Source organism: Nonomuraea rubra, assembly GCF_014207985.1.
Lineage (GTDB): Bacteria > Actinomycetota > Actinomycetes > Streptosporangiales > Streptosporangiaceae > Nonomuraea > Nonomuraea rubra.
Genome location: NZ_JACHMI010000001.1, coordinates 7,564,900 through 7,621,120, shown reverse-complemented (window position 1 = coordinate 7,621,120; position 56,221 = coordinate 7,564,900). Strand labels below are relative to the sequence as shown.

The 56,221-nt window shown below is 73.4% G+C and carries 56 protein-coding genes (2 of these 56 running past the window's edge); 35 read left to right on the top strand and 21 right to left on the bottom strand.

Translation table 11 applies throughout. The annotated features are described in order from the left end of the window. The 5 genes from HD593_RS34710 to HD593_RS34690 all read left to right on the top strand — a co-directional run. Nucleotides 1-1,667, top strand: the 3' portion of a protein-coding gene (locus tag HD593_RS34710; protein ID WP_185106160.1) for a SpoIIE family protein phosphatase. It extends 406 nt beyond the left edge of the window; 1,667 of the gene's 2,073 nt are visible here — the last part of the coding sequence; its start codon lies off the left edge, out of view; its stop codon occupies nt 1,665-1,667. A gap of 97 nt (nt 1,668-1,764) precedes the next feature. Continuing rightward, a complete protein-coding gene (locus tag HD593_RS34705) occupies nt 1,765-2,670 on the top strand; it encodes an ATP-binding cassette domain-containing protein (RefSeq protein WP_185106159.1) in 906 nt (301 codons plus the stop codon). Beyond that, nucleotides 2,667-3,458, top strand: coding sequence for an ABC transporter permease (locus HD593_RS34700; protein ID WP_185106158.1), 792 nt, complete (start codon nt 2,667-2,669; stop codon nt 3,456-3,458). The genes HD593_RS34705 and HD593_RS34700 overlap by 4 nt, the downstream gene beginning before the upstream one ends. Nucleotides 3,459-3,556: 98 nt before the next feature. Beyond that, nucleotides 3,557-4,723 (top strand): sensor histidine kinase, encoded by a 1,167-nt coding sequence (locus HD593_RS34695; RefSeq protein WP_312903922.1) that lies wholly within the window; start codon nt 3,557-3,559, stop codon nt 4,721-4,723. Next, a complete protein-coding gene (locus tag HD593_RS34690) occupies nt 4,714-5,358 on the top strand; it encodes a response regulator (protein WP_185106156.1) in 645 nt (214 codons plus the stop codon). The genes HD593_RS34695 and HD593_RS34690 overlap by 10 nt, the downstream gene beginning before the upstream one ends. Nucleotides 5,359-5,365: 7 nt before the next feature. Here HD593_RS34690 and HD593_RS34685 read toward each other — a convergent pair whose 3' ends face one another. Continuing rightward, nucleotides 5,366-6,079 (bottom strand): sulfotransferase family protein, encoded by a 714-nt coding sequence (locus tag HD593_RS34685; protein WP_221526265.1) that lies wholly within the window; start codon nt 6,077-6,079, stop codon nt 5,366-5,368. A gap of 132 nt (nt 6,080-6,211) precedes the next feature. On the opposite strand from HD593_RS34685, the gene HD593_RS34680 reads away from it, so the two are divergent. Then, the gene (locus tag HD593_RS34680; protein ID WP_185106154.1) at nt 6,212-7,033 is read left to right on the top strand and encodes an aldo/keto reductase; all 822 of its coding nucleotides are present in this window, start codon (nt 6,212-6,214) and stop codon (nt 7,031-7,033) included. 84 nt (nt 7,034-7,117) lie between these two features. Continuing rightward, nucleotides 7,118-8,242, top strand: coding sequence for an acyl-CoA dehydrogenase family protein (locus HD593_RS34675; protein WP_185106153.1), 1,125 nt, complete (start codon nt 7,118-7,120; stop codon nt 8,240-8,242). A gap of 32 nt (nt 8,243-8,274) precedes the next feature. Here the strand turns inward: HD593_RS34675 and HD593_RS34670 are convergent, their stop codons facing one another. Continuing rightward, nucleotides 8,275-9,021, bottom strand: a complete 747-nt coding sequence (locus HD593_RS34670) for a maleylpyruvate isomerase family mycothiol-dependent enzyme (protein ID WP_185106152.1) — start codon at nt 9,019-9,021, stop codon at nt 8,275-8,277. Nucleotides 9,022-9,088: 67 nt separating this feature from the next. Here HD593_RS34670 and HD593_RS34665 point away from each other — a divergent pair, with 67 nt between their 5' ends. Then, a complete protein-coding gene (locus HD593_RS34665; RefSeq protein WP_221525140.1) occupies nt 9,089-10,000 on the top strand; it encodes a MerR family transcriptional regulator in 912 nt (303 codons plus the stop codon). 77 nt (nt 10,001-10,077) lie between these two features. Here the strand turns inward: HD593_RS34665 and HD593_RS34660 are convergent, their stop codons facing one another. After that, complete coding sequence (locus HD593_RS34660) at nt 10,078-11,265, bottom strand: MFS transporter (protein WP_312903920.1); 1,188 nt, start codon at nt 11,263-11,265, stop codon at nt 10,078-10,080. Nucleotides 11,266-11,331: 66 nt separating this feature from the next. Here HD593_RS34660 and HD593_RS34655 point away from each other — a divergent pair, with 66 nt between their 5' ends. Next, nucleotides 11,332-12,288, top strand: coding sequence for a LysR family transcriptional regulator (locus HD593_RS34655; RefSeq protein WP_185112306.1), 957 nt, complete (start codon nt 11,332-11,334; stop codon nt 12,286-12,288). A gap of 21 nt (nt 12,289-12,309) precedes the next feature. Then, the gene (locus HD593_RS34650; RefSeq protein ID WP_185106151.1) at nt 12,310-12,660 is read left to right on the top strand and encodes a hypothetical protein; all 351 of its coding nucleotides are present in this window, start codon (nt 12,310-12,312) and stop codon (nt 12,658-12,660) included. On the opposite strand, the gene HD593_RS34645 is transcribed toward HD593_RS34650, so the two are convergent. From HD593_RS34645 to HD593_RS34610, 8 genes are all read right to left on the bottom strand, one after another. Then, nucleotides 12,639-13,283, bottom strand: a complete 645-nt coding sequence (locus HD593_RS34645; protein ID WP_185106150.1) for a class I SAM-dependent methyltransferase — start codon at nt 13,281-13,283, stop codon at nt 12,639-12,641. The genes HD593_RS34650 and HD593_RS34645 overlap by 22 nt on opposite strands. 123 nt (nt 13,284-13,406) lie before the next feature. Next, complete coding sequence (locus HD593_RS34640; protein ID WP_185106149.1) at nt 13,407-14,927, bottom strand: acyl-CoA synthetase; 1,521 nt, start codon at nt 14,925-14,927, stop codon at nt 13,407-13,409. Between the two features lie 33 nt (nt 14,928-14,960). Then, complete coding sequence (locus tag HD593_RS34635) at nt 14,961-15,938, bottom strand: LLM class flavin-dependent oxidoreductase (protein ID WP_185106148.1); 978 nt, start codon at nt 15,936-15,938, stop codon at nt 14,961-14,963. A 29-nt stretch (nt 15,939-15,967) separates the two neighbouring features. Next, on the bottom strand, nt 15,968-16,726 hold the full coding sequence (locus HD593_RS34630; RefSeq protein WP_185106147.1) for an aminotransferase class IV: 759 nt from the start codon (nt 16,724-16,726) through the stop codon (nt 15,968-15,970). A 6-nt stretch (nt 16,727-16,732) separates the two neighbouring features. After that, nucleotides 16,733-17,716 (bottom strand): hypothetical protein, encoded by a 984-nt coding sequence (locus tag HD593_RS34625; protein ID WP_185106146.1) that lies wholly within the window; start codon nt 17,714-17,716, stop codon nt 16,733-16,735. Further along, the gene (locus HD593_RS34620; protein ID WP_185106145.1) at nt 17,716-18,195 is read right to left on the bottom strand and encodes a SigE family RNA polymerase sigma factor; all 480 of its coding nucleotides are present in this window, start codon (nt 18,193-18,195) and stop codon (nt 17,716-17,718) included. Before HD593_RS34620 ends, HD593_RS34625 begins: the two co-directional genes overlap by 1 nt. Before the next feature lie 96 nt (nt 18,196-18,291). Next, nucleotides 18,292-19,257: an adenylate/guanylate cyclase domain-containing protein gene (locus HD593_RS34615; RefSeq protein ID WP_185106144.1), complete on the bottom strand. Its 966-nt coding sequence runs from the start codon at nt 19,255-19,257 to the stop codon at nt 18,292-18,294. Nucleotides 19,258-19,286: 29 nt separating this feature from the next. Beyond that, nucleotides 19,287-20,054 carry a FadR/GntR family transcriptional regulator gene (locus HD593_RS34610; RefSeq protein WP_185106143.1) on the bottom strand — a complete coding sequence of 256 codons (768 nt, stop codon included), beginning with the start codon at nt 20,052-20,054 and terminating at the stop codon, nt 19,287-19,289. Nucleotides 20,055-20,142: 88 nt separating this feature from the next. On the opposite strand from HD593_RS34610, the gene HD593_RS34605 reads away from it, so the two are divergent. Genes HD593_RS34605 through HD593_RS34570 form a run of 8 tightly spaced genes read left to right on the top strand, consistent with a single transcriptional unit; the run spans nt 20,143 to nt 29,037 of the window. Beyond that, entirely contained in the window at nt 20,143-21,639 is a 1,497-nt protein-coding gene (locus HD593_RS34605; protein ID WP_185106142.1) for an ABC transporter substrate-binding protein, read from the top strand. Continuing rightward, entirely contained in the window at nt 21,636-22,574 is a 939-nt protein-coding gene (locus HD593_RS34600; RefSeq protein WP_185106141.1) for an ABC transporter permease, read from the top strand. The genes HD593_RS34605 and HD593_RS34600 overlap by 4 nt, the downstream gene beginning before the upstream one ends. Next, nucleotides 22,571-23,404 carry an ABC transporter permease gene (locus HD593_RS34595; RefSeq protein ID WP_185106140.1) on the top strand — a complete coding sequence of 278 codons (834 nt, stop codon included), beginning with the start codon at nt 22,571-22,573 and terminating at the stop codon, nt 23,402-23,404. The genes HD593_RS34600 and HD593_RS34595 overlap by 4 nt, the downstream gene beginning before the upstream one ends. Further along, complete coding sequence (locus tag HD593_RS34590) at nt 23,391-24,305, top strand: ABC transporter ATP-binding protein (protein WP_185106139.1); 915 nt, start codon at nt 23,391-23,393, stop codon at nt 24,303-24,305. The genes HD593_RS34595 and HD593_RS34590 overlap by 14 nt, the downstream gene beginning before the upstream one ends. Beyond that, nucleotides 24,274-25,074 carry an ATP-binding cassette domain-containing protein gene (locus HD593_RS34585; protein ID WP_185106138.1) on the top strand — a complete coding sequence of 267 codons (801 nt, stop codon included), beginning with the start codon at nt 24,274-24,276 and terminating at the stop codon, nt 25,072-25,074. Before HD593_RS34590 ends, HD593_RS34585 begins: the two co-directional genes overlap by 32 nt. Next, nucleotides 25,071-26,249: a M20 family metallopeptidase gene (locus tag HD593_RS34580; protein ID WP_185106137.1), complete on the top strand. Its 1,179-nt coding sequence runs from the start codon at nt 25,071-25,073 to the stop codon at nt 26,247-26,249. The genes HD593_RS34585 and HD593_RS34580 overlap by 4 nt, the downstream gene beginning before the upstream one ends. Continuing rightward, the gene (locus HD593_RS63715) at nt 26,249-27,511 is read left to right on the top strand and encodes a P1 family peptidase (RefSeq protein ID WP_185106136.1); all 1,263 of its coding nucleotides are present in this window, start codon (nt 26,249-26,251) and stop codon (nt 27,509-27,511) included. Before HD593_RS34580 ends, HD593_RS63715 begins: the two co-directional genes overlap by 1 nt. Then, complete coding sequence (locus HD593_RS34570; protein ID WP_185106135.1) at nt 27,508-29,037, top strand: aldehyde dehydrogenase family protein; 1,530 nt, start codon at nt 27,508-27,510, stop codon at nt 29,035-29,037. The genes HD593_RS63715 and HD593_RS34570 overlap by 4 nt, the downstream gene beginning before the upstream one ends. 104 nt (nt 29,038-29,141) lie before the next feature. Here HD593_RS34570 and HD593_RS34565 read toward each other — a convergent pair whose 3' ends face one another. Genes HD593_RS34565 through HD593_RS34550 form a run of 4 tightly spaced genes read right to left on the bottom strand, consistent with a single transcriptional unit; the run spans nt 29,142 to nt 31,883 of the window. Further along, complete coding sequence (locus tag HD593_RS34565; RefSeq protein ID WP_185106134.1) at nt 29,142-29,780, bottom strand: DUF4142 domain-containing protein; 639 nt, start codon at nt 29,778-29,780, stop codon at nt 29,142-29,144. A 58-nt stretch (nt 29,781-29,838) separates the two neighbouring features. After that, entirely contained in the window at nt 29,839-30,600 is a 762-nt protein-coding gene (locus HD593_RS34560; RefSeq protein ID WP_185106133.1) for an SDR family NAD(P)-dependent oxidoreductase, read from the bottom strand. 47 nt (nt 30,601-30,647) lie between these two features. Then, complete coding sequence (locus HD593_RS34555; protein WP_185106132.1) at nt 30,648-31,193, bottom strand: GNAT family N-acetyltransferase; 546 nt, start codon at nt 31,191-31,193, stop codon at nt 30,648-30,650. A gap of 9 nt (nt 31,194-31,202) precedes the next feature. Further along, nucleotides 31,203-31,883, bottom strand: a complete 681-nt coding sequence (locus HD593_RS34550; protein WP_221525138.1) for an HAD family hydrolase — start codon at nt 31,881-31,883, stop codon at nt 31,203-31,205. A 482-nt stretch (nt 31,884-32,365) separates the two neighbouring features. On the opposite strand from HD593_RS34550, the gene HD593_RS34545 reads away from it, so the two are divergent. Next, the gene (locus HD593_RS34545; RefSeq protein WP_185106131.1) at nt 32,366-32,887 is read left to right on the top strand and encodes a type II toxin-antitoxin system prevent-host-death family antitoxin; all 522 of its coding nucleotides are present in this window, start codon (nt 32,366-32,368) and stop codon (nt 32,885-32,887) included. Nucleotides 32,888-32,953: 66 nt separating this feature from the next. Here the strand turns inward: HD593_RS34545 and HD593_RS34540 are convergent, their stop codons facing one another. Both HD593_RS34540 and HD593_RS34535 read right to left on the bottom strand, forming a co-directional pair. Continuing rightward, nucleotides 32,954-33,145, bottom strand: coding sequence for a DUF1918 domain-containing protein (locus HD593_RS34540; RefSeq protein WP_185106130.1), 192 nt, complete (start codon nt 33,143-33,145; stop codon nt 32,954-32,956). A gap of 94 nt (nt 33,146-33,239) precedes the next feature. Then, complete coding sequence (locus HD593_RS34535) at nt 33,240-33,893, bottom strand: TetR/AcrR family transcriptional regulator (RefSeq protein ID WP_221525137.1); 654 nt, start codon at nt 33,891-33,893, stop codon at nt 33,240-33,242. Nucleotides 33,894-33,952: 59 nt separating this feature from the next. On the opposite strand from HD593_RS34535, the gene HD593_RS34530 reads away from it, so the two are divergent. The 4 genes from HD593_RS34530 (at nt 33,953) to HD593_RS34515 (ending at nt 40,224) form a co-directional block, all read left to right on the top strand. Continuing rightward, nucleotides 33,953-34,921, top strand: coding sequence for an NAD(P)-dependent alcohol dehydrogenase (locus HD593_RS34530; RefSeq protein ID WP_246546864.1), 969 nt, complete (start codon nt 33,953-33,955; stop codon nt 34,919-34,921). A 66-nt stretch (nt 34,922-34,987) separates the two neighbouring features. Beyond that, nucleotides 34,988-35,494 carry a methyltransferase family protein gene (locus HD593_RS34525; RefSeq protein WP_185106128.1) on the top strand — a complete coding sequence of 169 codons (507 nt, stop codon included), beginning with the start codon at nt 34,988-34,990 and terminating at the stop codon, nt 35,492-35,494. A 295-nt stretch (nt 35,495-35,789) separates the two neighbouring features. Next, entirely contained in the window at nt 35,790-39,677 is a 3,888-nt protein-coding gene (locus HD593_RS34520; RefSeq protein ID WP_185106127.1) for a hypothetical protein, read from the top strand. 91 nt (nt 39,678-39,768) lie between these two features. Then, entirely contained in the window at nt 39,769-40,224 is a 456-nt protein-coding gene (locus HD593_RS34515; RefSeq protein WP_185106126.1) for a pyridoxamine 5'-phosphate oxidase family protein, read from the top strand. On the opposite strand, the gene HD593_RS34510 is transcribed toward HD593_RS34515, so the two are convergent. Further along, nucleotides 40,221-41,477, bottom strand: coding sequence for a methyltransferase domain-containing protein (locus HD593_RS34510; RefSeq protein ID WP_185106125.1), 1,257 nt, complete (start codon nt 41,475-41,477; stop codon nt 40,221-40,223). The genes HD593_RS34515 and HD593_RS34510 overlap by 4 nt on opposite strands. 139 nt (nt 41,478-41,616) lie before the next feature. Here HD593_RS34510 and HD593_RS34505 point away from each other — a divergent pair, with 139 nt between their 5' ends. Next, nucleotides 41,617-41,904 (top strand): HesB/IscA family protein, encoded by a 288-nt coding sequence (locus HD593_RS34505; RefSeq protein ID WP_080040479.1) that lies wholly within the window; start codon nt 41,617-41,619, stop codon nt 41,902-41,904. Between the two features lie 58 nt (nt 41,905-41,962). On the opposite strand, the gene HD593_RS34500 is transcribed toward HD593_RS34505, so the two are convergent. Further along, nucleotides 41,963-42,961 (bottom strand): acetylxylan esterase, encoded by a 999-nt coding sequence (locus HD593_RS34500; RefSeq protein WP_185106124.1) that lies wholly within the window; start codon nt 42,959-42,961, stop codon nt 41,963-41,965. Nucleotides 42,962-43,077: 116 nt separating this feature from the next. Between HD593_RS34500 and HD593_RS34495 the strand changes: the two genes are divergently transcribed. From HD593_RS34495 to HD593_RS34480, 4 genes are all read left to right on the top strand, one after another. Then, a complete protein-coding gene (locus tag HD593_RS34495) occupies nt 43,078-43,353 on the top strand; it encodes a hypothetical protein (RefSeq protein ID WP_185106123.1) in 276 nt (91 codons plus the stop codon). 33 nt (nt 43,354-43,386) lie between these two features. Beyond that, nucleotides 43,387-44,805, top strand: a complete 1,419-nt coding sequence (locus HD593_RS34490; RefSeq protein WP_185106122.1) for an alpha/beta fold hydrolase — start codon at nt 43,387-43,389, stop codon at nt 44,803-44,805. A 158-nt stretch (nt 44,806-44,963) separates the two neighbouring features. Then, on the top strand, nt 44,964-45,503 hold the full coding sequence (locus HD593_RS34485; RefSeq protein ID WP_185106121.1) for a DUF4142 domain-containing protein: 540 nt from the start codon (nt 44,964-44,966) through the stop codon (nt 45,501-45,503). Between the two features lie 130 nt (nt 45,504-45,633). Beyond that, nucleotides 45,634-46,521 (top strand): DUF2382 domain-containing protein, encoded by an 888-nt coding sequence (locus tag HD593_RS34480; RefSeq protein WP_185106120.1) that lies wholly within the window; start codon nt 45,634-45,636, stop codon nt 46,519-46,521. Between the two features lie 120 nt (nt 46,522-46,641). Here HD593_RS34480 and HD593_RS34475 read toward each other — a convergent pair whose 3' ends face one another. Beyond that, the gene (locus HD593_RS34475; RefSeq protein ID WP_185106119.1) at nt 46,642-48,339 is read right to left on the bottom strand and encodes an exo-alpha-sialidase; all 1,698 of its coding nucleotides are present in this window, start codon (nt 48,337-48,339) and stop codon (nt 46,642-46,644) included. Nucleotides 48,340-48,581: 242 nt separating this feature from the next. On the opposite strand from HD593_RS34475, the gene HD593_RS34470 reads away from it, so the two are divergent. The 6 genes from HD593_RS34470 (at nt 48,582) to HD593_RS34445 (ending at nt 55,440) form a co-directional block, all read left to right on the top strand. Next, nucleotides 48,582-49,499 carry a hypothetical protein gene (locus HD593_RS34470; protein ID WP_185106118.1) on the top strand — a complete coding sequence of 306 codons (918 nt, stop codon included), beginning with the start codon at nt 48,582-48,584 and terminating at the stop codon, nt 49,497-49,499. Between the two features lie 69 nt (nt 49,500-49,568). Further along, nucleotides 49,569-49,823 carry a hypothetical protein gene (locus tag HD593_RS34465; protein WP_185106117.1) on the top strand — a complete coding sequence of 85 codons (255 nt, stop codon included), beginning with the start codon at nt 49,569-49,571 and terminating at the stop codon, nt 49,821-49,823. 67 nt (nt 49,824-49,890) lie between these two features. After that, nucleotides 49,891-51,291 carry an FAD-binding oxidoreductase gene (locus HD593_RS34460; protein WP_185106116.1) on the top strand — a complete coding sequence of 467 codons (1,401 nt, stop codon included), beginning with the start codon at nt 49,891-49,893 and terminating at the stop codon, nt 51,289-51,291. A 105-nt stretch (nt 51,292-51,396) separates the two neighbouring features. Next, nucleotides 51,397-52,989: an MFS transporter gene (locus tag HD593_RS34455; RefSeq protein ID WP_185106115.1), complete on the top strand. Its 1,593-nt coding sequence runs from the start codon at nt 51,397-51,399 to the stop codon at nt 52,987-52,989. 26 nt (nt 52,990-53,015) lie between these two features. Further along, on the top strand, nt 53,016-54,167 hold the full coding sequence (locus tag HD593_RS34450; RefSeq protein ID WP_185106114.1) for an FAD-dependent monooxygenase: 1,152 nt from the start codon (nt 53,016-53,018) through the stop codon (nt 54,165-54,167). Nucleotides 54,168-54,399: 232 nt separating this feature from the next. Continuing rightward, entirely contained in the window at nt 54,400-55,440 is a 1,041-nt protein-coding gene (locus HD593_RS34445; protein ID WP_312903918.1) for a fatty acid desaturase family protein, read from the top strand. Here HD593_RS34445 and HD593_RS34440 read toward each other — a convergent pair. Continuing rightward, nucleotides 55,430-55,720 (bottom strand): hypothetical protein, encoded by a 291-nt coding sequence (locus HD593_RS34440; protein WP_185106112.1) that lies wholly within the window; start codon nt 55,718-55,720, stop codon nt 55,430-55,432. The two genes, HD593_RS34445 and HD593_RS34440, sit on opposite strands and share 11 nt — an antisense overlap. A gap of 71 nt (nt 55,721-55,791) precedes the next feature. On the opposite strand from HD593_RS34440, the gene HD593_RS34435 reads away from it, so the two are divergent. Beyond that, on the top strand, nt 55,792-56,221 hold the 5' portion of the coding sequence (locus HD593_RS34435; protein WP_185106111.1) for a hypothetical protein. 185 nt of this gene lie beyond the right edge of the window; the window shows 430 of its 615 coding nt (coding positions 1-430); it begins with the start codon at nt 55,792-55,794; the stop codon falls past the right edge of the window.

Genomic DNA, 56,221 nt, shown 5'->3' with positions numbered 1-56,221 from the left:
CCAGGATGGGGCTGGTGCTCCGCCAGGCGAGCGAGCAGGGCAGGCCGATCGTCCCCGGGCCGCTGCCGCGGATCCTGGACCAGGTGCACGCCGTCAGGCCGGGGCAGCCCGCCGGGCTGACGGCGCTGGCCTGCCTCGACTGCCTGCCCGAGGGGTACTGCCATCTCGACGCGCAGGCGCGGGTGACGCTCGTCACCGCGCCGGCCGCGAGGCTGCTCGACGCGGACCCGGCCGAGATGATCGGGCAGCGCCTGTGCAAGGCGCTGCCCTGGCTGGACGACCCGCTGCACGAGGACCACTACCGGGCCGCGGTCGTCAGCCACCAGGTCACCCGGTTCATCGCTCGCCATCCCAGCGGCCGGCACCTGTCGGTGGAGTGCCATCCGGGCGTCCCCGGCGTCACCCTGCGGATCACGCCCGTCGCCGAGCGCCACGCCCCGGCCGGTGACGGCCAGGGGAACCCGCCGCTGATCGGGCTGCACGAGATGCTGCACCTGGCGACCTGCCTCGCCCAGGCCGTCACCGCGCAGGACGTCGTCGACCTGGTGGCCGACCACGTGCTGCCGGTCACCGGGGCGCAGGCGCTGGCCATCCTGAGCTGGGAGAACGGGCGCATGCGCGTCGCCGCCTCACGCGGCTACAGCCAGGAGGGCATCGAGAGGTTCAACGGCCGCCCCGTGGTGCACGCGCTGCCCTGGGTGCCCGGCTACCAGTGGGACCGGCCCTCGTTCTACGGGACCTGGCCGGAGTTCCGCCGGACCTTCCCCACCGCCGTCCGCGTGGACGGCATGAGCGCCTTCGCGCTGCTGCCGCTGGCCGCCTCCGGCCAGTCCATCGGCACGTGCGTGCTGGCCTACGAGCGTCCCCACCGGTTCGAGGACGGCGAGCGGGCCATGTTCACCGCGCTCGGCGGGCTGATCGCCCAGGCGTTCGAGCGGGCCTGGCTCTACGACAACAAGCACCAGCTCGCCGAGTCCCTGCAGGCCCGCCTGCTGCCGAGCGACCTGCCCGAGATCCCCGGCCTGGACCTGGCCGCCAGGTACCTGCCCACCACCCCCGGCATGGACATCGGCGGCGACTTCTACGACGTCATCCGCCTGGACGACACGGTGGCCGCCGCCGTCATCGGCGACGTCCAGGGCCACGACATGACCGCCGCCGCCCTCATGGGCCAGGTACGCACGGCCATCCGCGCCACCGCCACCGCCGCCGCGAGCTGCGGCGAGGTGCTCTCGCACGCCAACCGCCTGATGACCGAGCTGGCCCCCGACCGCTTCACGAGCTGCCTCTACCTCAAGCTCGACCTGGCCGCGCACACCATGTGCCTGGCCAACGCCGGACACCTGCCACCCCTGCTCAGCACCCCCGGCGCCGCCACCCGGATCCTCGACGACCACCCCGGCCTGCTCCTCGGCATCGACCCCGACACCGAGTACGTCACCGCGGAGGCACCCCTGCCGCCCGGCTCGGTCCTGGCCCTCTACACCGACGGCCTCATCGAGCAGCCCGGCCTCGACCTGGGCGAGGCCATCACCGGCCTGGCCGCCGGCTTCACCCCCGGCCGCGATCAGCCCCTGCCCGAGCTCGCCGAGTCCCTCATCCAGCCGGCCGTCCTCGGCGGGCGCACGGACGACACCGCGATCCTCCTGCTGCGCTCCACCCCCTGAGACCGGCCGGGCACCGCCGATTTACGGTTTCCCCCCATCGAGGTCGGCGGGCTGCCCCCATGGCCGCCCGGCCCTCGCCTGCCTAGCGTGAGGGGACGTGATCAGTCTCAAGGGCTTGACCAAACGGTACGGCGACCACCTCGCGGTCGACGACCTCACACTGGACCTGAAACCGGGCACCGTCACCGGATTCCTCGGGCCGAACGGCGCCGGCAAATCGACCACGATGCGCCTCATCCTCGGCCTCGACCACCCCACCTCCGGCACCGCGCTCGTCGGCGGGGTGCCGTACCGGCGCATCGCGAACCCGCTGCGCACCGTCGGCGCGCTCCTCGACGCGCGCGCCGTGCACCCGGGCCGCAGCGGCCGGGCGCACCTGGCGGCGCTGGCCCGCAGCAACGGCATCCCGCGGCGGCGCGTGGAGGAGGTGCTGGAGACCGTGGGCATGGCGGGCGCGGCACGCAAGCGGGCCGGGACGCTGTCGCTCGGGATGAGCCAGCGGCTCGGGATCGCGGCGGCGCTGCTGGGCGACCCCGAGGTGCTGATGTTCGACGAGCCCGTCAACGGGCTGGACCCGGACGGCGTGCGGTGGGTGCGCGGGTTCATGCGGTCGCTGGCCGCCGAGGGGCGGACGGTGTTCGTCTCCAGCCACCTGATGAGCGAGATGCAACTCACCGCCGACCACCTCGTGGTGATCGGCAAGGGGCGGCTCATCCTGGACGCGCCGCTCGCGGACGTCCTGGCGGGCAGCTCGCTGACGGCCGTGCTGGTCCGCACCCCGCACGCCGGCGACCTCGCGGCGCTGCTGCGCGGGGCCGGGCTGACGGTGGACCGGCTCGCCGAGAACGAGCTGGAGGTCACCGGGGCCGCGGTCGAGCGGGTCGGCGACCTGGCGTACGAGGCGGGGATCCGGCTGCACGAGCTGCGCGCCAAGGAGGCCTCGCTGGAGCAGGCCTATCAGGAGCTGACCTCGGGCAGCGTGGAGTACGGGGTGAGCAGATGAGGACGTTGTGGCAGGCGGCCGGGGCCGAATGGGCGAAGCTGTGGTCGGTCAGGTCCACGTGGTGGTGCCTGGCCTGCGCGCTCGTGCTCACCGTGCTGACCTCGATCACCCTGGCCGGCGGCGCCGCCACCGACGCGCTGCGCGAGGGCGCGGACGGCGTGCGGATCGTGGCCAGCGAGGCCGTGGTCTCCGGGACGTCGTTCGTGCAGTTCGCGCTGGTGGCCCTGGCCATGCTGGTGATCACCTCCGAGTACGCCTCCGGCGGCATCCGGGTCACGCTGCAGGCCACGCCCGTGCGCGGCGTGGTGCTGGCGGCCAAGGCGCTGGTGGTCGGGCCGGTGATGTTCGCGGCCGGGGTGCTCGCGGGGGCGGTGGCGACGGCGGCCGTGTACCTGGTGCTGTCGATCGACGTGTTCGGCGGGCTCGTGGTGCTGCCGGTCGGCGAGGTCGTGGCGGACCTGCTGGGCATGGGGGTGTTCTACGCGCTGGTGTCGGTGATGACTCTGGGGGTCGGCGCGGCGATGCGCAGCGCGGCGGGCACGCTGACCGTGATGTTCATGCTGCTCATGGGGCTGCCGCTGGTGATCCTCATGACCGGGGTGCCGGCGCTGCTGGACGCCTCGCTGCGGATGCCGATGTTCGCCGGGCTGGCGTTCATGGACAGCACGGAGAACCTCACGGGCGGGCCCATGCCGTACTCGCCGGGGGAGGGGCTGGTGTGGCTGCTGGCCTGGGTGGCGGCCGCCGTGGTGGCGGGCCACGCCGTCCTGCGCCGCCGAGACGCCTGATGGGCGGCCGGGCGGCGGGGCGCGGCCGGTCGGGGGAGGGGCGGGGCGCGCGCGGCCGGTCGTCCGGCCGCGTCGCGGGGCGCCTAGAATTTCCGCCCGTGTCAGGCACCCGCATCGCCCGCCTCGTGGCCGGAGTTCTCCTCGGGACGGCTCTCGGCCTGGCCGAGCTGGTCTTCCTGGCCGTGGCGGCGCCCGCCGCGCTGATCCCCGCGCTGCGGCCCGCCGCCGCGCGGGGGCTGGCCCGGCTGACCGCGCTGGAACGGGCCCGCCTGTCCGGCTGGCTCGGGCACGAGCCGGCGCGGCACGGCGGCGGGTACGCCTACCTCGCGGCCCGCGCCACCCTGGGCGTCCTCGGCGGGTACACCTGCGCGAGCACCCTGTTCCTCACCGTGCTGCTGCTGTTCGGCGGCGCGTGGGACCTGGTCTGGGGCGACTCCGAGCAGGTGCCGCTGGAGCTGCCCGGCGTGAAGCTCGTCACCAGCGGCGGCGCGCTCGGCATCACCGCCGGCCTGGCGCTGCTGGGCGTGCTGGTGCTCATGGTCGCGGCCGTCGCCGCGCTCGACCGCCGCCTGGCCGCGCACTTCCTCGGCCCCACCGGCGAGGAGCTGATGCGCCGGCGCATCGCCGAGCTGACCGAGACCCGCTCCGGCATCGTCAGGGCCGTGGACGACGAGCGGCGCAGGATCGAGCGCGACCTGCACGACGGCGTGCAGCAGCGCGGCGTCGCCCTGGCCATGCTGCTCGGCCGCGCCCGGCACGGACTCGACCTCGCCGCCAGAGCTGACGGTGACAGGACCGCGGACCTGATCGCGCAGGCGTACACCGAGTCCCGCCAGCTCCTCGACGAGCTGCGCAGCGTCGCCTGGCGCATCTACCCGACCGCGCTCGACGAGCTCGGCCTGCGCGCCGCGCTGGCCGGCGTCGCCGAGCGCGCGGGCGTGCCCGTCACCGTGCACCACGGCCTGGCCTCCCGCCCCGCCTCCGAGATCGAGACCGCCCTGTACTTCGTGGCCCGCGAGGCCATCACCAACGCGGTCAAGCACGCCGGCGCGCATGACATCCTGGTGGTCCTGAGCGAGGACGAGCGGACGGTGAGCGTGGCGATCTCGGACGACGGCAAGGGCGGCGCCGACCCGTCGGGCGGCGGCCTGTCCGGGCTGGCCAGGCGGGTCCTGGCGCTCGACGGCACGTTCACCGTCGACAGCCCGCCCGGCGGCCCCACCAGGGTCGCCGCCACCCTGCCCAAGGCGCCGCCGTGCGGGTGATCCTGGCCGACGACTCCGTGCTGCTGCGCGAGGGCCTGACCCGGCTGCTGGAAGAGGCGGGCCACGAGGTCGTCGCCGCCGTCGGCGACGCGCCCGCGCTGCTCGACGCGGCCGCCCGGCACCGCCCCGACGTGGCCGTCGTCGACGTGCGCATGCCGCCCGAGCACAAGGACGACGGGCTGCGGGCCGCGCTGGAGATCCGCGAGCGGCTGCCGGGCGTGGGCGTGCTCGTCCTGTCGCAGTACGTCGAGCAGCACTACGCCGCCAGGCTCCTGGCCGGATCCCCCGAAGGGCTCGGCTACCTGCTCAAGGACCGGGTCTCGGAGGTGGCCGAGTTCCTGGAGTCGCTGGAGCGGGTGCGGGCGGGCGGCACCGCGTTCGACCCCGAGGTGGTGCGCCAGCTCCTGGCCCGCACCACCCGTACGGACCCGCTGAGCAGGCTCAGCCCCCGGGAGGGCGAGGTGCTGCGGCACCTCGCCCAGGGGTTCGTGAACGCCGCCATCGCCGAGCGCCTGCACGTCTCGCTCAGCACGGTCGAGAAGCACGTCAACGCCATCGTGGACAAGCTCGACCTGCCGCGCGACCCCGGCTACAGCCGGCGCGTGCTGGCGATCCTGCGTTACCTGGAGAGCTGAGCGGCGGCTACGCGCCGGTGGTGAACGACGGGTGGGAGACGTCGCCCTTCATCAGCCGTCCCAGGAACTCCTGCATGGATTTGCCGTCGTTGAGATGCGGGAACGGCTCGCCGGGCACGTCCACGCCGAGGAACCGGCACAGCGGCTCCCAGCCCTGCCGCACGTCGAAGACCAGCAGCCGCTCGGGCGGCAGGCTCGCCCGCACCGTGGCCGTGTGCCGCTCGAACGCCGCCACGGCGCTCTCCTCGTCGACCGGCCCGTCGGCCATCGTCCGGCCGGCGCCGAACGTGCCGGCGGCCATGCGGTTGAGCACGGGCTGCATCGTGGTCATGCTCGCGAAGACGGCCCGCGCCGCCGGGGGCAGGTCCGCCTGCGTGCCCTGGGACATGACCGTCCTGGGCCCGTTGTCGATCAGCGTCATCATGCTCGCGTACCAGGCGCGCGGGTCGCGTACGGTCAGCACGACCTTGGCCTCCGGGTACGCCTGCGCCAGCTCCCGCCAGAAGTAGGAGGCCGGCCAGTCCTGCGTCGAGCGGAACCCGTCGAACAGCTTGTCCCAGTCGGCCTCCTCGCCCTCCGCCAGCGGCGCCCAGTCGCCGGCCCTGGCCGGCTCGGTCAGGATGTTGAACATGTGAAAGCAGGGTCCGAATCCGAGCCGCTCCAGTGCGGCCTTCATGGAGCTGGTTCCGGTGCGCGGGAACCCCGCGCCTATCACGGTCAGCACATCGCACCTCCACGAGTTGTCTACCGCACTAGTCGGAAACCCGGGCGCCAGTGTGACAGGGTGCGGCGGATTGGCCGGTGTGACCGGAGGGTAAGGGGGAGTGTCAGCGTCACCAAGAGGGGAACGATCATGACCGTCATGCTCGCCGACGGCCGGCCGATGCCGCGCCTGGGCCTGGGCACCTGGCCGATGAACGACGAGGAGGCCCGCCAGGCCGTCACCCATGCCATCTCGCTCGGCTACCGGCTCATCGACACGGCCGCGAGCTACGGCAACGAGGTCGGCGTCGGCGCCGCCGTGGCGGACGCGCCGGTGGCCCGCGAGGAGCTGTTCGTCACCACGAAGCTGCGCGGCTCCCAGCACGGCTACGACGCCGCCATGCGCGGCTTCGAGGAGAGCAGGGCCCGGCTCGGCCTCGACTACGTCGACCTCTACCTCATCCACTGGCCGCTGCCGGGCCGCGGGCTCTACACCGACACCTGGCGCGCCTTCGTGCACCTGCGCGAGCAGGGCCTGGCCCGCTCGATCGGCGTCTCCAACTTCACCCCGGAGCAGATCGGGCGGCTGGAGCAGGAGACCGGCGTCCGTCCGGCGGTGAACCAGGTGGAGATGCATCCCGGCTTCCCGCAGCGCGCGCTGCGCGCCTGGCACTCCGAGCACGACGTCGTGACCGAGTCGTGGAGCCCGCTCGGCCGCGGCTCCAAGCTGCTCGACGAGCCCGTCGTCACCGACCTGGCCGTCGCGCACGGCCGTACGCCGGCCCAGGTGGTGCTGCGCTGGCACGTGCAGCTCGGCGCGGTGCCCATCCCCAAGTCGGCCGACCCCGAGCGCATGCGGCAGAACCTCGAGGTGTTCGACTTCAGCCTGTCGCCGGAGGATCTGGCCCGCCTCGACACGCTCGACACCGGCGACCGCCTCGGCGGCGACCCGGAAACCCATGTGGAGCTCTGAGCCGGGGCGCGCCTAGCCTGGAGACAGCGCTCGCCACGACGGGAACGCCCTTGCTGCCGGACGGAGCCACGAGGAGCGGCGGAGATGCGCGACGAGGACACGTTCGAGGAGATGCTCGCGGAGCTGGCCCGCCGCCGCGAGGAGTTCCGCGAGCTGCGTTACGTTCCCAAGGACTTCATCGACCGGCTCAAACGGCTCGGCCTCTATCGCGTCTCCACGCCGCGCCGGTTCGGCGGCGAGCCGATGCCGCCGGCGGAGTTCCTGCGGAGGATCGAGCGCATCTCCGCCGTCGACGGCTCCACCGGCTGGGTCGCCGGCTTCGGCTCCCAGCTCGTCTACCTGGGCTCGCTGCCGCTGGACACCCAGGCCCAGCTGTACGCGGACGGCCCCGACGTCGTCCTGGCCGGCGGCCTGTTCCCCGTCCAGGAGGCCACGCCCACCGAGCGCGGCTTCCTGCTCAACGGCCGGTGGAAGTTCGCCAGCGGTTGCATGGCCGCCGACGTGCTCGTCGTCGGCATCCCCGGCGACGACTCCACCTCCGGCAAGCCGCGCGGGGCGCTGGTGCGGCCGGAGCGCCTGCGGATCGTCCGCGAGTGGGACGTCGTCGGCATGCAGGGCACCGGCTCCTTCGACCTGGTCGCCGAGGACGTCGAGATCGGCAGGGAGTGGACGTTCATCCGCGGCGGCACCCCGGTGATCGACGAGCCGCTCTACCGCTACCCCGCCATCACCTACGCCGCCCAGTCGCTGTCGGTCGTCTCCGCCGGCGTCGCCCGCGCCGCCCTCGACCTCGCCGAGGGGGAGGGGAGCGGCCGGGGCAGCATCACCGGCGCGCCGCGCCTGGCCGACCGCCCCTACTACCGCGCCGGCATCGCCGAGGCCGAGGCCGCGCTGCGCTCCGCCCGCGCCTACTTCTACGAGGCCGCGGAGGAGGCGTGGCAGGCGCTCGCCGCCGGCGGCCCGGTCGGCGACGAGCAGAACGCGCACCTGCGCCTGTCCGCCGCCCACCTGGCCAGGACCGCGGCGGAGGTGGTGGGCAAGGTGGTCTCGCTGTCGGGCACCGCCGCGATCTACCGCGAGCATCCCCTGCAGGCCCTGCTCGGGGACGCGCTGGTGCCGCAGGAGCACGCCTTCCTCAGCCCGGCCATGTACGACGCCGCGGGCGCCGTCCTGATGGGCCTGCCGCCGACGGTCCCGGCCTTCCGCTGATCAGCAGGCCCGTTGATCAGCAGGCCCGTTGATCAGTAGGCGTTGTTCGCCAGCCAGTGCTCCAGCAGCGCCCGCTTCCCGGTGACGGTCGCGGGCGGGATCCGCCGCGAGAGCACCAGCATGATCTCGGTCACCGTGCCCGTCACCACCACGTCGCCGGGCCCGTTCCCGCGCTCCCAGCGCAGCCCCTCGGGCAGCCGGCTGATCACCCACCCGTCCATCCCGTGCGGCCGGAACGCCAGCCGCTCGCCCGCGCCCCGCATCAGCGCCAGCTCCGGCTTGAACGTCTCCGCCCGCGGATTCGCCATCAGCTCCATGCCCTCGGTGATGACGTCCGCCGCCAGGTCGCCGGCGATCCCGTACGCGGCGCCGGTCGTCAGCGCCGCGTCGTAGCCGTGCACGGCGGCCTCGCAGAACATCCTGCGCAGCCAGAACGCCGCGGGCACCGGCCCCACGAACGACCACACCTCGGTGTCCTCGCCCACCTTGCACACGGCCTCGGCCAGCTCCTCCGCGCCGGCCCGCAGCCACCCGCCCCACTCGCCGGGCGGGCCCGGATCGATGCGGGCCGGATCGGGGACCGGCACCGGCAGGCCCGTGCGGACCAGCTCGGCCGCCCAGCGGCCGGACTGCCCGATGTGCGCGACCAGCGTGCGCAGCCGCCATTCGGGGCAGGTCGGCACGACGGCCTCCGGATCGCCGCCGGCCACCGCCGCGGCGAACACCTCCGTCTGCTCCCGCAGCCCCGTCACGAGCCGCGCGAAGTCCAGGGTCGGCATCGACGTCACTCCTCTTCTTCCTCGGATACGCCGCTACCGTAGAAACTCCAGTCGGGTGGAGGTTCAAGTGCTTGTGCGGGATGAGACGCTCGGAATCGGGGAGCTGTCCCGGCTGACGGGTGTCCCGGTGCGTACGATCCGCTTCTACTGCGACGAGGGCATCATCGCGTCGGTGCGCAGCACGGGGAACCACCGCAGGTTCGACCGGACGGCCGTGGAGCGGCTGGCCCTGATCAGGCGGCTGCGGGGGCTGGGCCTCGGCCTGACGGCGATCGCGCACGTGCTCAGCGGCGAACGCTCGCTGGGCGAGGCGGTGTCCGCCGAGCGGGCCGCGCTCGACGCGCGGCTGGCGGAGCTGGCCTGGCGGCGCGCCTCGCTGCGGGCCGTCGAGGAGGCCGATCCCGCCGAGCGGGCGGCCAGGCTGGACCTGCTGGCCGCCGTGGAGGACGCGAGCGCCGCGCGGGAGCGGCTGGTGCGGTTCTGGCGGCGGTTGTTCGTCTCGCCCGTCTCCGACGGGATCTTCGACTCGTTCCTGTCCATGGCCGTGCCCCGGCCGCCCGCCGACCCCGGCCCGCTGCAGGTGGTGGCGTACGCCGAGCTCGTCCACCTGGTCGGCGACCGTTCCTTGACGGCCGGCCTGCGCGCCAGGGCGCTGGCCGCCGCCCGCACGGTCGGTGACGAGGACCTGCTCATGCACGGCGTCGGCGAGGCGGTCACGCTGGCCCAGCCGTGCGTGATCGCGGGCGAGCCGCCGCGCGAGGGGCCCGAGCTGGACCGGTTCGTGGCCGCGCACGCCACGGCCCGCGGGCGCGGCGACAGCCCGGCGTTCCGCCGCGAGCTGCTGGGCGTCGTGGAGCCCGACCGCGATCCGCGCGTCCGGCGCTACTGGCGGCTCGTGGGCGAGGTGAGCGGCGAGCGGGCCACGATCGGCGCCATGATCGGCTGGCTGGCCGACTCCCTCGAGCGCTCCGTCACGTAACGCTGTGCGCGCCGCCTCGCGTCCAGGAAGCCGCACGCCTGCGGCGCGTCAGGGCGCGCACACGGGCTGGGGCCGCGTCAGGAAGCCAGGTGCTTGCGGCGTGTCACGAGCACGGCGAGGGCGGCCAGCAGCAGCCAGGCCGACGTCATGACGACCAGCCACGTCCAGCCCGCGTGGCCGTACACGACGGCGCCGGCGGTGCCGCCCGCGCCGCTGCCGAGGTAGTAGCAGAGCGTGTAGACGCCGGCGGCCCTGCCCCGGGCGGGCGGGGGCGCGTCGGCGGTCACCCAGGCGTTGGCGATGGCGTGCGCGGCGAAGAACCCGGCGGTCAGGACGGCGAAGCCGAGCGCGATGACGGGCAGCGACGGGTGCGCGGTCAGCGCCGACCCCGCCACGGTCACGACCAGCGCCGCCACCAGCGCCGGGGTCCGGCCCAGGCGCGTGGCCAGCCGTCCGGCGGCGGCCGAGGACGCGGTCCCCATGGCGTAGGAGAGGAACACCAGCGAGGCGGCGGCCGGGCTCAGCGCGATCGGCGGCGCGGCCAGCCGGAACCCGGCCGCGTTGTACAGCGCCACGAACGCCCCCATGGCCAGCGCCCCCACGGCGAACGGCGCCACCAGCCCGAACCCGACCCGCACCCCGCCGCCCCGCCCCTTCCGCGCGGGCGCCCGGTGGCCGTCGGTCGTCGTCCTGGGCAGGGTCGCGACCGTGAACAGCGCGCACACCAGCGCCACCCCCGCCACCGCGACCAGCGCGCCGTGCCACCCCAGCGGGTCCGCGGCGAACCCGGCGCCGAGCCGCCCCAGCATCCCCCCGACCGAGTTCCCGGCGATCATCGCGCCCACCGCCCCGGCCAGCCGCCCCGTGCCGACCTGGTCGGCCAGGTACGCCGCCGCCACCCCGGCGAAGCCGGCGATCGCCACGCCCTGCACCCCGCGCATCACGAGGAACACCGGGAAGGACGGCGCCAGCGGCAGCAGCAGGCCGATCACCGCCGACACCACCACCGACCAGACGATCACCCGCCGCCGCCCGGCCACCCCGGCCAGCCAGGCCAGCGGCAGCACCGCGACGGCCAGCGAGGCGGTCGCCACCCCGATCGCCAGCGAGGCGCTGCCCGGGTCCAGCCCGTACGCCGCCGCGAGCTGGGGCAGCACCGGCTGGGGCGCGTACAGCAGGGCGAAGGACGACAGCCCGGCCGCGGCCACGGCCGCGCTGACCCGCCGCGTGCCGACGACGGGCTCGGAAGCCTGGAGAACCACCACCCCCCAAACGCTAAGCAAGGCTAATAAATACGTCTAATACGCCCATGGGCGATAATTCATACCGTGATGGATGATTCGGACGATCGCCTGGCCGCCCGCCTGGCCCCGGCCCTCGCGCTGCTGGCCGCCGTGGGCGAGACCGGGCACGTGACGCGCGCGGCCGACCTGCTCGGCGTCCCGCAGCCCACCGCCAGCCGCCGCCTCGCCGCCCTGGCCGAGGTCGTGGGCGCCCCGCTCGTCCTCCCGTCCGGCCGTGGCATCCGCCTGACCAGGACGGGACGTACGCTGGCCGCCGCCTCCACCCGCGCGCTGGCGGCCATGACCGCCGCCGCCCGCGAGGTGCGCGAGGAGATCGACCCGGGCAGCGGGCGCATCGTCCTCGGCTTCCTGCACCTGCTCGGGCGCACGCTGGTGCCGTCGCTCATCGGCGGGTTCAGGGAGCGCAACCCGGGCATCCGCTTCAGCCTGGCGCAGGGGTCTCGGCAGGACATGCTGGACGCCCTGCACGAGGGCGAGATCGACCTGGTGTTCGTGGCCCCCATGCCGCTCGGCGACCCCGGCCTCGTCAGCCGCCCCCTCGCCGACCAGGAGCTCCTGCTGTGCGCGCCGCCGTCCCACCGCCTGGCCACCAGGACGCGGGTGCGGGCGGCCGATCTGGAGGGCGAGGACCTGGTGACGCTGGAGCACGGGTACGGCCTGCGGCAGATCACCGACGACCTGTGCGCGGCGGCGGGGTTCGAGCCGCGGATCGCGTTCGAGGGGCAGGAGTCGGAGACCGTGCGCGGGCTGGTGGCGGCGGGGCTGGGGGTGGCACTCCTGCCGCGATCGGATCACCCGCCGGCCGGTGGCGTGGTGGAGATCCCGCTGTCGCCGCCCGTGTTCAGGACGGTCGGGGTGAGCTGGCCCGCGGGGGAGCGGCTGACCCCGGCGGCCCGCGCCTTCCGCGACCACGTCTGCTCCCACCCCACCGACCTGGGCCCCGCCTTCCGCCCGCCCCGCGGGAAGCGGTCCGGGCAGGCGTGACGGTAGGCGAGACTGAGCCCCATGACACATGACGGCGATGCGGGGGTGCCGGGGTCACTGGCCCGGGTGCTGGCGGAGGTGGCGGCCGAGCGGGCGGCGCAGGACGCCAGGTTCGGCCTGCAGCCGCTGCCCGACGGCACCGGCGGCGAGGGCACGGCGGCCGCCTCCGACCTGGCCAGGGACGCGACGGACAGCGCGGCCAGGGGAGGGGCGCTGACCTGGCGGCACATCCTGGCCGAGGAGGTCATGGAGGCGTTCGCGGAAGCGGACCCGGACCGGCTCAGGGCGGAGCTCATCCAGGTGGCGGCCGTGGCCGTCAAGTGGACCCAGGCCCTCGACCGCCGCCCGCCTCAGGAGGGTTTCGCGCCGTAGACGGTGACCGCGAACGGCCGGGAGGAGGCCGTGTAGACCTCCTCGCCGAGCCGCTTCAGCGACTCGTGCGCGTCCAGATATCCGTGCAGCCGGCTCGCCTCGGGCCAGGGATGGACGGCCACCAGCACCCCGTCGGGCACCAGCAGCCCGCTGAGCTGCTCGGCGGCCCGCTGCAGGCGTTCGTGCCGCCCCAGGTAGTAGAGCGTCTCCGAGCAGAACGCCAGCTCGAAGCTCCGCTCCACCGGGTGGGTGAGCAGGTCGGCCTGCACGAACCGCACCCGCCCGCCCTCCTCGGGCACCCGCTCCCTGGCCCGCGCCAGCGCCCGCCCCGAGACGTCCATCCCGGTGATCTCGGCGTCGGGGTAGGTGGCGGCGAGCGCGTGGGTGAAGACGCCCTCCGCGCAGCCGACCTCGACGATGCGCCGGTACGGCCGGGCCGGCACGTGCTCGAGCGTCGACCGGTACTTGTGCTGCTCGTAGCCGTCGGTCGACAGCTTCCACGGGTCGGGGGTGCGGTGCCACCAGTCGAAGTAGCGGCGCAGGATCACGCCCTGCCCCTTGGGGGACAGCAGGGAAAGCGTCCGGAAGAACGTACGATGCGCGAGCTCGGGCAGATTGGGCACGGGCGGACTCTCTCGGTCGGGGACAAGGGGGTCGTCCGGGACTTGAGGTGCGGTCGTCGTCGAAAGGGAATGCCCGCTCAACGAACGGGCAATGCCCAATCGTGCCCGTGATCATGAATCAAATCAGGAAATGCTGCTTCTCAACTCGCGCTTGAGCACTTTCCCCGAGGCATTTTTAGGAAGCGATTCTAGGAAAATAACTCGCTTGGGTGTTTTGAATGGCGCCAGCCGTTCCCGCAGGAACTCGATCAGCTCCTGCTCCGTCACCCCGGCCCCCTCGCGCAGCACGACCGCGGCCGTCACCGCCTCGATCCACTTGGGGTCCGGCACCCCGAAGACCGCCGCCTCCGCGATCGCCGGATGCTGGTAGAGGGCCTCCTCGACCTCGCGGCTGGCCACGTTCTCGCCACCCGACTTGATCATGTCCTTCTTCCTGTCGACCACCGCCAGGTAGCCGTCCTCGTCCAGCACCCCCAGGTCGCCGCTGTGGAACCAGCCGCCGCGGAACGCCTCGGCGGTCCTGTCCGGGTCGTTCCAGTAGCCGAGCATGGCGTGCGGGCTGCGGTGCACGATCTCGCCCACCACGCCGGGCGGCACCGGCTCCCCGGCGTCGTCCACGATCCTGGTCTCGACGTTCAGCGCGGGCCGGCCTGCCGAGCCCAGCCGGGTGAGCTGCTCCTCGGGGCCGAGGATGGTGGCGACCGGCGCCATCTCGGTCTGGCCGTAGAAGTTGAACAGGCGCACGTCCGGCAGCCGCGTGGCCATCTCCTTCAGCACCTCCACCGGCATGATCGAGGCGCCGTAGTAGCCCTTGCGCAGCGAGGACAGGTCACGGCGGTCGAAGTCGGGGTGGCGCAGCAGCGAGATCCACACCGTGGGCGGGCAGAACAGCTTGGTCGCCCGCTCGCCCTCGATCGTGGCCAGGATCGCCGCCGGGCTGGGCCCGGGCAGGATGATGTTGGTGGCGCCCAGGTAGATGCCCGGCGTCAGGAAGCAGTGGAGCTGCGCGCAGTGGTAGAGGGGCAGGGCGTGCACCTCGACGTCGTCGGCGCTCATCTCGCCGTCCACCACGCACGTCACGTACTGCGCGACCAGGCTCCTGCTCGACAGCGTGGCGCCCTTCGGGCGGGACTCCGTGCCGCTGGTGTACATGAGCTGGATCGGGTCGTCGTCGGCGATCTCCGCCTGGGGCTCGGAGTCGTCCTCGAACGCCGGCCACGCGGCGAACGGCTCCCACCCGTCCCGGCCGGCGCCGATCACGCCGCGCACCGCGACGGCGGGCGTCACCGCCGCCTCCGCCACCGGCAGCAGCGCCTCCTCGGCCAGCATCCCGGTCGCGCCGGAATGCCGGAGGATGTACGCCACCTCCTCGGCCCCCAGCATGAAGTTCACCGGCACGGAGATCGCCCCCAGCCGCGCCAGCGCGAAGTACGCCACCACGAACGCGTGGTTGTTGTGGCTGAAGATCGCGAACCGGTCGCCCTTGCCCACGCCCCGCGCGGCCAGGGCGTTGGCCGTCCTGTTCACCGCCCGATCGAGGTCGGCGTAGCTCTGCCGCAGGTCGCCGTAGACGACGGCGGTCTTGGATGGATGCCGGGCGGCCGTGCGCCGCAGGAGGTCACCGATGGCGTGCTGACGGATCATGCGAACACCCTTCAGAGCGATGTTCGGGCGATCTTAACCCGTGAAGACGGCCGCGAGCCGCCGGTAGGAGTCCAGCCTCCGGTCCAGGTCGTAGGTGTTCATCGTGACCAGCACCTCGTCGGCCCCGGTCGTCCCTACCAGCGAGCCGAGCGCCAGCGCGACCTCGTGCTCCGTACCGTGGATCTTGCCCTTGAGCGCCTCGTCCAGATACGCCCGCTCCCGCGCGGTCAGCTCCATCTCCGCGATCTCCCCGGCGGGCACGAGCGGCGGGAAGGAACCGCCGGTGCGCGAGCGCACGGTGGCCCACGCCTCCGGAAGCTGCAGCAGCGCCGCCTCCTCCGCGCTCGCGCCGACCGCCACGTCCGCCGCGACGATCACGTACGGCCGCGCCGCCCACGCCGACGGCCGGAACGCGGCCCTGTACCGTGCCAGGGCGTCATGCGCCCGCGCCCCGCCGCCGATCACCATCGGCAGCCCGTGCTCGGCCGCGATGTCCGCGCCCGCCCCCATGGCCAGCACGAACGCCTGCGGCCGCAGCCCCTCCGCGGGCAGCGCGTGCACCCCCGGATGCGCGCTCTGCGTGCCGGTGAAGAAGCCGAGCAGTTCGGAGAGCTGGTCGCCGAACCGGTCCGCGTCGTCCTTGCCGTGCCCGAGCGCCCTGCGGATGCCCCCAGTGAAACCCACGGAACGCCCGAGCCCCATGTCCACGCGGCCCGGATGCAGCGACTCCAGCACCCCGAACTGCTCGGCCACCACCAGCGGCGGATGGTTGGGCAGCATCACGCCGCCCGTGCCCACCCGGATCCGCGACGTGGCCGCGGCCACGGCCGCCGCCAGCACGGTCGGCGCCGCCCCCGCCACCCCGGGCACGCTGTGGTGCTCCGACACCCAGAACCGGTGGTAGCCGAGCTCCTCCGCCCGCCGCGCGAACTCCACGGTCTCGCGCAGCGCGGCGGCGGGGGTGGAGCCGCGGCGGACGAGGGAGCGGTCGAGAATCGAGTAGGCGGTCATGTAGGGGTGCAACACGCCCGCCCGCCGGATCAATCCACCGGATCGGCCGGGACGCTCTCGTAGTGCCCGGTCAGCCGCGCCAGCAGCCCCGCGTCCTGGCGCAGTGGCACGCCGTCGACCCCGCCGACCGGCATCACGCCCCAGGAGTTGCAGAGGAACACCTGGTCGAAGCCGGTCAGATCGGCCACCTTGAGCGGCCGCCGCTCCTGCGGCACGTCCAGGTCCTGCAGCAGGCTCATCGTGATGCCGCGCAACATCGGCGCGTCCGGCCACACCAGCCGGCCGTCCGCGAAACCGCCCAGGTTCGTGATCGCGCCCTCGCTGATCAGCCCGTCGGCGGTGGTGAGCAGCGCCTCGTCGAAGCCCTCGCGGGCGGCCTGCCGCAGGATGTGGGTCTGCTGGAAGCCGAAGGACTGCTTGATGTGCGGCAGGTACCGCTGGTAGACGACCGGCGTGACGTGCAGCGGGCCCTTCAGCGGCGGGTGCGGCGGGTACGCGGCGGCCACGACCCGCGGCCGGCCGCCGTACTCCACCACGTTCACCCGCAGCCCGGCGTCCCGCACGCCGCCGTCCAGCACGGCCCTGATCGAGGCCAGCACCGCCGCCCGGTCCAGCTCGGCCCCGAACAGCTCCCTGTTGGCCGCTTCGAGCCGCTCGAAGTGCCGGTCGAGGCCGCGGACGCGGCGGTCCCTGACCTGCATGGCGGTGAAGTGCCCGTAGCGGGCGTCCAGCATGAGGCGCGCCTCGGCGCCGACCGGCTCGCCGTCCACGGCGGTGCGTTGCGTCACGACGATCTACCTTACGTACAGGCCGGCGGACCAGCGAACCGGGCGGTTGGTGTACTCGCCCCACATGCCCGTGCGCACGGTCACCGTGACCTGCTCGCCCCGCGGCACCTCCAGCTCCATGCCCGCGTCCGGGAACGGCCCCCGCGTCCACGAGGAGCAGCCCAGCCTCGTGCGGCCCTCCACGCCGCCGACCCAGAACTTGAACCACATCCGCTGGGCCAGGTCGCCCGAGCAGAGCAGGTGGACGGTGACCGTGCCCGCGCCGCGGCCCGTCAGCGTGAAGGACGTGGCCCCCGGCCACCGCCCCGACGCGCTGCCGGCCAGCCGGAGGCCGTCGACCTCCGGAGGCAGGGCCTTGATCCGCGGCGGCTCGACCGCCATGGCCGGTGGCGTCCACTCGTAGACGCCGACGTCGCGGACCGCGGTGTCAGGCTGCTCCGGCACGCACGGCCCGTCCTCGGTCAGGCTGACGCAGCCCTCGGCGCTCCTGTCGAAGGTCAGCGTGGCCTGGGTGGATCCCTTCGGCACGTCCACCGGCACCAGGCGGGGGAGGCCGTCGCCGCAGCCGTACCCGGGGGCGTGGACGCGGCGGGAGTTCACGTAGACCACCGGCATGCGGTTGAGGCTGCCGTCGCACCACGTGGCCACCTCCAGCGGCTTCCCCGAGACCGGGACGTCGATCGACGCCTCGGTCCCGGTGAGGGTGACCAGGCCCACCCGGCGGTACTCGGTGCCGTCGGGGGAGGTGAACCGCTCGGGCAGCCCCTGCCGCGCCGCGGCGGGTGTCCGGAGGGGAACGGGCCCGGCCTGGCCGGGGATCAGGTAGGCCGCCACCACCGCGACCGCCACGGCCACGGCACCGGCCGCCGCCGTCCTGCGAAAGCGGGCCCGGCGGATGCGCGCGCGTACCTGCTCGTGGCGGTACGGGTTGGCGGGCGGCGGGCCCCCGGCCCGCTCCCGCAGGACGTCACGCAGCTCCCGCACGCTCATCAGCGCCTCTCCTTCACGACCGACTCGTCCACCCGCAGCTTGGCCAGCGCCTTGGCGGTCTGGCTCTTGACCGTGCCCTCCTGGCAGCCCAGCAGCCTGGCCACCTCGCCGACCGGCAGGTCCTCGTAGAAGCGCAGCACGATCACCGCGCGCTGCCTGGCCGGCAGGCGCCCCACGGCCCGCCACAGCTCCTCGCCCTCCCCGGCGGCGTCGTGCGACGGCGTGTCGGGCAGCTCGTCGCCGCTGGGCACCTCCCTGCGCCAGCGCCGCCGCCACCAGGAGATGTACGTCGTGACCAGCACCTTGCGCACGTACGCCTCGGGCTCGTCGATGCCCGGCCAGGCGAACCACGCCTTGGCCAGCGACTCCTGCAGCAGGTCCTCGGCGACGCCCCAGTCACGGGCCAGCAGGTACGCCGTGCGTAACAGCCGGTCCGACCTCGCCACCACGAAGTCCTGAAAAATCGTCCTATCCGCCACTTCGGCGCTCCTCCGGTGAGAGCGGCTAGCTGACGCTGGTGACGCTTCGTCGCCCCGGTCGGGTTGCCCGGAGGCGAGAATTCAGGCCGGGACGGCTCAGGCGCTCCCGGCCCGCATGACCGTGTACGGCGCCAGCTCGCCCAGCCCCCGCACCGACAGCCGGTTGACCTCGCGCAGCCGGAAGGCCCGATCGCCCTCCAGCTCCTCGGCGAGCTGCGGGTCGGCCAGGATCGTTCCCGGCAGGGACAACGCGGTCAGCCTGCTGGCCAGGTTCACCGTGGTGCCGAACACGTCGCCCATGCGCCAGATCACCGGCCCGGAGGCCAGCCCCACCCGCAGCTCCGGCATGTCCTTGCCGCGCGCGTGCGTCTCCACCAGCCGCAGCGCGATCTCCGCCGCCACGTGCGCCTTGTCGCTGACGAACAGCACCGAGTCGCCCAGCGTCTTGACCACCCGGCCGCCGGAGGACGTCACGATGTCGGCCGAGCGCCCCTCGAACCTGTCGATCAGCCTGGCCAGCTCGCCGCCGGTGATCTGCCTGCTCAGCCGGGTGAAGGCGACCAGGTCGGCGAAACCGACGGCCAGCCGTACGGCGCTCATGTCCTGTTCGGCGATGCGCCCGGCCGCGGCGGCGAGCTGGCGCTGCCAGGCGTAGACCAGCAGCTTCGCCAGGTCGGGCACGACCCGCTCGGCCCGCCTGCGCCAGGCCCGCGGCCGCTCGGCCAGCGGCACGCCCGCGTGGTCCAGCGCCTCGGCGCCCAGCTCCGCCTGCGACTCGGCCAGCCTGGTCGTCGCCCGGCCCAGCGAGCGGGCGATGAGCAGCACGTGCTCCTCGTCGTAGACCCCCGAGGTCACCATGCCGAGCAGCGTCTTGAGCGCCTCGACGTCGGAGTCGGTGAACTCGACGGCGTCGTCGGGCACGTTGGCGAACCCCAGGGCACGCCAGAAGCGCCGCGCGCGATACACCGGCACCCCCGCCATCTCGGCGACCTGGTGACTGGTGTATCTGCGCGGCTCACGCAGAAAGGCTTCCGCCAGCCCGTCCCCGTCCACCCGCGCCACCTCGGCAACATAACACCCTGTGGGCCAGATCACTCCAAGAGCGCCCTCAGGGCACTCCGCTCACCTTCATCTACATACCCGGCGTAATAGTCATACATTGCTTTTCTGGACAGCCGGGCGGCCAGCGGCCCGTCCCCGGCACGGATGGCGGCGATGACCTCCTCGTGGTGGCGGATGCTGCGCCGCATCAGCTCCTCCCGGTCGGGCGCGGCGGCGATCCTGTCCGCGATCAGCTTCAGCACGATCGAGCGCACCACGTCGGTGCAGACCTCGATCAGCTTGTTGCCGCCGGCCCGCGCCACCGCGTCGTGGAAGGCCACGTCGGCGGCCCCGAACGCCTCCGCGTCCTGATCGGCGGCGTCCCGGTCCACGGCGGCCCGCATGGCGGCGACCGCCGCGCACATCTCGGCCAGCTGCTCCTCCGTGCGCAGGCGCGCGGCCAGTAGCACCGCCGACCCGTCCAGCACCATCCTGAACTGCACCAGCTCGCCCAGCGACAGCTCCGCCATCCTGGCCAGGCTGGTCATCGACTTGTGTAATGCGGCGGGCGAGAACGGCAGCACCTCCGCCCCGTGCGGATCGCCCGGCCGCGAGCGCACCAGGCCGCGCGCCTGCAGCACCCGCAGCGCCTCGCGCACGGTGGACCGGCTGACAGAGAACTGCACCATCAGCTCGCGCTCGCTCGGCAGCCGCGCGCCCGGGGACAGCGCGCCGCTCTCGACGGCCTCCTCGATCTGCTCCACGACCCGCTCGTAGGCGCGCACGGCACGCACCGGCTCGAAGCGCGGACCACCCATGCAAGCCCCCTTGACCCGAGCCGTCACCGGCTGGCAATGTGCGTAGCCTACTGGTCCGACCAGTACACTAGCCAGGAGGCTGTAGGACATGAGGCGAATCGGGATCTGGATCGCCGCGGGCGGTCTCCTGCTGGCCACCGCAGCCTGCGGAGGCGCTGGCGGCGGCAACGGCGGAGCCGGAGGCCCGGCGAAGACGCAGACGCTGTCCGTCGGCGCGGTGGCCGAGCCCGCCAATCTCGACTTCACCTCCACCGAGGGCGCCGCCATCCCGCAGGCCCTGCTCGTCAACGTCTACGAGGGCCTGGTCAAGCTCGACCAGGACGGCAAGATCGTGCCGCTGCTCGCCGAGAAGTGGGACGTCTCCGAAGACCGGAAGACCTACACCTTCACGCTGCGCCCGAACGTGAAGTTCAGCAGCGGCGCGCCATTCACGGCCGACGACGTCGTCTTCTCCCTCGACCGCGTCAAGAGCGACTGGAAGCTCAAGATCAAGACGCAGCTCGACGTCGTCGACAAGGTCGAGAAGAAGGACGACTCCACCGCCGTCGTCACGCTCAAGCAGCCCAGCAACGGCTTCCTGTACGCGATGACCAGCAGGCTCGGCGCCATGTTCAGCCGCACCGGCGTCGCCGACCTGGCCAACAAGCCCGTCGGCACCGGCCCGTACGTGCTGGGCTCCTGGCGGCGCGGCGACTCCCTCCGGCTCGACGCCAACCCCTCCTACTGGGGCACCAAGCCCGCGCTGTCGTCGGTCACGCTGAAGTACTTCAAGGACGCCACCGCGATGAACAACGCGCTGCTGACCGGCGGCATCGACGTCATCTCCAGCGTGCAGGCGCCCGAGTCGCTGCAGCAGTTCGCCGACCCCAACCGGTTCGAGACCATCGAGGGCACCACCAACGGCGAGGTCGTGCTGTCGATGAACAACGGGCGCCCGCCGTTCGACGACAAGAAGGTCAGGCAGGCCGTCCGGCACGCCATCGACCACAAGGCGCTGCTCGACACCGCCTGGGCCGGGCGCGGCCAGCTCATCGGCTCGATGGTGCCGCCCACCGACCCCTGGTACGAGGACCGCACCGGCGACTACCCGTACGACCCGGCCAAGGCCAAGGAGCTGCTGGGCGGGAAGACGTACGACGTCAAGCTGCGCATCCCCAGCCTGCCGTACGCGGTGAACAGCGCGCAGGTGGTCAAGTCGCAGCTCGCCCAGGTGGGGATCAACGCCGAGATCGAGCCGCTGGAGTTCCCCGCGCGCTGGCTGGACCAGGTGTTCACCAAGGGCGACTACGACCTGTCCATCATCAACCACGTCGAGCCCCGCGACCTGGGCATCTTCGCCGACAAGTCGTACTACTTCCGTTACGACAACCCCGAGTTCGGCAAGCTGCTGGCCTCCGCCGACGCGGGCACCGAGCAGGAGCAGGCCGCCGACCTCAAGCAGGCCGCCAAGCTGCTGTCCGAGGACGCCGCGGCCGACTGGCTCTTCCTGTTCCCCAACCTGATCGTGGCGAAGAAGGGCGTCACCGGGCTGCCGAAGAACGCCATCGCGGAGTCCTTCGACTTCACCGGGCTCGCCAAGCAGTGATCCTGTACCTCCTCAAGCGGCTGGCGGTGCTGCTCGCGAGCACCGCCGTGGCCGCCGTGGCGGTGTTCGCGTTCATGGCGCTGCTGCCCGGCGACCCGGCCGAGATCGCGCTCGGCGTCAACGCCACCCCCGAGGCGGTGGCCGAGCTGCGCCGCCAGTTCGGCACCGACCGGCCGCCCGGCGTGCAGTTCCTCGACTGGTTCGGCGGGCTGGCCCAGGGCGACTTCGGCACCTCGTACGTGACCAGCGCCCCCATCGGCCCGCAGATCTCCGAACGGCTCGGCGTCACCGCCGTGCTCGTGCTCGGCGGCATGGTCGTGGCCCTGGTGCTGGCCGTGCCGCTGGGCACGTTCGCCGCCGTGCACCACCGCAACCCCCTCGGCGCCGCGATCAGCGCGGCCAGCCAGCTCGGCATCGCCGTCCCCGCGTTCCTGGCCGGGATCCTGCTGGTGTTCGTGTTCGCGGTGCAGGCCCAGGTGCTGCCGTCCGGCGGTTACGTGCCCATCGCCGAAGACCCGGGGGAGTGGCTGCGCGGCCTGCTGCTGCCGTGGCTGTCGCTCGGCCTGGTGCAGGGCGCCGTGCTCACCCGTTACGTGCGCAGCGCCGTGCTCGACGTCATGCGCGAGGACTACCTGCGCACCGCCCGCGCCAAGGGCCGCGGCAGCACCGGCGCGCTGTGGCGGCACGGGCTGCGCAACGCCTCCGTCCCCGTCGTCACCGTGCTCGGCCTGCAACTGGCCACGCTGCTCATCGGCGCGGTCGTGGTCGAGCGGGTCTTCGTCATCCCCGGCCTCGGCGACCTGCTGCTCAACGGCGTCGCCGGGCGTGACCTGCTGCTCGTCCAAGGCGTGGTGATGGTGCTGGTGGCCGCCGTGCTGCTGATCAACTTCGTGGTGGACGTGGCCTACCACCTGCTCGACCCGAGGCTGCGATGAGACCCCGTCCGAACGTGGCGCTGGTGGTGGGCGGCACCCTCGTCGGGCTCGTCGCCCTCGCCGCGGTCGTCTCGTTCTTCTGGACGCCGCACGACCCCACCCTCGTGGACGCCGCCCGCAAGCTGCGCGAGCCCGGCGGCGGCTACCCGCTCGGCGCCGACAAGTTCGGCCGCGACACCTTCAGCCAGCTCATGGTCGGCGCCCGCACCACCCTCTACGTCGGCATCGTCGCGGTCGGCATCGCCGCCGTCCTCGGCACCCCGCTCGGCGTGGTCGCCGGGATGACGCCGCGCGGCTGGCTGTCCGAGCTGATCATGCGGGTCAACGACCTCGTGTTCGCCTTCCCCGCGCTGCTGCTGGCCGTCATGCTCGGCGCGGTGTACGGGCCGGGCACGCTCACCGCGATGATCGCCATCGGGGTGGCCACCGTGCCCGCGTTCGCCCGCGTGGCCCGCGCCGCCACGCTCCAGGTCATGGTGACCGACTACATCCTGGCCGCCAGGGCCGCCGGGCGGCGCGGGCCCGCCATCGCCGTACGGCACGTGCTGCCGAACATCGGCTCCATGCTGATCGTGCAGGCGTCGGTGTCGTTCGCGATCGCGATCCTGGCCGAGGCGGCGCTGTCGTTCCTCGGCTTCGGCACCCGCCCGCCGATCCCGTCGTGGGGGCGCATGCTGCAGGAGTCGCAGGAACTGCTCTTCTCCACCCCGCGCCTGGCGCTGTGGCCGGGGATCGCGATCGCCGTGGCCGTGCTCGGCTTCAACCTCCTCGGCGACGGCCTGCGCGACCACCTCGACCCCAAGCTCAGGAGGATCCGTGCTGAAGGTTGACGGCCTGACCGTCCGCGCGGACACCGTCGAGCTGGTCCGCGACGTCTCCTTCGCCATCGCGCCCGGCGAGCGGGTCGGGCTGATCGGCGAGTCCGGCTCCGGCAAGTCGCTCACCGCGCTGTCGCTCATGGGCCTGCTCCCCGAAGGCGTCACCGCCTCCGGACTGGCCAGGCTGGGCGACCACGACCTGGTGGGCGTGCCGGAGAGCCGGCTGAAGAGCCTGCGGGGCCGCGAGCTGTCCATGGTCTTCCAGGAGCCCATGACCGCGCTCAACCCGCTCATGCGGATCGGCGCCCAGGTCGCCGAGGTCATGACCCTGCACGGCCGCCCCCGCCAGGAGGCCCACCGGCGCTCGATCGAGCTGCTGGAGCGCGTACGGCTGCCCGAGCCGGCCCAGCTCGCCCGCGCGTACCCGCACCAGCTCTCCGGCGGCCAGCGCCAGCGCGTCATGCTCGCCATCGCCCTGGCCAACAACCCCGGGCTGCTCATCTGCGACGAGCCCACCACCGCGCTCGACGTCACCGTGCAGAAGCAGATGCTCGACCTGATCGCCGAGGTCGCGCCCGCGCTGCTGTTCATCACCCACGACCTGGCCGTGGTCGCCGCCATGTGCGAGCGGGTCCTGGTCATGTACGGCGGCCGCGTCGTCGAGTCGGGCACGCTCCGCGAGGTCTTCACCCGGCCCCGCCACCGCTACACGCAGGGCCTGCTGGCCGCCTCCAGGCTCACCCCGCGCGGCACCCGCCTGCCCACCATCGCCGGCAGCGTGCCCCCGGCGGGCCGCTTCCCCAGCGGCTGCGTCTTCCGCAACCGCTGCCCGCACGCCACCCTCACCTGCGAGACGACTCCCGCCCTGACAGGAGACGGCCATGCCTACGCATGCTGGCACCCCGCTGATTGAGGTCGACGGGGTGAGCCGGACCTACCGCCGCCCCCGCACCTCGCTCACCAGGCCGGGAGCCGCCGTGCACGCCCTGCGCGAGGTCTCCCTGACCGTGCGCCGGGGCGAGCGCTACGGCATCGTCGGCGAGTCCGGCTCCGGCAAGTCCACCCTGCTGCGCCTGCTCTGCGCCCTCGACCAGCCCACCGGCGGCACCATCCGCTTCGACGGCCAGGAGATCACCGGCAGGCCGGAACGCCGGCTGCGCTTCCTGCGCGAGAACCTCCAGATCGTCTTCCAGGACCCGATGAGCTCGCTCGACCCGCGCATGCGCGTGCGCGACCTCGTCGCCGAGCCGCTGGTGGCCCTCGGCCTGCCCGCCGGCGACCGGGTGGCGGAGCTGCTCGACGCGGTCGGGCTGCCCGCCACGGCCGCCGATCGGTACCCGCACCAGTTCTCCGGCGGGCAGCGGCAGCGCGTCGCCATCGCCCGCGCGCTCGCGCCCCGGCCGAAGGTGCTGGTCGCCGACGAGCCCGTCAGCGCCCTGGACGTCTCCGTGCGGGGGCAGATACTCAACCTGCTGGCAGACCTGGTGGACGAGCTGGGGCTCACGCTCGTGTTCGTCTCGCACGACCTGTCCGTCGTACGGCACGTGTGCGAGACGGTCGCGGTCATGAGCCAGGGCGAGATCGTGGAGACCGGGCCCGTGGACGACGTCTGGGCCGCGCCCGCCCACCCGTACACGCAGGCGCTGCTTGCGGCCGTACCGACTCTGGAGGGACTGCTGTGATCGAAGTCGACGCCGATGGAGTGGTGGAGTTCACGCAGGCGCTGGTCCGCATCCCCAGCACCAACGACCCGGCGCGCGGCCGCTGCGAGCGGCCCGCCGCCGAGCTCGTCGAGGCGCGGATGCGGGAGTGGGGCTGGGACCCCGTCGTGTACGAGGCCGCGCCCGGCCGGCCGAACGTCGTCGCCGTCGTCGAGGGCGGCGGCGGGCCCGGGCCGACCCTCATGTTCGAGGGCCACACGGACGTCGTCACCGAGGGCGACCTGTCCTCCTGGACCGTGGACCCGTTCGGCGGGGAGATCCGCGACGGCAAGCTGTGGGGGCGGGGCAGCGCCGACATGAAGTCCGGCCTGGCCGCCACCCTCTACGCCACCCGCGCCCTGCAGCTCGCGGGAACGTTCCCGGGCCGCGTCAAGGTGTGCGCGCTGGCCGACGAGGAGGGCCTCATGCTCGGCGCGCACCACTTCGTCTCCTCCGGCCTCGCCTCCGACGTGGACGGCGCCATCGTGGCCGAACCCGAGGCGGGCGAGATCTGCGCCGTCGCCAAGGGCGCGCTGCGGCTGCGCGTGGACCTCACCGGCAGGATGGCCCACGGCGCCATGCCCCAGCACGGCCGCAACCCCATCGCCGCCGCGGGCACCCTGCTGGCCGGGCTGCGCTCGCTGCAGGACGAACTGCAGCGGCGCCACCCGGCGCACGAGCACCTCGGCGAGGTGTACGTGACACCGACCGTGCTGCGGGCCGGCTCCGAGGAGCAGGTCAACGTGATCCCGGCCGTCGCCTCCGTCTTCGTGGACGTACGCACCGTGCCGGGCGCCGACCACAAGGAGATCGCCGACCGGGTGGCCGAGCTGGCCCGTGACGAGGGGATCTCGGTGGAGGTGTCGGTGCTGGTGGACCGGCCGCCGGTGGACGTGCCGCGCTCGGACCCGGTGGTCGCCGCGCTCGCCGCCGCCCATCGCGCCGTGACGGGCGAGGAGCCGGTCTACGGCGGGGTGCCCGGCACCACGGACGGGACCGTCCTGACGCACTGGGGCGGGGTGCCGTCGGTGGTGTACGGGCCCGGCGGGAAGTGGATCGCGCACCAGGCCGACGAGTTCGTGGAGGTGGCGGAGATCGTGCGGTGCACGCGGGTGTTCGCGGAGGCCGCCAGGCGGTTCCTGAACGGGGACCACTGATGGTGCCCGCCATGCGGGCCGGGGCGACGAACTCGCTGGTGGACGTGGCGGGGCTGCGCGTGGGCCACGCCCGGCGCGTCGGGCACGGCTTCCGCACCGGCACCACCGTCGTCCTCGCTCCTGCCGGAGGGGCCGTGGCGGGGGTGGACGTGCGGGGGGCCGCCCCTGGGACCCGCGAGACGGAGCTGCTGGATCCGCGGAACCTGGTGGAGCGGGTGCACGCCGTGGTGCTGTCGGGCGGGAGCGCGTTCGGGCTGTCGGCCGCGTGCGGGGTGATGGCGCGGCTCGCTGACGCGGGGGTGGGGTTTCCGGTGGAGGGCGGGGTGGTGCCGATCGTGCCGGCGGCGGTCATCTTCGACCTGGGCCGCGGCGGCACCTTCCGCGCCGTCCCCGACGCCACCCTCGGCACCGCCGCCTACGACGCCGCCACCGGCGCCCCCGTAACCAACGCCGCCACCACCAGCGCCACCACCAGCGCCACCACCAGCGCCACCACCAGCGCCACCACCAGCGCCACCACCAGCGCCGCCACCACCAGCGCCGCCGCCGTCAACGGTGGCGGCGCCGCCGGCGTCTCCGGCAGCGCGGCGCTCGGCTCGCCCGCCGCCGCTTCTCCCGCCCTTCACCCCGAGAGGACCCCGGCCCCGGACGGTGAGGCAGGCGCGGGCGTGGCCTGTCACCGGGGAGCGGTGAGGGGGTCCGTCGGGGCCGGGACCGGCGCCATGGCGGGCGGCCTGGCAGGCGGGACGGGCACCGCGAGCGCCGTCCTCCCCGACGGCACCACCGTCGCCGCCCTGGCCATCGTGAACGCCGTAGGATCCGTCCTCGACCCCCTGGACGCCACCCTCGCGGGCGCCAGATACGGCCTGCCGGGCGAGTTCGACCACCTCGGCCCCCCGGCCCCGGAGGAGGCCCGCGCCTGGAGCCCCGCCAACACCCCCTCCTTCAACACCACGATCGGCGTCGTGGCCACCGACCGCACCCTCACCAAGGCCCAGTGCGGCAAGCTGGCCGCGGTCGCCCACGACGGCCTCGCCAGGGCCATCAGACCGGCCCACACCATGACCGACGGCGACACCATCTTCGGCCTGGCCACCTGCACCCGCCCCGCCCCGGCCCACGACACGCTCCAGGACCTCCTCGCCGCCGCCGCGGACGTGTTCAGCCGCGCCGTCGCGGACGCCGTCCTGTCCGCCACCGGACGCGCGGGCGCCCCTGCCTACCTGGACGTCTTCCCGAGCGCACTGCGGAGCCGACCATGACCTTCGACCAGACCCGGCCCACCGACCGGCCCACCGACCGGCCCGCAGACCGGACCACGGACCAGCCTGCGAATCGGCCCTCCGAGGGGCCCACGGACCGGCCCATCAACCTGCTCACCGGCCTGCCCGCCGGTCTGCCCATCGGCGCCGGCTGGGTGGAGACCGCCGCCACCAGCGACGTGATCTTCCCCTACGACGGCTCCACGGTGGCCACCGCCCCGCTCGGAACGGCCGCGCACGCCGCCAGGGCCGTGGACGAGGCGATCGCCGCGGCCCCCGCCATGGCCGCGCTCCCCTCACACGCCCGCCGCACCGCCCTCATGGCCGCCCACGACACCTTGCGCGACAGGCGGGAGGAGTTCGAGCGGCTGCTCGTGCTCGAAACCGGCAAGCCCCTGGTGGACTGCCGGGTCGAGGTGGCCAGGACACTCCTGACACTCGCCACCGCCGCCGAGGAGGTCGCCAGGCTGCACGGCGAGACCGTGCCGCTCGACCTGCTCCCGTCCGGCGAGGGCCTGATCGGGTTCTGGACGCGCCGGCCGATCGGCGTCGTCGTCGGCATCACCGGCTTCAACTACCCGCTCCTCCTCGCCGCCCACAAGATCGCCCCAGCGGTGGCGGCCGGCTGCCCGGTGATCGTCAAGCCCGCGCCCGCGACCCCGCTGGCCACGCTCTGGCTCGCCCACCTGCTCAGGGACGCGCTGCCGCCCGCCGCCGTGCAGGTCGTCACCGGCGGCGTCGAGGTGGGCCGCACGCTGGTGGAGGACCGGCGGATCGGCGCGGTGTCGTTCACCGGCTCCGCCGCCGCGGGCCACGCCATCGCGCGGGCCGCCGCCCCCACGAAGGTGCTGCTGGAGCTGGGCTCGAACGCGGCCCTCGTGGTCGCGGCCGACGCCGACCTCGAGGCCGCCGCCGACGCGGTCGTGCGCGGCGGCTACTACGCCTCCGGCCAGGCGTGCATCTCCGTGCAGCGGGTGCTGGTCGAGGAGCCCGTGGCGGTGCGGTTCCTGCCGTTGCTGGCCGAACGGGTCAAGAGCGTCGCCGTCGGCGACCCCCGGCTGCCGGAGACGCGGGTCGCCCCGCTGATCGACGAGGCCGCCGCCGGCCGCGTACTGGAGTGGATCGCCGCCTCCGGGGCCGGCGTGATGGCGGGCGGGCACCGCGACGGGCGCGCCATCGCGCCGACGGTGCTGTCCGGGGTGCCGGACGGGGCCGCCGCCTGGGACGAGGAGATCTTCGGGCCCGTCGTGTGCGTACGCCAGGTGCCGGACCTCGACGCCGCCTTCGCCGCGGTCAACAGGTCCAGGTACGGCCTGCACGCGGCGGTGTTCACGCGCTCGCTGGCCACGGCGTTCGCGGCGATCGAGCGGATCGAGGCGGGCGGGGTGGTGGTCAACGACGTGCCGGGGTTCAGGGCCGACAACATGCCGTACGGAGGGGTGAAGGACTCGGGGGCGGGACGTGAGGGGCCGCGGTTCGCGATCGAGGAACTGACCGTCACCAGGATGGCGATCATCCGCCCGTAGCGGCCCGGAGCCCGGGCCGCCGCGGGGGCATGGTGACCCCCGGGGCGGCGCCGGGTCCGGGCACGGTTGCCGACCGGCTGGGCCGGTCGGATCAGGGGACGGGGCTACATCTCGGCGCGGATCGCGCGGAGATGGTGGCGGATCACCGGGGCGCTGTCGCGCGCCAGGTCCTTCACCCACCTGGAGTGCCCGCGCCGCAGCTCGCGCTGCCCCAGCCAGAGCGCGTGCTCGTGCGCGCGGGCCTGGAGCCGCAGCCAGGCGCGGTCGAAACGGTGACCGGACCTGGAGAGCACCGCACGAAGATCGCGGCGCTGCTCGGCGCTGGGGGAACCCGGGATGCGGACGTCCAGCCGGTCGGCGACCCCGCGCAGGCGCGCGTCCAGCCTGCGGTGGTCGCGGATCAGCCGCCAGGCGATGCCGCGGACGTCCCGGTCACGGGACTTGCCCAGCGCGGCCTTGCCCGCCGCGATCTCGGCGAGGTGGCCGCGGTGCGCCGCCCTCAGGTACGCGACGTCCTGGGGCGCGGCGTGCACCGCCCCGCCGGACGTGCTGACGCCGGCGCCGGTGAGCCCGGCCGCCGGGGAGCCGCCCTGCGAGTCCACCGGCAGAGCCCGGGCACCTGCCTGGACCTGCGCGCCTGCCTGAGCGTGCGCGCCTGCCTGTGCCTGGGCGGCGGTGGGGGTCATGGTCAGTGCCAGCACGGCCGCGAGGCCCGCGGGTGCTAAGTTCCGTGCTGTTCTCATGAGTCCCTCCTTTCCTGGGACCCGTGCCCGCTGCCCTTTCCGGCCGGAAGTATTCGGCTCAATTCGGCGGATCGAAACGGCCGTCCACAGCCGTCCAGCCGCCGTCCACGTACAACACGGAGCCGGTCACGAAGCTCGCCGCGTCGCCCGCCAGGTAGACCACCGCCCCGGCCAGCTCGTCCGCGGTCGCCCACCGGCCGAGGGCGCTCTTGGCGGCGTAGGCGGCGTACCAGCCGGGATCGTCCTTGATCTGCCTGGTCAGCGGCGTCTCCACCACGCCGGGCGCGATGGCGTTCACCCGCACCCCGTGCGGGCCGAACTCGGCGGCGGCCGTGCGCAGGAGCTGCACCAGCCCGGCCTTCGTGGCCGAGTACACGCTCTGCCCCGGCTCGGTGACCGACGCCCGGATGGAGGCGAACCCGATGATCGAGCCGCGCCCCCGCTCGACCATGCCCGCCCCGAACGCGCGTACCACCTCGAAGGAGGCCCGCAGGTTCAGCCCCACCACCCGGTCGAACTCCTCGGCCGAGTAGTCGAGCAGCCGCTTGCGCACGTTCGTGGCCGCGGTGAACACCAGCACGTCGGCCGGCTCGTCCGCGGCCAGCGCGTGTACCGCCCCGGAGTCCAGCACGTCGAGCAGCCGGGCGTCCCCGCCGCAGCCCGCGGCGGTCTCGCGGGCGGCGGGCAGGTCGCGGTCGGCGCACACCACCGACGCGCCGTGCGCGGCCAGCGCCAGCGCCGCCTCCCTGCCGATCCCGCTCCCTGCGCCGATCACCACGGCCCGCCGCCCGTCCAGGCGGAACAGCGCGTCATATCCCATACGACGCACCCTAACCACTGGTCCGACCAGTGCACCAGGACGACCACTCAACCCCGGCGGGTGGCCTCCCAGTCGGGGCGCAGCAGCTCGTACTCGACCTCACCGTGCTCGGACCCCTCGATGGGCTCCGGCCAGTCCAGGCGGAAGGTGCGTACGAGCCGGAGCCCGCACTTCTCCATCACCCGCCGCGACCCGAGATTCACCGCCATCGTCTGCGCGAACACCCGCCGGGCGCCCAGCTCGGTGAACGCCTTGTCGACCAGCGCGAGCGAGCCCTCGGTGGCGTACCCCCGGCCCCAGGCCGCCTTGTGCAGCCGGTAACCCAGCTCGGGCTCCTCCTCGGGCCCGCCCTCGGCCGGGCGCAGGTGGAACCAGCCGAGGAAGTCGCCCGACCGCCGCTCCACGGCGGCGTAGAAGCCGCCGCTGACGAACCTGGGAACGGTCCTGTCCACGATCACCTCGCGCGGGGTGGGCTTGCCGCCGTTGAGGTACCGCATCACGTCGGGGTCGTTGTGCAGGTGGAACAGGTCGTCCGCGTCGGACTCGGCGAAGCGGCGCAGGATCAGCCGCTCGGTCTCCAGGAAGATGTGCACCGGGGCACCCTAGTCGGCGGCCCAGGGCCCGTTCGACCGGTTTTCGCCCGCGCGGCCCCGCGCCGCCCGCCGCACCGCGGCGACCAGCTCCGGCATCGTCGCGACGGTCTCCCCGGGCTGCGCCCCGCTGTCCGGGTGGGCGGCGGTGTCGTCGCTGCGGAAGAGGATCGTGCGCATCCCCAGGGCCCGGGCGGGCGCCAGGTTGGCCGGCCGGTCGTCCACGAACACCACTTGCGCGGCCGGTACGCCCAGCGCGGCCGGCACCGCCCGGTACGGGGCCGGGTCCGGCTTGCGCGCGCCCAGCTCGGAGCTGATGAGCCAGCGCCCGACGTGCCGCTCCAGCCCGAACCTGCGGCGGACGAGCGCCGACCAGGCCGCCGCGTCGTTGCTCAGGCATGCCAGCTCCAGCCCGTCGCCCGCCAGCTCGGCCAGCGCCCGCGGCACGCCGTCGGTCAGCCGGTGCCGCAGGCAGTAGTCCTCGTCGCCGGCCGCCGCCGCTCCGAGCGCCGCCCAGAACGCGCCAGTGCTCGTCCGGCCCAGGGTGACCGCCCGGTAGGCCGCGCGGATGTCCTGCTCGGGGGCCTGGCAGCCGCGTTCGCGCAGGTACGGGATCAGCACCCGGCCCTGGACGTTCCCGTCCCGGTAGAGCACCCCCATCGCGTCGAACACCACCGCCCTGACAAGATCCACCCGGCCACCCTAACCCCGCCCGCGCCGCCCGCGCCGCCCGCGCCGCCCGCGCCGCCCGCGCCGCCCGCGCCGCCCGCGCCGGCGGTGCTGCCCGCGCCGGCGGTGCTGCCCGTGCCGGTGCCGCCCACGCCGCCACGGTGCGCACGATGGTGTTGATGCCCGTGGCCACGCCGGTCCGGTGCGGCTCCACGGCCGCGCACTCGGCGCCCGCTTTCAGCGCCGCCCGCCGCAGGGGCCCCCGCCCGGAGGGGCGGCCGAGCGCCGAAACGGGCGCCGAAACGGGCGCCGAAACGGGCGCCGAGCCGGGGCGCCGGCGGGGTGGTGACCAGCGCGCGCCGGCGAGCGGCATCTGCGTGACGTCTCCGGCGAGGAGGTGTGCGAGATCGAGCCGGACATGCCGGCGGCGGCGATCAAGGGCCGCGGCGTCATCGTCTTCGCGAATCGGGTTGCCGAAGTTTTGTAAGGCGGCTTACGATTCTCCCATGATCAACACGGATCCGGCCGCCTACGAAGCGCTGCGGGACCGCTTCGGCACCCCCCTCGGCGTGGAGGAAGCACGTGCCCAGTGGGGCTCGATCGTCCGTGCCGCCAGGAGCGGCATCACCACGCTGATCACCCGCGAGCGCTACGAGTGGGCCGCGCTGATCCCGCTGTCAGAGGTGTACGGCCTGACCACCGGCCTCCCGGTGGTCTCGCTCTCGACGGCCCGCGGCAGGCTCGGCGACCTCGTACGCCAGACCGCCGGCCCGTACGACGAGGGCCCCGTACTGCTGACCCGCCACCGCACCCCGGTCGCCGCCCTGATCGCGGCCCCGCGCCTGCTGGACCGGCCCGCCAGGCGCGGCCCCGACGCGGACCTGCTGCTGGCGCGGGGGCACACGATCACGCTGGCCAGGGGCCCGCTCGACGGGATCACCGCCATCGCCCGCGACCGGGACGGCCACGAGGTCGCGGCCGGCTCCGGCCGGGACGCCGCCACCGCCCTCCGGTCGCTCGCGCACTGACCTGTACTGCGGCCTGTACCGGGGGCCTGTACCGGGGGCCTGTACCGGGGGCCTGTAATGGGCCCTCTACTGGTGTTCCGCCGGCTCGACGAAGGAGTCGGGCCCGGGGTAGACGAGCTGCTCGTGGCCGTCGTCGTAGCGCACGAGGTACGGGGGCGTGCCGTCAGGGCCCCGGACCTCGACGATCTCGGCCTTCCTGTCTCCGTGGCCGACCACGTGACCGTGGATGATCAGCAGGTCACCGACGTTCGCGTGCATGGCAGGTTCCTCTCAGCCGGGCTCTGGCAACCGTGAGGTTCCCTCCCACCTTGCACCAGACCGGCCGTCCCGGAAAGCGGCCGGAAGGCGGCGGTCAGCGTGCCGCCGGGGCGTGCAGGTGGCCGAGTGTGAGCGGCGGCGCGGGCGGCAGCGGCGCGGCGTGCTCGGCGCGGAAGGCCTGCAGCAGGTAAGCCACCAGCCGCCGCGACCCCGCCGCCGCGATCTCCCCGGGGCCGGTGGCGACGGCGCAGTTGGCCTTGAGCAGCAGCGTCAGGTCGGCCGGCTCGAAGTCGGCACGCAGCCGCCCGGTGGCCTTGGCCCGCCGCACCACCTCGGCGAAGCCCCGCTCGGCCCGCGCCCGCGTCCGCTCGTAGTCGACCGCCTCGGGGAACGCCATCAGGAATGCGTCGGTGAACCCCCGGTCCGCGACCTGCATCGCGCACACCTTCTCGATCGCCGCGCAGAACCCCCGCCACGGGTCGGGATCGGCCAGCGCCTCGTCCACGACCGACGCGCACGCGGCCAGCTCGTCGCCGAACACCTCGGTGATCAGCGACTCCCGCGAGGGGAACCGCCGGTAGAGCGTGGCCACGCCCACCCCGGCGCGCCGCGCGATGGCGGCCATCGGCACGTCCAGCCCGCGCGTGGCGAAGGCCTCACGAGCGGCGTCCAGGATGCGCGCGCGGTTGTGCCTGGCGTCGGCGCGCATCGCCTCGGCAGGCTCCATCTGAGAGGGATGAGCAGGCATGTCTCTCACATTAACGTAAGTGGACGGCCCCATCCGTTTAGCGCGCTAGCTTCACTCACATGGAGAAGAACGAGATGCGCGCCGCCCTGTTCGACCGGTACGGCCCCCCGGAGGTCCTGTACGTGGGCACGGTGCCCAGGCCGGTCCCCGCCCCCGGCGAGGTGCTGGTCCGTGTGCACGCCGCCAGCGTCAACGGCGGCGAGCTGCACGGCCGGGCCGGCAAGGTGCGGCCGGTGACGGGGCTGATGCAGCGCGGCTGGCCCAAGCGCATGGGCCTGGACTTCACCGGCGAGGTCGCCGCCCTCGGCCAGGGGGCGGCGGGCCCGCGGGTCGGCGACCGGGTGTGGGGCGTGCTGGGCCGCACGTTCGGCAGCAACGCCGAGTACCTGACGGTCAGGCCCCGCCACCTGTCCCTGGCCCCGGCGGGGCTCGACCTGGTGGAGGCCGCCGCGCTGCCCGTCGGCACGACGGCGATCACGGCGCTGCGCGACAAGGCGCGGCTGCGGCCCGGCGAGCGGCTGCTGGTGCGCGGCGGCAGCGGCGGCGTGGGCGTCGTGGCGGTGCAGCTCGGCAAGGCCCTCGGCGCCCACGTCACCGCGCTCGCCGGTGCGCGCAACCTCGGCCTGGTACGCGACCTCGGCGCCGACGAGGCCTACGACTACGCCACCACCTCCCCGGCGGACCTCGGGCGTTTCGACGTCGTGATGGACACCGTCGGCACCGACCACCCCGCCTACCGCCGCCTTCTGACGCCGTCCGGCCGCATGGTGGCGATCGCCTTCGACACCGCCAGGGTCGCCGCGTCCCTGGCGTACATCGCCGCCTCCGCCGTCCACGGCGGGCGCCGCGTGCGGGCCTTCAGCGGCAACCCCGCCCACCGGCTCTTCGCCGACCTGACCCGGTACGTCGAGAGCGGCGCCGTCCGCCCGGTCGTGGACACGGTGTTCCCCCTGGAGGACGTGGCCAAGGCGCACCGGGCGCTGGAGGCGGGCGGCGTCCGGGGCAAGATCGTCATCCGGATCGCCTGAAACTGCCAACGGGCGTTGACATGGCCGCTCCTTAAACTCATCACACAATGAATTAGGAGCGATGCCATGCGCAGAACGCCCGCAGCCGCCGTCAGCGCCACCTTCTTCGCCGCCGGCCCAGGAGTCGTCGCCGTGCTCGTCCCGTACTGGATCGGCGGTTGGCGGATTCACTCGCCCTTCCCGGATCCGGTCATGATCCCGCTCAGGGTGCTCGGCGCGCTCCTGGCGCTCGCGGGGCTGGCCGTGGTGGTCAACGCGTTCGTCAGGTTCGTGGTCGAGGGGCTCGGCACGCCGATCCCGGTCGCGGCACCCGAACGGCTGGTCGTCGGCGGGTTCTACCGGTACGTCCGCAATCCCATGTACGTCGCGATCTTCGCCGCCGTCATCGGCCAGGCCATGTTCTTCGGAGATCCCTGGCTGCTGGTCTACGTCGCGGTCCTGGCGATCCCGGTCTACAGCTTCGTGCACTGGTACGAGGAGCCGCACCTGCGCGGCAAGTTCGGCGCCGAGTACGACGCCTACCGGGCCCACGTGCCGGGGTGGTGGCCGCGGCTGCGCCCGTACCGGTCTTGACAGAAAATTGGGGCCCCATGTCGGATCCTGTTTGACGCCCAGTGAGGAAATGTGGTCGTCTCGTGACCTATGTTTCTGATGGGATGAAATAGACAGGTCCGGGGGAGAACGTTTCATGCCGCACGCCCTCATGCGCGTGCTCGCTTCGACGACCATCGCCGGCACGGTCCTCACCGGCGTGCCGTCCGCAGCCGGGGCCCAAGCCGTTCAGGCCCGGCCCGCTCAGGCTCAGCCCGCTCAGGCTCAGCCCGCTCAGGTTCGGCCCGCTCAGGTTCGGCCCGCCGAGGTGCGGCCCGTGCCGGCGGTGCAGGAGCCGCCGCCCGCCACCGTCACCGTGCCGCGGCGCGACTCGCTGGCGCTGCAGCCCGCGGGCGACGAACGGGTCGGGCCGGACGCGCCCGAGGTCACCACGCCGGCGGGCCCCGGGCTGAGCAACGAGATCACCTCCGCGGCCGCCGCCGTCCAGGAGGCGCAGGGGTTCGGCAGGCAGGCGCCCGACGTGCGGGACGTGCTGCCGGACACGTCGCAGGCCGAGCCACTCAACCTGAGCAAGCCGCTCGCCGCGGTCGCGAAGACGTTCGAGGGGCTCGGCAAGGCCGTGCCGGGGCTGACGTACCGGCTCTGCGTGGAGAGCGACGCCGTGCCGGTCGCCTGCTCGATCCGGCAGCCGGTCGGCGTGCCGGTGGCCGCCGACGTGACCGGCGACTCCAAGCCCGACCTGGCCGCCAGCCTGGTGCCCGCCGCCGACCCCGGCGAGGGCTCCGCCGGGATCACGTTCGCGGTCAGGCGGCTGTCCGGGCAGAGCGTCAAGGCGCAGGTCTGGGCCGAGTACGACGACAAGGTCTCGGTCGGCTTCGACGGCCTGCGCCGCGGCTCGTCGCTGTCGGCCACCGACCGGGGCACGTTCACCGTGGACCTGGCAGGCAAACGCATCAAGGCCGTGGTCGACAGGAAGGAGCCGGGGCGGAGCGCCGCCGTCGTGGCCGGGCTGACCGGCCGCAGCGCCGTGAGCCTGAGCCAGACGCCGGCCACGAGCGACCTCACCGTCAACGCCGCGCTCGACACCCCCACCCTGAACGTCGCCGCCTCCGCCCCCTCCAAGGTGGAGGCCGTGGCCGTCACCGCCCGCCGCTTCACCCGGGCCGTGCTCGACCGCATGCCCACCCGCGCCGAGGTGCGGCTGTCGGGCGGCGAGGTACGCTTCTCCGGCCCGTCCTCCGTCGCCCGCGCCCAGGTGCACGACCTCTCCTACCGCGACGGCGCCCTGTCGAGGGTGACCGAGGTCGAGCTGCGCCGCCTCCCGCCGTCCTTCACCGCCAGGTACGGCACCGCGAACGGCAAGCAGACCCTCTCCGTCGCCACCGGCTCCGGCCGGGCGGGTACGGCGACCCTGCGCTACTTCGACCGCGCCGCGGCCAGGACCGTGCTGAAGGCCGAGCTCAGCGCGCTGCCCGCCCGGGTCCGCCTGGTCAACGACCTGGACGCGCACCGCGTCACGCACACGACCAGCGCGCCCATCGGCAGGTTCGCCGTCGTGCTGCAACGCGACGGCGGCGCCGTCTCCACCCCGCGCGGCGGCCACGTCACCATGATCAAGGACGGCTCGGCCGTGGGGGTCTCCGCGCTGCTGTCGGGCCTGTCCGGGTTCGACGTGACGTACGGGGCCGCGCCGCACGTGCACCTCGAAGTCGGCTCCAGCGGCCGCTCGTTCGTGGGCGCGGCCAGCATCGACCGCACCCACGTGGCCCGCATGGAGATCTCCAACACGCCCGCCACCGTGGACGTCACGCTCGACCCCACCGCCAGGAAGGCCGTCTACCAGGCCAGCGGCGTGATCGAGAAGCTGCGCGCCGCCTACGCCAACCTCAAGTCAGGCCCCACCGTGGACGGCACCGTGCTCGGCGTGCACGACGACGTGAAGGCGTCGTGGGAGCTGGGCGAGCGCTCGACGGTCAAGCTCGCCACGTCCTCCCGGCTGGAGGAGGTGCGGATTTATGCCAATAAAGCGCACGTCACCCAGGCGACCGGCGAGGACCTGCGGGCCACCGTCCAGGGTGTGCGCAAGCGGGCCGAGCTCGTCGCCGACACCGCGGCCAGGACGCTGAGCTGGGTCTCCGACGGGCCGGTCGAGCGGGTGTCCGCGCTGGCCAGGGCCAAGCTCGGCGACCGGTACGCCAGGGCCGCCGCCGAGGTCACCGGCGTGCCCGCGAAGTTCGACGCCTCGTGGAACGCGGCCTCGTACCGCTTCCGCGGCCTGTCCGGCCCCGTGCGGACGGCCGCCCTGGCCTTCACCAACCACGACGGCGCCAAGGCCCCCGCGGGGCCGCACCTGGCGGCCCACTACGACCAGGCCACCGGCGACCTCGACGCCAGCGTGCTGGTCAACCGGCTCTCGCACGTCGAGTTCACCCCCGCGGCGCAGGGCTTCACCGCCGACTTCCGCTCCGCCACGCAGCACCTCGCCGTGGACGCCGACGTCCGCCAGGGCGGCACCCGCTTCGGGATCCTCGGCACGGTCGGGCCCGTACCTGGACGGCTGGCCGTCACCTCGGCAGGCGGCAGGCTCACCTACTCGGGCTCGCGCCTGGACGTGCGCGCCCGCGCCTGGCTCGGCACCGCCGCCGCGCTGGACCGCATGCGGGCCGCGCCCGCGATCGCCGGCGGCGTGTCGCTGGTGGACGGCGGCTGCGCGGCCGGCTCGCCCGGCTGCGCGCCCGGCCCCTTCTGCGTGCCGCAGCGCGGCTGCTACGGCCTGCAGGGCTACCTGGACGTGACCGGCCTGCCCGACCAGGTGACGGTCGACCTGACCGGCAAGACGTTCGCCTTCTCCGGGTTCCGGCCCAAGCGCCGCAGCCTCGGCGTGTACCTGGCCAGCAGCGTCCTGTCACCCGTGCCGATCAAGGCCAGGGCCACGCTGACCGGCCTGCCCTCCGAGATCACCAGCATGTCGGTGGGGCCGTTCGGGGTGGGGCAGGGGAACGCGGTGCAGGCCTCGTACAGGATCGAGCCGGCCGCCACGCTGGGCGCGCTCGACGTGCGGGCCGAGGCTGGCGGGGTCCGCGGGCACGTCGCGATCGACCCGGTGCCCGCGGCGGTGACCGTCCAGGGCAGCTACGGGGCCAGGACGCGCATCCGCGTGAACAACTCCGCGGCCGTCGAGCATCTCACCGCCAAGGTCACGCTCCCCGGCAAGGGCACCGGCGAGCTGCGCTTCTCCGACGTGCCCGCCGTCTTCGGCGTGGACGCCGACGCCTCCGCCGCCGGGCTGAGCGTGCCTGCCGTCACGTACAAGGCGAACGGCGGCGCCAGCACCCTCGACGGGCACCTCGGCGTGGAAGGCGGCCTGGTGGACCCGTCGGGGCGGCTCGGGGACGTGGCGTTCACGGTCAGGGACCTGGCCGCCGACACCACCGTCCGGATGAACCCCGACCAGTCGCTCGACCTGGTCTCACGGCCGGTCCCCACGGGCCGCATCGCCCTGCGCGCCGGGCTCAGGGTGGACCCCGTGGCCGCCCAGAAGCTGGCGGTGAGCAAGGAGGTCCCGTACACGACCGGCTTCCTCACCTACCACGTCGGCGGGCGGTTCGGGCTCGGGCAGAGCTCGATCGAGCGGCTCTCCCTGTCCATCTCCCGCCTGTCGTGGTTGCGGATCCGGCCGGGCAAGGTGCCGTTCGGGATGAAGGCGCCCCCCGCGCTCGGCTACGTCGCGCCGGGCTTCGAGGGGAACTACGGCACCGTGAAGGTCGCCGCCAAGGGCGTGAACCTGCGTCCCGACGTCAGGATCGACGTCAGGCTGGCCAGGGAGATCGGCGAGGACGTCTTCCGCGAGTCGGTCAGGATCGGCCCCACGACCTCGCTCGCCCTGCGCCGCTACGACCAGCGGATGCGCCGGATCGGGGCCCAGCAGGAGATCAAGGCGGCCGGGATCAGCCTGGCCTGCGTGACCGTCGACGCCAAACCCGGCTTCGCCGGCGCCGCCGGACGCGGCACCATCACCCTGCGCGGCGCCGACGGGCCGCAGATGCTCTCCCTGCTGGACCCCGGCGGGCAGGTGCCGGACTACGCGGTGGACCTGCTCACGCACTTCATGAGCCCGTTCCCCGGGGCGGAGTGGAAGGTGGCCGGCGCCGAGGCGGGCTCCTGCGCGGCGGGGGGTGACTCGCGGCGCCCGGACGACCGGTAGTTCCCGGCCGCCTGTCACAGTCGTGCCCTGATCGTCCTCAATAATGACGAGGGCGATCAGAGCCCTGTGACCGTACGAAAGCGAGGCCCCGATGTCCCAGCCCACACCACGCACCGCCGAGCAGCGCAAGCGGGACACCCTGCACCGCCTGGAGCACGACGTGGACGCCTGGGTGGCCACCGCGGGGGCGGACGGGGTGCCGTACCTGGTGCCGCTGTCGTTCCTGTGGGACGGTGCCGCGCTGGTCATCTCCACGGCCAGCACCAGCCCCACCGCCCGCAACCTGCTGGCCGGCGGCCGGACGCGGGTGGCGATCGGGCTGGTGCGCGACGTCGTGCTCATCGAGGGCACGGCCACCGCCACGCCCGCGACCGAGGTCTCCGGCGAGCTCGGTGACGCGTTCGCCGAGAAGGCGGGCTTCGACCCGCGCAAGGAGGCCGGCGCCTACCACTACTTCCACATCACGCCGCGGCGGCTGCAGGCCTGGCGCGAGTCGAACGAGCTGGCCGGGCGCGACCTCATCCGCGACGGCGCCTGGACCGTCTAACCGAACCCCACCACCAGGGTGGTGTGCCGCTTCTCGATGACGACCGCACCGGAAGGGACCGCCGTCGTCGTGGCGGCGGGATCTGGAGGGGCCGCCGGGGTTGTGGCGGCGGGGTCTGGAGGCGTCGCCGGGGTTGTGGCGGCGGGGTCTGGAGGCGTCGCCGGGGTTGTGGCGGCGGGGGCGTGCGGGCGGGCCTCGATGCGCAGGCCGGTCGCGTCGGGGCGGCCGGCCTCGTCCCAGGCCCTGATGTGCGCGGCCAGCTCCGCCGCCAGCCTGGCCCCGCCCGCGCCGTGGCCGCGCGCGACCAGCGAGCCGTGGGCGGCGAGCACCGCGATGCCGTCGGGCTGGACGACGGCCGGGGTGAGGGCGGGGCCGGCGCCGAGGTCGCCGTTCACGACGCACCAGCGCGGCTCGTGCAGCGCCAGCCACAGCGCCACCCCCATGCCGACGGTGAACGGCGGCGCCGGCTCCTCACGCGCGACCGTGATCTCCGTGGGAGCCGCGTCCAGCGCCGCCGCCACGTCCCCGGCCTCGCGCGGCTCGGGCAGCATCAGCATCAGCTCGGGATCCCGCCGCACCACCACGACCGTCTCGGTCCCCGTCATCGACCCGCGCATCCGCATGAACCCGCACGGCGCCACCGACCGGCTCACCCACCGCTCGCCGTCGCGCTCCAGGGCCGCCGACACCTGCACGCCCCGCAGGTCGAGCGGCACCACCAGCCGTCCGCCAGGCGCGAGCTGCGCCAGCCAGGCGGGCGCGAGATCCCACACGCCGACGGTGGCGATCAGCCGGTCGTACGGGGCCAGCCCGGGATGGCCGCCGGCCCCGTCGCGGCACAGCACCTCGACCCCCCGCACCCCGGCGGCGTCCAGATGCCGCCTGGCCTGCTCCACGGTGTCCTCGTCGAGGTCCAGGGCCACCACGCGCCCGTCGGGCCCCACGAGGTGGGCCAGGAGCGCCGCGTTGTAGCCCGTGCCCGCGCCGATCTCCAGCACCCGGTGCCCCGGCTCCACGCCGAGCTGCCCGAGCATGGTCGCCATGATGGCCGGCTGCGAGGAGGAGCTGATCGGCAGGCCCCCGGCGTCGCGCTTGGTCACGATCGGCTCGTCGCGGTAGGCCGCCTCCGGCTCCACGCCGGGCACGAACAGGTGGCGCGGCACCGCGAGCATGGCCTCGGCCACCCGCTCGCCGACGTCCTGGGCCGTCCTGAGCTGTGCCACCAGGGCCTGCCTCCGCGCCGCGTAGTCCATGCGTTCATTGTTCCCGCAGGCGGAGGCCGGAGGGGATCGGCCGGGAATTCTTGGTAAAGAAACGGCCAAGAAGGGTTGAGTCCGAAAGCCGGGGGAAGGGCAGCCAACTCGTGAACGTCGACCGTGAGGAGGAGCCGTAGTGCTCACCCTGACAGCCAACGCAGCCCAGGCGATCCGCGACCTGACCGCGAATGCGCCCGAGCCGACTCAGAGCGGGATTCGCATCTCGTCTCAGGGGGAGGGTGCCAGCTCGCTCACCCTCACCCTGGCCACCGCCCCCGAACCGGCGGACGCGGTGGTGGAGGCCGAAGGGGCGCGGGTCTACCTCGACCCGGTGGCTGCGACTGTGCTGGACGACAAGTCCCTGGACGCCGGAGCCGATGACCAGGGGAGCGTGTCCTTCCTGGTCACGGAGCAGACCGCTTGACGCGCGCCGTCGCGCCGGAGCGGATGGGCACTCCGGCGCGGCGGCCCCGCTCCCAGCTCTAGTCCCTGCCCTCGCCTTCACCTTCACCGAGGAGCTTGTGCAGGTAGCGCACCTGCTCCTCCGACTGGTAGCCGCCCCCGCCCTCGTGGTTGTTCCAGGGCCAGACGGTGATCTCCTTCGGGCCCTGCCAGTGGTTGTAGGCGGCGAACACCGTGGACGGCGGGCAGACGTCGTCCATCAGCGCCACCGAGTAGAGCGCGGGCGCGGTGGCGCGGGCCGCGAAGTTCAGCCCGTCGAAGTACGCCAGCGTCCGGAAGACCTGCTCGGCGGAGTCGCGCCGGGTGGCCAGGAACCTGACCAGCTCCTGGTACGGATCCCGCCCGGTGATCTCCACGGCCCGCCGGAAGTGCGACAGGAACGGCACGTCGATCAGCGCCGCCCGCACACCCGGGTGCAGCGCCGCCGTGGCCTGCGCGATGGCGCCGCCCTGGCTGCCGCCCGACACCACGACGCGCTCGGCGTCCACGGCCGGATGCGCCGCCGCCGCGTCCACCGCGCGGACGGCGTCGGTGAACACGCGCCGGTAGTAGTAGTCGGCCGGGTCCAGGATGCCCCTGGTCATCATGCCGGGCGCCTGCGGCCCCGAGCTGCCGTGCGGGTCGCCGGTGGTGCCGGGGCTGCCGACGTTCGCGCCGCCGTGGCCGCGCGTCTCCATCACGAACACCGCGTACCCGGCGGCGGGCCACAGCAGGTGGTCCTTCGGGAACCCGCGCCCGCCGCTGTAGCCGATGTAGTGCACCACGCACGGGACCGGCCCGTCCACGCCGCGCGGCAGCAGGAACCAGCCGTTGATCCGGTGCCCGCCCCACCCGGCGAACGACACGTCGAACACGTCCACGCCCGTCAGCGGCAGGTCGTAGGGGACGTACTCGGCCGCGAGGTCGAACTCCCCGGCCTCGGCCAGGGTGGCGGTCCAGAACGCGTCGAAGTCGGCGGGCTCGTCACGGTCGGGGCGGTACTCGCGGAGTTGCTCGAGCGGCAGGTCGAACAGTGGCACAGTGGTACTCCAGCCTGGAGGAAAAAGGTTGCTGATATTTCACCTCATGTCCGTGGAAAGCGATATCCCGGGCCCTGCTTACGCTTGAAGCGTGACGGCTGGGTAGACGTTGACGCGTGAGCGAGCATGTCATCGAGGTCCCCCACTCGCACCTGTATCCCGGCCTGATCCTCGACGCCCCCGCCGGCACCCACGACTTCCTGGTGCTGTTCGGCGACGACTCCGAGTCGCGGGCGCAACTGCTGCGCGACGACACGGGACGGCCGGTGCTCAGGATGGGCGGGTACATGACGGCCAGGGGCACGGTCATCGACGAGCGCGTGTGGACCGTACGCGAGTCGGTGCGGCGGGGCGATCGCATCCGGCTGCGCCTGGGTCGGTCACTTCCCTGACCGGGGTGGGGAGCGTGCACTAACGTCCCTTTCGTGCCCCCCAACGCCAACCCTTCCCCCAACCACCGCACCCCGCCCACCCCCTCGGCCCAGCCGCCCGCCACCGGGCCGTCGCCCAGCCGGTCGGCCTCATCCGGCCGGAAACGTTCCTCCGGGAGAGGTTCCGCCCGCACCTCCGCCGAACACCCGGCCGAGCAGCCGATCGGGCGCAGGGGGCGGCGGCTGGTCCGGCGGGTGGCCGGGCGGATGGTGGCCGGCGGGCTGGTGCTGGCGCTGGCGCCGGTCGCGGGGCTGGCCGCGCTGGCGGGGATGGCACTGGTGGGTGCGGGCCCCGAGGTGTTCACCGTGGTGGGGCTGGCCGTGTTCGCGTCGGTGCTCTTCCTCGGGCTGCTGCTGTGCGTGCCCAGGCCGCACGTGGCGTGGGGCCGCTGGTCACGGGCGGTGCTGGTGCTCGGGGTGGAGGCGGCGGCGGTCTGGCAGGTCTCCGCGCTCACGCTGAATCCTCTCGCCGTGCCGCCGGCCCCGGCCGGGGTGGCGGGGCAGCGCGAGTGGCGGCTGCCCACGGGGTCGCGGCTGGCGTACGTACGGATCGCACCCGAACGCGTCACGCGACCCGAGCCGGTGGTCTTCCTGCACGGCGGCCCGGGCGTCGGGGACCTGGAGGGGGATTCGGCGTTCTACGGGCGGCTCGCGTCCGCGGGCTTCGAGGTGTACGTGTACGACCAGCTCGGCGCCGGGCGCTCGGCCAGGCTGGCCGACCCCCGGGGGTACGGCCTGGCGCGGGACGTGGCCGACCTGGAGGCGATCCGGCGGACCGTACGCGCCGGGCGCCTCAACCTCGTGGCCCGAGATTACGGCGCGCAACTCGCCGCCGCGTACCTGGCGGCACACCCCGGCCAGGTGGCCAGAGCGGTCCTGTACTCGCCGACCGGCCTCACCCCCGCACGCGCCCCGTCCCGCATCGCCACCTCGGCCATCCCCTTGGGCCCCGGCGCCCTGCCGCACCCCCGCACGCTGGCGGTCTCGGCGCTGCTGCGGGTGGACCCGGCCACCGCCCGCGCCTTCGCCGGCGACCGCGAGCTGGACGCCCACCTCGCGCTCCTCCTCCGCAACCAGGCCGCCCCCGCGTGCCCCGCCCCCGCGCCCGGCCCCGGCCACGGTGGATACGTCGCCCTGGCCGGGCGGACCACGCCCGCCTCCCTCAGGAACGACCTGGTGCGGACGGCCGTGCCCGTGCTGATCGTCAAGGGCGCCTGCGACGCCGAGCCCTGGTCGGACGCCACCGCCTACCGCCGCACCCTCCCGGACACCCGCCTCGCCTACGTCGGCAACGCCGCCCCACCCGGCCGCACCGACGCCTACCTCGACGTCCTGCGCACGTTCCTCACCGGCGGCGAACCCAACGCCTACCCGGCCGAGGAGCCACCCCCCGGCTACCGCGGCCCCTCGTAACGCGAGGCCCCCCGCAACGTGTGGCCCTTCATGACGCACGGCCTCCGCAACGGGCGGCCGGGTGGCTGACGCGCCTGAGCAGGCGGAATGCCGGGTCATGGCCTCCACGATGGTTACTCTCTGTATCGAAGACGTATCACCTTGTCCTAGGAATCCTCATGCGCACGAGTCTCACCCTGCCGCTGGCCGCCGCAGCCCTGGCCGCCCTCACCGGTTGCGCCGCCGTGGCGCCGAACACCGCGGCGGTGCCCGCGCGGACCGACACCCAGCCGTCCGAGCAGGACAAGACCTGGATGCGGACCATCCACGAGGGCAACCTGTCCGAGGTGCAGGCGGGCCGGCTGGCGATGGGCAAGGGCACCACCAAGCAGGTCAAGGCCGTCGGCAAGATGCTCGTCCAGGACCACACGAAGCTGGACACCAAGGTCACCCAGACGGCCACGCAACTCGGCATCCAGCTGCCCACCTCCCCGTCCAAGGCGCAGCGGGCCGAGGTGGTACGGCTGCGCGGCTCCTCAGGGCAGGACTTCGACGAGGACTTCCTTTCGGGCATGATCAAGGCGCACAAGGAGGCGCTGGCCGCTACCAAGACCGAGGTCTCCAAGGGCTCGAACCAGACGGTGAAGGCGCTGGCCGGCGCGGCTCAGCAGTCCCTCCAGCAACATCTGGACGCGCTCGAAAAAGCCCAGGAGGGCTGATCCGAAAGAACTTCAGAGTCGTTTCGTGAAATAGAACGAAACGTGCCCCATCCTTGTGTGGCGATATGGCGATTTAGGGTATTTGTCCCTTTTGAACCAGGACGAACACATCGGGGGGATCGTTGTGGCTATGCAAACAGAGATCCGCAACCTACTCGAATGCCATGTGGTGGGGTCGGACGGACAGTCGATCGGAAAGGTAGGCCAGATCTACCTCAACGATCACTCGGGCGAGCCGGAGTGGGTGACCGTACGCACGGGGTTCTTCGGGATGAAGCAGACCTTCGTCCCGCTGGCCAACTCCCGCCGCTCGGGCGACGAGATCCGGGTCCCCTTCGACAAGGAGATGATCAAGGGCGCGCCGAACATCGACGTGGACGACCGCCTGTCTCTGAGCGAGGAGGCCGATCTCTACCGCTACTACGGCATGCAGCCGACCGACATCCCGCGCCAGCGCACCGGCGAGGCCCGTACCCGGGGCCCGGTCACCGGGGAGCGCGAGCGCAACGGCCTGACCGGTGAGGCCGCCGGCCTGACCGGCGAGCGGGCCGGCATGACCGGCGGGATGGCCGGCGGCATGACCGGCGGCGTCACCGACGAGCGCGACATCGAGATGACCCGGTCGGAGGAGCAGCTGCACATCGGCAAGGAGAGCAGGGAGACAGGCCGCGTTCGCCTGCACAAGTACGTCGAGACCGAGAACGTCCAGCAGACGATCCCGCTCTCGCACGAGGAGGTCGTGGTCGAGCGCGAGCCCATCCGCGACGGCCAGGCCGCGGGGACGTACGAGATCCAGGCCGAGGACCGCGAGATGATCCTGCACGAGGAGCGGGCCGTCGTCGGCAAGGAGACCAAGCCGGTCGAGCGCATCCACGTACGCAAGCAGGACGTCCAGCACGAGGAGACCGTCGAGGGCCAGGTCCGCAAGGAGCGGCTGGAGATCGACGAGGAGGGCGTGACCGGGGACGAGAAAGACATGCCCTTCGGCCGCCGCGGCGACATGCCGCCGGGCCGGTAAGGGCTGGCAAGGAGTCGCGCGGGGGCGCCGGAGCGGCCCCCCGCGGGCGTATTCGAATTCGCCGCTCTGACCTCGTTCCCCAACTGGCAGAAAACTTTATCGTTCAGGCCGCCGGCGCATTCACGAATAGAGCTCGACTTCGTTCAGCACCGCGCACGTGCGGCCGATTTCCGGGTCGCAGCCCGCCGAGGGCTCGGTGACGATCTTGACGTGCCGGGCGGTGCGGCCGATCTCGTCGTAGCGCAGGGCGTGGTCGACCCGGTCCTTGATCGTGACGACCGGCTCGCCCCAGGAGCGGCCGTTCGCCGACACGTACACGCGCGCGCTCGCGGGATGCCCGGGGCGCAGGCTCAGGCCGATCCGGGCCAGCGGGTACGGCCGGTCCAGGTGCAGCACGTAGCGGCCCCTGCCCCGGGCGACGGCGCTCGACCAGTAGCCGGTGCTGCCGTCCAGCGCGCCGCCGGGGCGCGTCCGGGGCCGCCGGGGGCTCGTCCAGCGCATGTCGGTGGAGACGCGCAGTTCGCCGCGGCGGCGCAGCGCGGCCAGGTCCAGCCGGGTGCCGGGCGTGGCGACGTCGAACAGCAGGCGCTTGACCGCGTACCGGCCGCCGTACTCGAAGCGGCCGTGGGCCGGGCACGCCGTCTCGTCGAGCAGCCCGTCCGGCCGCACCCCGGGCAGCTTGCAGTTGTCGAACACCTGGATGAACCGGTGCGGCCCGACGGCGGCCAGCCCCGTGTAGCCGGAGGAGCCGCGCACGTCCACGATGCCGTCGCGGTTGTGGTAGGTCACTCGCGGCTCCAGCCACTCCTGCCCGAGCCCGTCGGGCGAGACCGTGAGCCAGTTGTCCGGCCGCCCGGCGCTCAGCACGAGCGCGCCGCCGGGCATCAGCAGCAGCCGGGGCGCCACCCCGCGCACCACGCAGTCGTAGCCGGCCAGGCGCAGCTCCCGCACCGGCTCCCAGGTGTGCCCGCCGTCGGTGGAGCGGCTCTGGTGCAGCGTGGAGTACCTGCCGCCGTCGCGGCGCAGCACCGCCACGAGGCTGCCGTCCACCGCCTGCTCGACCGCCGCCTCGTTGTAGGCGAACCCGGGCTCGGGCTCGGCGATCACCCCGCGCCGCTCGAACGTGCGCCCGCCGTCGCGGCTGGCGTACACCTCGGACTGGTACGCCCCGGTGCCGCTGTAGCGCGCGTAGGCCGTGATCAGGATCGTCCCGTCGGCGAGCTGGATCGGCGCCCCGTGCGCGGCCCCGCCGGGCAGCAGGTCGCCGGGCGTGGTCAGGACGGCCTCCGAGCGCAGCCAGCTCTCGCCGTCCTCCAGCGCGGACGAGGTGAGCACGCCCAGGCGAGCCGTGTGCGGGCCCGTCCTGGCCAGGTAGTACTCCGTGGCGAAGAACCGGCCGTCGTGCAGCTCGATCGGCGACTCCCGCAGCGGCGTCTGGCCGGCCGGGCCGAAGGTGCGCCCGCCGTCCTCCGAGACGGCGGCGGCGCTGGTGAGGGTGACGACCTTGTCCACGTTCGTGGTGTACGTGGCGATCACCTTCGTCTCGGGACGGCCGCGGGGGCCGGTCACGTCGAGGGCCGACACGTTCGGGAACCCGGCGAAGTCGAGGCGTTCCGCGCCCTCCGGCTCGGGTTCGGCCGGCGGCGGATTCGGATGAATCCAGTCTAGGAAGGAAGCAGTGGCGACGAGGTAAGGGCCGGACTGAATGGGGCGATCAGGTAGCACGCAGTAACCGCCTCCGGCCTGCGCCGGACCGTGGTACGCGGGCAGCCCGGCGGCCATGGACAGGGCCGCGACCATGGCTCTGGTCACCGGCACCGGCTTTCTCCCCGCCTGTCGTCCACGATCTGCCGCACCGTACGGACTCTAGATCATCAACCCCGCGTAACCGCGCATTCACCTGCGGGAAGTCCGGGATCAACGACTCGATCTTCCTGGGCCGCCGGCGATCCATACCGTCTGCGTTAAGTAGCAGTTGACAGAAAACCGCCGCATAACGACGATCGGGACGGCACTATTAAGTGTCAATTTACGTAGGTCGGGTCGGGAGGTGGCCCAGATTGAGCATCGAGCCGAGGGCGAGAGTCGCCCAGGAACGTGTGCTGCCAGGCCCGGCGCCCATGGCGCCGGAGACAGCCGCCCAGCAACGCGTCGTACGGCGGATCTGCGCCAGGGTCGCGCCCGAGGGCATGGACGTCGGGGTCGCGGAGCTGCCCCCCGGCGGACTCCAGGTATGGATCGACACGCCGGCGCCCGTGGGCGAGCAGGAGTCATGGGTGCTGCACCACCGCATGGCCCGCGAGGTGGCGCTGGTCGGCTGGCACTGCGAGGCCGACGCCGACCGCCTGCTGGTGCTCGGCTGGAGCGCCGCGTGCCTGCACAACCGCATCCGCCTGCTGCAGAGCGGCCTGCGCAGGCTCACCGACTTCGAGCCGACCGCGCAGCGCGCCGTGCAGCTCGACGGCCGCGCCCCGGACGACGAGCCCGCCGCCCAGGTGGTGAGCGCCGTGTGCGCCTCCATCGAACGGCGGCTGCGCTGGCCGGAGCGGCTGGCCGAGCTCGACGGGTTCGAGCGCAGCTCGGCCCTGCCGCACCTGCAACTGCTCCTCGCCCAGGTCGCCGGCCTGGAAGCGAAGATCGCGGGCGCCTGCCAGGAGCACCTCGTGATGGCACGGGTGCTGGCGCGGGCCGTCTGCGAGCACTACGCGCGGCATTCGGAGCTGGGCCGCGCGCAGCGTGAGGTGCTGGCGGAGTCGCGCCGCTGGGTGCACGCCAGCTCCATGATCACAGGCTCGGCCGGTGCCCGGCCGGGTTCCACCGGCGCCGGCCGTCCCCACATGGGGCTGGCGGAGCGCCGCATCGCCGCGAGCGTCATCAACCACGGCGTGCCACGAATCACCCCCGCGGCCACCCCCGCGGCGGTCGCTCCACGGACCGGCTACCCCGGCTTCGAGGAGACCGAGGAGGGCGCGCGCTGACCACCAGCCGCTCAACGGCGAGCGGTCGCCAGGAAACCCCCGTTCGAGCCCGGTAGGAGAGCTCCCGTCATGCGAACCCCCCCGCACCTGCCCGCCCGCTCCCGTCGCGAGCACACCGACCACGTCCGCCGCCACCCGTACAGCCTGCACGAGGTGCCCGCGCAGACCGCGCCCCGCGGCACGCTCGACTTCCCCGGCACCGCCCCGCTCCCCGAACCGCTCCCGGAGGAGAACGTCCACGTCGAGCAGCGCCTGCTCGGCATCAGGGAGCTGTCCAACCAGGCCATCGGTTCGATCGACGACCTGCTCCAGCACACCGTCTGACGTGTGCCCCCACAGCGGCTCCGACGCAGGGAGCCGGAAGAGCGAATCTCACCCCTTGAGGAGAGTCATGCAGGGACTATCGCGACCCGAGCTGCGGTCGCGTGACGTCGGGGGCCACCAGCCGCGCACCGTGGCGGGCATCGAGACGCCACACAGCCTGGACGAGGTCCGCGCCCTCGTACGGCACGCCATGACCGCCCGCCGCCGCCTCTACCCGATCAGCACGGGCAGGAACTGGGGCATGGGCTCGGCCACGCCGGTCACCGACGACAACGTGGTCGTGGACCTCGGCGGCATGAACCGCATCCGCGGCCTCGACCTGGAGGCCGGCTTCGCGGTCGTCGAGCCGGGCGTCACCCAGCGGCAGCTCGCCGCGGTGCTGCGCGACACCCCGTGGATGCTCAACGTCACCGCCTCGTGCGCCGACACCTCCGTGATCGGCAACGCCCTCGACCGCGGCGACGGCTGCGTCCGCTCCCGCGTCCACGACGTGGCCGGGCTGGAGGCCGTGCTGGCCGACGGCAGCGTGGTCACCACCGGCGGGCTGGACCCGGCGGGACGCTACCACGGCCGGGTCGCCGGGCCCGACCTGACGCAGACGTTCGTGCAGCACAACCTGGGCATCGTCACCGCCATGGCCGTGTCGCTGGTGCCGCGCCCGGAGACCATCGGGCTGGTGCACGGCCGCATCCCGCGCGACCAGGTCGGCGTGGCGCTCGGCGCGGTCACCGACTTCCTGCGCCGCGGCAACCCGGCCGACGGGCTGCTGCGCGTGCGCGAGCTGTCGCTCGTGCCCGACCACGGCGACTGGATGCTGCCCGCCGGCGTGGACCCCAGCCTGTTCACCATCCTCGGGCCGCTCATGGGCAGCGACGCCACCGTCGAGCTGGCCGAGGAACTGCTGCGCAAGGCGCTCATCGAGGTCGAGGGCGCCGAGGCGCTGCGCGTGGTGGACGCGGCCGAGGTCGGCCCCGACGACCCGCTCTACCCCCGGGCGCTCATGGCGCAGGGCATCCCCACCTGCCGCGGCGTGCACAACGCGCTCGGCGTGACGTCCTGCGACCGGATCGACGAGGGCGCGATGGGCTTCCTGGCGCTGCTGCCGCTGATGCCCATGCACGCCCGCAAGACCGACCAGATCCTCGCCGCCATGCAGACCGCCGTGAACCGCCACACCACCGCCCTCATGGTCGAGTGGAACCTGGTCGGCAAGCACCTGGCCAACGGCGTCATCCAGATCTTCTTCGAACGCGGCGCGCCCGACGCCCCCTACCGCGCGCACCAGCTCCGCAACGACGGCAACTGCCTGCTGCGCGGGCACGGCTGCGCCATCTACCGTTCCGACATCGATCACGCCGCCGCCGACGTCTGGTCCGAGACCAGCACCGCCGGCCTCGGCATGCTGCACAGGCTCAAGACGGCGCTCGACCCGGACGGCATCATCTCGCCCGGCCGCTACGGCGCCTGACCCCGCCCCTTCGGAGACTCACGTCAGCTCCGCCACCCGCACCGCCGGAGGGTGCGCGCGGCGGAGACGGGCCGACGCTCACATAGCGCTCATACAGGAGGACACGTGCGTTCGTCACCAGCGGCCGTCCGGGGGACGGGCACGACCGGCGCGGACCGGCGTCACGGTGTGATGCTGCGCCTGGTCGGTGCGGGTGTCATGTTGACGGTGATGGCCGACACCACGGCCACCACCCTGGCAGTGGGAGTGCTGCGGTACACACCCGCCGGCGCCGGCATGCCGCTGGGTGACCTGGTGTGGCTGACCAGCGCGGCGTTCATCCCGATCGCGGCCCTGCTGGCCACCGCCGGCCGCTGGGCCGACCTGTTCGGCCGCCGCCGCGTGCTCGCCGTCGGGCTCGTGGTGTTCGTGCTGGGCGGGATCGCCACCGTCGCCGTGGAGCCCTGGTCGTACGTGCTGGCCGCACGGGCCGTCCAGGGCGCCGGAGCCGCGGCGATGATCCCGGCCAGCCTCGGGCTGCTGCTCGGCGAGCTGCCGGAGTCGCAGCGCCGCGGCGCGATCGCACTGTGGAGCTCCGCCTCCGGGCTGGGCTGCCTGCTCATGCAGGCGGGCGGCGGCTGGCTGGCCGCCACCGTCGGCTGGCGGGCGCTGTTCATCCCCGACGTCATCATCGGCGTGGCGCTGCTCATCGCGTGCGTGGCTCTCCCGTCCGGCCGGCGCACCCCCGCCAAGGGCATGCCGGACGTGCTCGGCGCCTGGCTGCTGGCCGCCGGGATCGCCGTCATCGTGCTGGCCATCTCCAAGGCCATGGCCTGGGGCATGGACGTGGTATGGCTCGCGCTGGCCGCGCTGGCCCTGCTCGGCGGCGCGTTCGCGCAGGCCAGGCACCACCGCCTGCCCGCGATCGACCTGGCCCTGTGGCGGCGGCCCCGGTTCGTCTGGGGCTGGCTGGCCACCTGGGGGTTCGGCGCGCTGTCGTACGGGCTGCTCACCGTGCAGCCGCTCTACCTGCTGCACCTCGGCTACCCCATGCTCGAAGTGGCCATGTGGCTGACCCCCACCTCGGTCGCCGTCGTCGTGACGAGCTTCCTGGCCGGAAAGATCGTCAAGCGGGTCGGCGCGTACGGTCTCATCTACGCCGGATCGCTGCTGTGCGGCGGCGCCTGCGTGCTCGTGCTGACGCAGGCGGGCCCCACCGTGTGGGGCCTGATCGCCAGCGTCGTGGTCGGCGTGGGGGTCGGCGCGCTCGCGCCCGGCACCTCCGTCGCCACCACCCTGGCCGCCCGCCCCCACCAGTACGCCTCCGCCGTCGGCGCGGCCACCATGGCCCGCATGGTCGGCGGAGCCGTCGGCATCGCGGTCGTGTCCGTCGTGATCGACCACCCGTTCATGACCGGCCCCTTCGCGGGCCTGGCCGGCGCGCTCGCCCTGTGCGTGGCCATCTCCGTGCTGATCGGAGCACTCGCCCTGACCAAGATCACCCGGCTCCGGCCGGACCCGGACGACGTCATGGTCAAGGTGCCCCGCCGGCTGCTGCTCGAGCTGCGTATGACCCTCGCCACCGTGGCGGCGGAGGCCGACGCGCTGCTGCCAGTCGAGACCCGCACACCCCCCACGGACCCCTACACGGACGCTGTCCCGCGGCCGCGATCGGCCGAACCCGGCCCCCTCGCAGGCATCCGCGGGCATACGAACTAGTTCAACCATTCAGAAGGGCTCTCGTCATGGCAACCACATCGTGCGACGTAGCCATCGTCGGCGCCGGGCTCGGCGGCTGCTTCCTGGCCTTGCTGCTGGGCCGCCGCGGCCTGAACGTCGTCGTCATCGAGCAGGGACCCTCCGTCCCGAGCGCGGGCGCCGACTTCCTCAAGCCCCCGGGCCTGCGGGTGCTGGCCCGGCACGGGCTGGCCGATCTCGTCGAACGCCATGGCCTGCGACGCGACCTCATCCGCTACTACCACGATGGCGACCCCATCAAGGAGTGCCGCTTCCCCGACGGCGGCTTCCTCATCCGTCCCTACCGGGAGCTGGTCGAGCTCATCTACACCTCTTGCGCGATGCAGGACGTCGAGTTCTGGTTCGACGCCAGCATCGCGGACATCGCGGTCGGCCAGGGCCCGGTGGGTGAGAGGGTTGAAGAGCTCATGCTCCAGGATGGGCGGAGGTTGCGGGCCGGGGTGGTGATCGGCGCCGACGGCACCAAGTCCGCCGTGCGCCAGGCGCTGGGCATCGAGCAGCGGACGATGCCGTACGAACGGCTGCTCATGCGCGTGGCCACCGTGCCGCTGAGCGCCAGCGTCGCCCAGCTCAACCGGCTGTACTTCAGCTCGGAAGGCTGGCTCACCTACCTCTATCCGATCAACAGGGATCAGGCCCGCGTGTTCGTCGGCTTACCGCCCGAGGACGACAAGGAGATCTTCCAGGACGGCATCCCCGCACTGCTCGACGAGCTGAAGAAGTTCGTGACCGACAGCTCGGACGCGTTCAACGCCCTGCAGCCCGCCACCTGGCAGCTGATCAAGGTCTCGTCGCTGCGCGTGGAGGCGTACCACAAGGGCAACGCCGCCCTGCTCGGCTCCGCGGCGTTCGCCTGCCACCCGATGACCGGCATGGGCATGAGCTACACGCTGCACGACGCCGAGATCCTGGCGGACGTCATCTGCGCGGCGGGCGACGACCCGGAGCTGCTCGACAAGCTGCTCCACGCCAGGTACGAGCCGCGCAGGCACGCACACCGGCAGCTCATCGACTACGGCGACGCGCTGGCCGCGACGTTCCGGGACCGCGAGGCGTACCTGGCGGCCTTCCGCGCGGACCTGCACATCCTCGGCGAGGCCGCGGTGCCGGAGCCGATGCCCGCCCTGCAGCTCGCCTGAGCCGGCGCCCCCGCCGCCCGCCATTCCCCACCAGGTGAGAGAGTCGTCGTCCAGTGCCACGCTGAGTGCGATGGGCCGGCCCGATCCCCAGGCGGCGGGGACGCCCCTGCGCCGCGGCCGATGGTAGGGCGTGCACTACCGCGAGAACGGGTGACAGCGGGGGTCCGCCGGACCACGTTCTCTCGCGATGCTGAGGAGAGATCATCCCCTCCTCGGCATCGGAGACGAAAACGTGACTGTGGCAGAGACCTCCCGCCCGGCCCCGGAGGCGCGACGCGGGAGCGACTTCGCGCGGCTCTCGCGGCGCATCGCCGAGGCCGGGCTGCTCGACAAGCGGCCCGGCTACTACGCGATGCGGATCGGCCTGGTCGCAGCCCTGTTCGGGGGCACGTGGGCGCTGTTCGCCGCGCTCGGCGACTCCTGGTGGCAGCTCGGCGTCGCGGTGCTGATGGCGGTGGCGTTCGCCCAGGTCACGCTGCTGGCCCACGACCTGGCGCACGGGCAGATCTCACGCTCCCGGCGCGTCAGCAGGATCGCCGGGCTGATCGTCGGCAACCTGGCCGTCGGGCTCAGCTACGGCTGGTGGATGGACAAGCACACCCGCCACCACGCCAACCCCAACCACGAGGAGCACGACCCCGACGTGGCGCCCGACGTCCTCATCTGGTCGCGGCGGCAGGCCGAGGCCAGCAGGGGGCTGCCGCGGTTCATCGGGCGGTGGCAGGCGTTCCTGTTCTTCCCTCTGCTCACGCTCGAAGGCGTGAACCTCAAGGTGTCGAGCTTCCGCGCGCTGCGCCGCGCGTCGCTGAAGAACCGGGGGACCGAGGGGGCGCTGCTGGTGGCGCACGTGGTGGCGTACCTGGCGGCGGTGTTCGTGGTGCTGCCGCTGCCGATGGCGCTGCTGTTCGTGGCCGTGCACCAGGCCTGCTACGGCGTCTACCTCGGTTGCACGTTCGCGCCGAACCACAAGGGCATGCCGGTGCTCACCGCCGAGGACGAGCTGGACTTCCTCCGCAAGCAGGTGCTGACCTCCCGCAACGTGCGCGGCGGGCGCGTGGTCAACACCGCGCTCGGGGGGCTGAACTTCCAGATCGAGCACCACCTGTTCCCCAGCATGCCCACCGCGAACCTGCGCAAGGCGCAGCCCATCGTGCGCGACTACTGCGCCTCGCTCGGCGTGGACTACGTCGAGTGCGGGCTGCTGGAGTCATGGGGGCAGGCGCTGCGCCACCTGCACGAGGTGGGCCGGCCGCTGCGCGAGGTCAGGCCGTGACGACCAGCTCCAGGCCGTTGAAGTCCTCCTTGACCTGATGGCCCGCCTCGACCAGGACCGTCCGCAGCGCGAGCAGGACCGCGGAGCGGATGGTCGCGTGGCGGACGAGCTGGTCCGCTGAGGTACCCCAGGTGACGACCACCCCGCGGGTGGGGTCGTGCCAGACTCCGAGCCCGCCGTCGGCGGACATCAGCGACGGCTCGACGGTGAAGCCCGCGTCCATCAGCTCCCGGCGGATCGTGCGTTCCAGGTCCTGGCCGGGGCTTGTGGCGATGTCCATCGAAGTCCGCTGCCCGCACACGCGCGTTCCGAACCTCAGCGGGGCGGGAACCTTGTGAAAAGATGTCGGCTGTGTCCGTCCCGACGTCTTTCGCGCCGCACCCGGCAGTGCCGGGCGCTCCGGTGGCGTCCGCGGCGCTGAGGTTGTCGCGGGCCGTGGTGTTCGCGACGGTCTGCGGCGCCGTGTCGGCGGGCGGGCACGCGCTCGGCGGTGGCGGTCTCGTGCCGTTCGGCGTCTACCTGGCCGGGGTGCTGGCCGCGCTCGGCCTCGCGTACCTGATCGACGGGCGCGAGCGCGGGCTCGCGGCGGTGCTCGCCGCGACCGCCGGCACCCAGACGGTGCTGCACCAGCTCTTCGAACGGCTCGCACCCGGCCCCGTCCTGGGCCCTCCGCTCGAACCCGCGCATCCGCATCCCGCGCCCGGCATGGTGCTGGTGCACCTCGTGGTGGCGGGGCTGACGGCGTGGTGGCTGCATCGCGGCGAGAGCGCGCTGTGGCTGA

What these genes read in the sequence shown, in the direction of transcription:
- HD593_RS34700 (WP_185106158.1), top strand. Translation starts at nt 2,667, where the DNA reads ATGAGGACGTTGTGGCAGGCGGCCGGGGCCGAATGGGCGAAGCTGTGG.
- HD593_RS34680 (WP_185106154.1), top strand. Translation starts at nt 6,212, where the DNA reads ATGACCGTCATGCTCGCCGACGGCCGGCCGATGCCGCGCCTGGGCCTG.
- HD593_RS34675 (WP_185106153.1), top strand. Translation starts at nt 7,118, where the DNA reads ATGCGCGACGAGGACACGTTCGAGGAGATGCTCGCGGAGCTGGCCCGC.
- HD593_RS34670 (WP_185106152.1), bottom strand. Translation starts at nt 9,021, where the DNA reads ATGCCGACCCTGGACTTCGCGCGGCTCGTGACGGGGCTGCGGGAGCAG.
- HD593_RS34655 (WP_185112306.1), top strand. Translation starts at nt 11,332, where the DNA reads ATGGATGATTCGGACGATCGCCTGGCCGCCCGCCTGGCCCCGGCCCTC.
- HD593_RS34650 (WP_185106151.1), top strand. Translation starts at nt 12,310, where the DNA reads ATGACACATGACGGCGATGCGGGGGTGCCGGGGTCACTGGCCCGGGTG.
- HD593_RS34640 (WP_185106149.1), bottom strand. Translation starts at nt 14,927, where the DNA reads ATGATCCGTCAGCACGCCATCGGTGACCTCCTGCGGCGCACGGCCGCC.
- HD593_RS34635 (WP_185106148.1), bottom strand. Translation starts at nt 15,938, where the DNA reads ATGACCGCCTACTCGATTCTCGACCGCTCCCTCGTCCGCCGCGGCTCC.
- HD593_RS34625 (WP_185106146.1), bottom strand. Translation starts at nt 17,716, where the DNA reads ATGAGCGTGCGGGAGCTGCGTGACGTCCTGCGGGAGCGGGCCGGGGGC.
- HD593_RS34610 (WP_185106143.1), bottom strand. Translation starts at nt 20,054, where the DNA reads ATGGGTGGTCCGCGCTTCGAGCCGGTGCGTGCCGTGCGCGCCTACGAG.
- HD593_RS34605 (WP_185106142.1), top strand. Translation starts at nt 20,143, where the DNA reads ATGAGGCGAATCGGGATCTGGATCGCCGCGGGCGGTCTCCTGCTGGCC.
- HD593_RS34595 (WP_185106140.1), top strand. Translation starts at nt 22,571, where the DNA reads ATGAGACCCCGTCCGAACGTGGCGCTGGTGGTGGGCGGCACCCTCGTC.
- HD593_RS34585 (WP_185106138.1), top strand. Translation starts at nt 24,274, where the DNA reads ATGCCTACGCATGCTGGCACCCCGCTGATTGAGGTCGACGGGGTGAGC.
- HD593_RS63715 (WP_185106136.1), top strand. Translation starts at nt 26,249, where the DNA reads ATGGTGCCCGCCATGCGGGCCGGGGCGACGAACTCGCTGGTGGACGTG.
- HD593_RS34570 (WP_185106135.1), top strand. Translation starts at nt 27,508, where the DNA reads ATGACCTTCGACCAGACCCGGCCCACCGACCGGCCCACCGACCGGCCC.
- HD593_RS34565 (WP_185106134.1), bottom strand. Translation starts at nt 29,780, where the DNA reads ATGAGAACAGCACGGAACTTAGCACCCGCGGGCCTCGCGGCCGTGCTG.
- HD593_RS34560 (WP_185106133.1), bottom strand. Translation starts at nt 30,600, where the DNA reads ATGGGATATGACGCGCTGTTCCGCCTGGACGGGCGGCGGGCCGTGGTG.
- HD593_RS34545 (WP_185106131.1), top strand. Translation starts at nt 32,366, where the DNA reads ATGATCAACACGGATCCGGCCGCCTACGAAGCGCTGCGGGACCGCTTC.
- HD593_RS34540 (WP_185106130.1), bottom strand. Translation starts at nt 33,145, where the DNA reads ATGCACGCGAACGTCGGTGACCTGCTGATCATCCACGGTCACGTGGTC.
- HD593_RS34535 (WP_221525137.1), bottom strand. Translation starts at nt 33,893, where the DNA reads ATGCCTGCTCATCCCTCTCAGATGGAGCCTGCCGAGGCGATGCGCGCC.
- HD593_RS34530 (WP_246546864.1), top strand. Translation starts at nt 33,953, where the DNA reads ATGGAGAAGAACGAGATGCGCGCCGCCCTGTTCGACCGGTACGGCCCC.
- HD593_RS34525 (WP_185106128.1), top strand. Translation starts at nt 34,988, where the DNA reads ATGCGCAGAACGCCCGCAGCCGCCGTCAGCGCCACCTTCTTCGCCGCC.
- HD593_RS34515 (WP_185106126.1), top strand. Translation starts at nt 39,769, where the DNA reads ATGTCCCAGCCCACACCACGCACCGCCGAGCAGCGCAAGCGGGACACC.
- HD593_RS34510 (WP_185106125.1), bottom strand. Translation starts at nt 41,477, where the DNA reads ATGGACTACGCGGCGCGGAGGCAGGCCCTGGTGGCACAGCTCAGGACG.
- HD593_RS34485 (WP_185106121.1), top strand. Translation starts at nt 44,964, where the DNA reads ATGCGCACGAGTCTCACCCTGCCGCTGGCCGCCGCAGCCCTGGCCGCC.
- HD593_RS34480 (WP_185106120.1), top strand. Translation starts at nt 45,634, where the DNA reads ATGCAAACAGAGATCCGCAACCTACTCGAATGCCATGTGGTGGGGTCG.
- HD593_RS34465 (WP_185106117.1), top strand. Translation starts at nt 49,569, where the DNA reads ATGCGAACCCCCCCGCACCTGCCCGCCCGCTCCCGTCGCGAGCACACC.
- HD593_RS34460 (WP_185106116.1), top strand. Translation starts at nt 49,891, where the DNA reads ATGCAGGGACTATCGCGACCCGAGCTGCGGTCGCGTGACGTCGGGGGC.
- HD593_RS34450 (WP_185106114.1), top strand. Translation starts at nt 53,016, where the DNA reads ATGGCAACCACATCGTGCGACGTAGCCATCGTCGGCGCCGGGCTCGGC.
- HD593_RS34440 (WP_185106112.1), bottom strand. Translation starts at nt 55,720, where the DNA reads ATGGACATCGCCACAAGCCCCGGCCAGGACCTGGAACGCACGATCCGC.